Annotated in this window: 42 protein-coding genes (2 of these 42 cut by a window edge); 16 read left to right on the forward strand and 26 right to left on the reverse strand. The window is 41.7% G+C overall.

Going from position 1 to position 57671, the window contains the following annotated elements:
• From K7X70_RS00425 to htpG, 6 genes are all read right to left on the reverse strand, one after another.
• Positions 1–15290, reverse strand: the 5' portion of a protein-coding gene (locus tag K7X70_RS00425; protein ID WP_222535235.1) for a choice-of-anchor Q domain-containing protein. 9967 nt of this gene lie to the left of the window's left edge; 15290 of the gene's 25257 nt are visible here — the first part of the coding sequence; it begins with the start codon at positions 15288–15290; its stop codon lies beyond the left edge, outside the window.
• Between the two features lie 465 nt (positions 15291–15755).
• Positions 15756–17891 carry a M3 family metallopeptidase gene (locus K7X70_RS00430; RefSeq protein WP_255606848.1) on the reverse strand — a complete coding sequence of 712 codons (2136 nt, stop codon included), beginning with the start codon at positions 17889–17891 and terminating at the stop codon, positions 15756–15758.
• A gap of 120 nt (positions 17892–18011) precedes the next feature.
• Positions 18012–19409: a hypothetical protein gene (locus K7X70_RS00435; RefSeq protein WP_222535236.1), complete on the reverse strand. Its 1398-nt coding sequence runs from the start codon at positions 19407–19409 to the stop codon at positions 18012–18014.
• Positions 19410–19473: 64 nt separating this feature from the next.
• Positions 19474–20043 carry an RNA polymerase sigma factor gene (locus tag K7X70_RS00440; RefSeq protein ID WP_222535237.1) on the reverse strand — a complete coding sequence of 190 codons (570 nt, stop codon included), beginning with the start codon at positions 20041–20043 and terminating at the stop codon, positions 19474–19476.
• 189 nt (positions 20044–20232) lie between these two features.
• The gene (locus K7X70_RS00445) at positions 20233–20952 is read right to left on the reverse strand and encodes a DUF4397 domain-containing protein (RefSeq protein WP_222535238.1); all 720 of its coding nucleotides are present in this window, start codon (positions 20950–20952) and stop codon (positions 20233–20235) included.
• Positions 20953–21106: 154 nt separating this feature from the next.
• A complete protein-coding gene (gene htpG, locus K7X70_RS00450) occupies positions 21107–22996 on the reverse strand; it encodes a molecular chaperone HtpG (RefSeq protein WP_222535239.1) in 1890 nt (629 codons plus the stop codon).
• Between the two features lie 154 nt (positions 22997–23150).
• Between htpG and K7X70_RS00455 the strand changes: the two genes are divergently transcribed.
• The 5 genes from K7X70_RS00455 to def all read left to right on the forward strand — a co-directional run bounded on the left by K7X70_RS00455 (position 23151) and on the right by def (position 27827).
• Entirely contained in the window at positions 23151–24134 is a 984-nt protein-coding gene (locus K7X70_RS00455; protein ID WP_222535240.1) for a DUF2157 domain-containing protein, read from the forward strand.
• The gene (locus K7X70_RS00460; RefSeq protein ID WP_222535241.1) at positions 24131–25303 is read left to right on the forward strand and encodes a hypothetical protein; all 1173 of its coding nucleotides are present in this window, start codon (positions 24131–24133) and stop codon (positions 25301–25303) included. Before K7X70_RS00455 ends, K7X70_RS00460 begins: the two co-directional genes overlap by 4 nt.
• A 55-nt stretch (positions 25304–25358) precedes the next feature.
• The gene (locus tag K7X70_RS00465; RefSeq protein WP_222535242.1) at positions 25359–25862 is read left to right on the forward strand and encodes an HmuY family protein; all 504 of its coding nucleotides are present in this window, start codon (positions 25359–25361) and stop codon (positions 25860–25862) included.
• Positions 25863–26018: 156 nt separating this feature from the next.
• Positions 26019–27248 carry a M16 family metallopeptidase gene (locus tag K7X70_RS00470; RefSeq protein WP_222535243.1) on the forward strand — a complete coding sequence of 410 codons (1230 nt, stop codon included), beginning with the start codon at positions 26019–26021 and terminating at the stop codon, positions 27246–27248.
• Between the two features lie 18 nt (positions 27249–27266).
• Positions 27267–27827: a peptide deformylase gene (gene def / locus K7X70_RS00475; protein ID WP_222535244.1), complete on the forward strand. Its 561-nt coding sequence runs from the start codon at positions 27267–27269 to the stop codon at positions 27825–27827.
• Here def and K7X70_RS00480 read toward each other — a convergent pair.
• Genes K7X70_RS00480 through K7X70_RS00490 form a run of 3 tightly spaced genes read right to left on the reverse strand, consistent with a single transcriptional unit; the run spans position 27824 to position 29871 of the window.
• Positions 27824–28462 (reverse strand): peptidase associated/transthyretin-like domain-containing protein, encoded by a 639-nt coding sequence (locus K7X70_RS00480; RefSeq protein ID WP_062546316.1) that lies wholly within the window; start codon positions 28460–28462, stop codon positions 27824–27826. The two genes, def and K7X70_RS00480, sit on opposite strands and share 4 nt — an antisense overlap.
• A 53-nt stretch (positions 28463–28515) precedes the next feature.
• Entirely contained in the window at positions 28516–28761 is a 246-nt protein-coding gene (locus K7X70_RS00485; protein WP_062546317.1) for a NifU family protein, read from the reverse strand.
• Between the two features lie 36 nt (positions 28762–28797).
• Positions 28798–29871, reverse strand: coding sequence for an Mrp/NBP35 family ATP-binding protein (locus K7X70_RS00490; protein ID WP_222535830.1), 1074 nt, complete (start codon positions 29869–29871; stop codon positions 28798–28800).
• Positions 29872–29990: 119 nt separating this feature from the next.
• Here K7X70_RS00490 and K7X70_RS00495 point away from each other — a divergent pair, with 119 nt between their 5' ends.
• Genes K7X70_RS00495 through K7X70_RS00505 form a run of 3 tightly spaced genes read left to right on the forward strand, consistent with a single transcriptional unit; the run spans position 29991 to position 33447 of the window.
• A complete protein-coding gene (locus K7X70_RS00495) occupies positions 29991–32162 on the forward strand; it encodes a transglycosylase domain-containing protein (protein WP_222535245.1) in 2172 nt (723 codons plus the stop codon).
• A gap of 18 nt (positions 32163–32180) precedes the next feature.
• On the forward strand, positions 32181–32738 hold the full coding sequence (gene hpt, locus K7X70_RS00500) for a hypoxanthine phosphoribosyltransferase (RefSeq protein WP_222535246.1): 558 nt from the start codon (positions 32181–32183) through the stop codon (positions 32736–32738).
• 49 nt (positions 32739–32787) lie between these two features.
• The gene (locus K7X70_RS00505; RefSeq protein ID WP_222535247.1) at positions 32788–33447 is read left to right on the forward strand and encodes a phosphatidylserine decarboxylase family protein; all 660 of its coding nucleotides are present in this window, start codon (positions 32788–32790) and stop codon (positions 33445–33447) included.
• Between the two features lie 987 nt (positions 33448–34434).
• On the opposite strand, the gene rplS is transcribed toward K7X70_RS00505, so the two are convergent.
• From rplS to K7X70_RS00520, 3 genes are all read right to left on the reverse strand, one after another.
• Entirely contained in the window at positions 34435–34782 is a 348-nt protein-coding gene (rplS, locus tag K7X70_RS00510; protein ID WP_062546321.1) for a 50S ribosomal protein L19, read from the reverse strand.
• A 220-nt stretch (positions 34783–35002) separates the two neighbouring features.
• Positions 35003–35293, reverse strand: a complete 291-nt coding sequence (locus tag K7X70_RS00515; protein ID WP_222535248.1) for a hypothetical protein — start codon at positions 35291–35293, stop codon at positions 35003–35005.
• A gap of 200 nt (positions 35294–35493) precedes the next feature.
• Positions 35494–35787, reverse strand: coding sequence for a hypothetical protein (locus tag K7X70_RS00520; protein ID WP_222535249.1), 294 nt, complete (start codon positions 35785–35787; stop codon positions 35494–35496).
• A gap of 124 nt (positions 35788–35911) precedes the next feature.
• On the opposite strand from K7X70_RS00520, the gene K7X70_RS00525 reads away from it, so the two are divergent.
• Entirely contained in the window at positions 35912–36268 is a 357-nt protein-coding gene (locus K7X70_RS00525) for a hypothetical protein (protein WP_222535250.1), read from the forward strand.
• Positions 36269–36288: 20 nt separating this feature from the next.
• On the opposite strand, the gene trmD is transcribed toward K7X70_RS00525, so the two are convergent.
• From trmD to K7X70_RS00540, 3 genes are all read right to left on the reverse strand, one after another.
• Positions 36289–36966: a tRNA (guanosine(37)-N1)-methyltransferase TrmD gene (gene trmD / locus K7X70_RS00530; RefSeq protein WP_062546325.1), complete on the reverse strand. Its 678-nt coding sequence runs from the start codon at positions 36964–36966 to the stop codon at positions 36289–36291.
• Between the two features lie 14 nt (positions 36967–36980).
• Positions 36981–37508 carry a ribosome maturation factor RimM gene (gene rimM, locus K7X70_RS00535; RefSeq protein WP_222535251.1) on the reverse strand — a complete coding sequence of 176 codons (528 nt, stop codon included), beginning with the start codon at positions 37506–37508 and terminating at the stop codon, positions 36981–36983.
• A gap of 138 nt (positions 37509–37646) precedes the next feature.
• Positions 37647–38216, reverse strand: coding sequence for a 30S ribosomal protein S16 (locus K7X70_RS00540; protein ID WP_222535252.1), 570 nt, complete (start codon positions 38214–38216; stop codon positions 37647–37649).
• A 452-nt stretch (positions 38217–38668) separates the two neighbouring features.
• Between K7X70_RS00540 and K7X70_RS00545 the strand changes: the two genes are divergently transcribed.
• Positions 38669–38989: a heavy metal-binding domain-containing protein gene (locus K7X70_RS00545; protein WP_187667086.1), complete on the forward strand. Its 321-nt coding sequence runs from the start codon at positions 38669–38671 to the stop codon at positions 38987–38989.
• Between the two features lie 74 nt (positions 38990–39063).
• On the opposite strand, the gene pfkA is transcribed toward K7X70_RS00545, so the two are convergent.
• The 4 genes from pfkA to K7X70_RS00565 all read right to left on the reverse strand — a co-directional run bounded on the left by pfkA (position 39064) and on the right by K7X70_RS00565 (position 43228).
• Positions 39064–40047: a 6-phosphofructokinase gene (pfkA, locus tag K7X70_RS00550; protein WP_222535253.1), complete on the reverse strand. Its 984-nt coding sequence runs from the start codon at positions 40045–40047 to the stop codon at positions 39064–39066.
• Positions 40040–41773 (reverse strand): protein-disulfide reductase DsbD family protein, encoded by a 1734-nt coding sequence (locus K7X70_RS00555; protein ID WP_222535254.1) that lies wholly within the window; start codon positions 41771–41773, stop codon positions 40040–40042. The genes pfkA and K7X70_RS00555 overlap by 8 nt, the downstream gene beginning before the upstream one ends.
• A 229-nt stretch (positions 41774–42002) precedes the next feature.
• Positions 42003–42452, reverse strand: coding sequence for a protein-disulfide reductase DsbD domain-containing protein (locus K7X70_RS00560; RefSeq protein WP_062546331.1), 450 nt, complete (start codon positions 42450–42452; stop codon positions 42003–42005).
• On the reverse strand, positions 42449–43228 hold the full coding sequence (locus K7X70_RS00565; protein ID WP_222535255.1) for a biotin--[acetyl-CoA-carboxylase] ligase: 780 nt from the start codon (positions 43226–43228) through the stop codon (positions 42449–42451). The genes K7X70_RS00560 and K7X70_RS00565 overlap by 4 nt, the downstream gene beginning before the upstream one ends.
• Positions 43229–43269: 41 nt before the next feature.
• Between K7X70_RS00565 and rsfS the strand changes: the two genes are divergently transcribed.
• The 4 genes from rsfS (at position 43270) to K7X70_RS00585 (ending at position 47616) form a co-directional block, all read left to right on the forward strand.
• Positions 43270–43644, forward strand: a complete 375-nt coding sequence (rsfS, locus tag K7X70_RS00570) for a ribosome silencing factor (protein ID WP_222535256.1) — start codon at positions 43270–43272, stop codon at positions 43642–43644.
• A 30-nt stretch (positions 43645–43674) separates the two neighbouring features.
• Positions 43675–45765, forward strand: a complete 2091-nt coding sequence (ftsH, locus tag K7X70_RS00575; protein WP_222535257.1) for an ATP-dependent zinc metalloprotease FtsH — start codon at positions 43675–43677, stop codon at positions 45763–45765.
• 57 nt (positions 45766–45822) lie between these two features.
• Complete coding sequence (locus K7X70_RS00580; RefSeq protein ID WP_062546335.1) at positions 45823–46467, forward strand: LutC/YkgG family protein; 645 nt, start codon at positions 45823–45825, stop codon at positions 46465–46467.
• Between the two features lie 66 nt (positions 46468–46533).
• Positions 46534–47616, forward strand: a complete 1083-nt coding sequence (locus K7X70_RS00585) for a 3-oxoacyl-ACP synthase III family protein (RefSeq protein WP_222535258.1) — start codon at positions 46534–46536, stop codon at positions 47614–47616.
• A 25-nt stretch (positions 47617–47641) separates the two neighbouring features.
• On the opposite strand, the gene K7X70_RS00590 is transcribed toward K7X70_RS00585, so the two are convergent.
• From K7X70_RS00590 to K7X70_RS00610, 5 genes are all read right to left on the reverse strand, one after another.
• Entirely contained in the window at positions 47642–49138 is a 1497-nt protein-coding gene (locus K7X70_RS00590) for a tetratricopeptide repeat protein (RefSeq protein ID WP_222535259.1), read from the reverse strand.
• Between the two features lie 134 nt (positions 49139–49272).
• Positions 49273–50016: a zinc ribbon domain-containing protein gene (locus tag K7X70_RS00595; RefSeq protein ID WP_222535260.1), complete on the reverse strand. Its 744-nt coding sequence runs from the start codon at positions 50014–50016 to the stop codon at positions 49273–49275.
• A complete protein-coding gene (locus tag K7X70_RS00600) occupies positions 50016–51113 on the reverse strand; it encodes a Nif3-like dinuclear metal center hexameric protein (protein WP_222535261.1) in 1098 nt (365 codons plus the stop codon). Before K7X70_RS00600 ends, K7X70_RS00595 begins: the two co-directional genes overlap by 1 nt.
• Positions 51114–51240: 127 nt before the next feature.
• A complete protein-coding gene (locus tag K7X70_RS00605; RefSeq protein ID WP_187667097.1) occupies positions 51241–51600 on the reverse strand; it encodes a TM2 domain-containing protein in 360 nt (119 codons plus the stop codon).
• Complete coding sequence (locus K7X70_RS00610) at positions 51593–51919, reverse strand: DUF2752 domain-containing protein (RefSeq protein ID WP_222535262.1); 327 nt, start codon at positions 51917–51919, stop codon at positions 51593–51595. Before K7X70_RS00610 ends, K7X70_RS00605 begins: the two co-directional genes overlap by 8 nt.
• 112 nt (positions 51920–52031) lie before the next feature.
• Here K7X70_RS00610 and mfd point away from each other — a divergent pair, with 112 nt between their 5' ends.
• Complete coding sequence (gene mfd / locus K7X70_RS00615) at positions 52032–55373, forward strand: transcription-repair coupling factor (RefSeq protein WP_222535263.1); 3342 nt, start codon at positions 52032–52034, stop codon at positions 55371–55373.
• A 12-nt stretch (positions 55374–55385) separates the two neighbouring features.
• Entirely contained in the window at positions 55386–55598 is a 213-nt protein-coding gene (locus K7X70_RS00620) for a DUF3820 family protein (protein WP_062546342.1), read from the forward strand.
• A gap of 113 nt (positions 55599–55711) precedes the next feature.
• Here the strand turns inward: K7X70_RS00620 and K7X70_RS00625 are convergent, their stop codons facing one another.
• A complete protein-coding gene (locus tag K7X70_RS00625; RefSeq protein ID WP_222535264.1) occupies positions 55712–57037 on the reverse strand; it encodes a DUF4302 domain-containing protein in 1326 nt (441 codons plus the stop codon).
• A 24-nt stretch (positions 57038–57061) separates the two neighbouring features.
• Positions 57062–57671, reverse strand: partial view of a zinc-binding metallopeptidase gene (locus tag K7X70_RS00630; RefSeq protein WP_222535265.1) — the 3' end only. Its footprint extends 785 nt past the window's final position; only the last 610 of its 1395 coding nucleotides appear in the window; its start codon lies beyond the right edge, outside the window; it ends in the stop codon at positions 57062–57064.

Here is a 57671-nt window from a genome sequence, read left to right on the forward strand (position 1 = left end):
GGACTATAAGTTCCTTTGGCCACCCAAACTGTGTCTCCTGCGGAGGTTTGTGCCAATGCAGGCTGCAAATCGGTAAAGGCATTCGCCCAGTCGCTGCCGTTGTTTTCTCCTTTTGCGGTCTGATGTACAAACAGTTTTCCTGAGCCATTTAAAATGTTGACTGTATACTGTCTGTTTCCGCTCATTGTACCATCGGTGGCACCGATTACGAAAGTATAACTGCCCACTACTGTTGGTGTGCCCTGTAGTTTTCCATTTGGCAGGAAGATCAATCCGGTAGGTAATTTACCCCCTTGCAGCGACCAGGTAACCGGTAAAGTCGTTCCCGTTGTGGTTAACTGGATGGCTGCGTAAGCGCCCCTTTTCAGAGGAGCAATAGTTACTGGATTCAACATCAGACTTTGTCCGCCTTCATTTTCATAAGCACCCAGGTCTATCAGGTCATTGATCAAACGCGGTTTTCCATCAAGGTCTTTATCAAATGCCTGCCAGCTATTTTTTCCGGCATCAATTGCCAGAGATCCACCTTTTAGCCTCAGGTTATCTGCGGCTGCATCTTCAAACATGGGATCTCCAAACTTGATGTCTTCCCCGGTTGAATAGTTATTCTGGATTAAAGTACTGCCGGCGATGATGCCTGCATTGAGTTGATCCATTACCTTATTACCGCGTTTATTGCCCCATAGAATGCTATTATGAAGTGTTACCGTTCCTGAGTTGCGGAACAATGCCCCTCCGTAGCTTAAGGTTGCACTGGCATTGATGTAATTGATGCTGTTGTTGCTAAACGTGACGTTATTGATCAACGCTTCCCCGGAGTTGACAAACATTGCCCCGCCGTAATAAGCCGCTGTTGAGCTCACCTTATTTCGGCTGAATATACTGTTGTCGATTCTGATACTTCCAGTGCTCCAGATGGCTGCTCCATGTTGTCCGGAAGTGTTTTCAATAAAAGAAACACGATTTAACACCGGGGTTCCCGCAGCATACATTGCCCCTCCAGTTCCGGTAGTACTGTTCCCTTTGAAGATGGCGTCTGTAATTTCCGGGAAGCCATTGGCAATAAATAGCGCTCCACCTGTGCTTGCTTTATTGCCTGTAAATTCGGCTTTGCTGATCTTTATTCCAGCGCCAGAATTACTATAAATCGCACCTCCTTGTCCGTTGGCAAGCCTATTATTTAGGAATTTAACTTCTTCTAATTCCAGTAAACCCGTATTAAAGATTGCGGCTCCATAACCGGTATAACTAGCGGATTCTATGATGCTATTTCCTTCAAAAATCCCTTTTGTTATGGCGAAACCTTTGGTATTATAAACCGCAGCACCGCGTGCATACGAGCCTTTAGCGATGTTATTCGTAAACCTGATATTGGTATATTCCGCATCACCATTATGGTATAAACCTGCACCATAAGTAGCGATATTATTTTTAATCCATAGGTTTCTGAAGATCGCCGTTCCAGCGGTATTGTAAATTCCACCACCATAATAATTGGCATTAGAGGAAGAGGAATAAGTCGTTGCTGCAGCTCCTCCCTGAATACTGAAACCATCCAGTATCGTGGCCGAAGTTAAGGCCGTGGTATTGTAAACAACATGGTAGCTGGCCACTCCCTTACTTCCATCCAGGATCGTTTCATTCAGCGTTGCGATGTCATTTGATACCCTTTCGGTGATCAGCGTTTCTGTACCTGCAAAACCGCCATAAATCTTTACTCCCTCTTTTAGAGTGAAAAAGGAGCTTGCTGTGATTCCCGTACTGTAACTTCCTTTAGCCACCCAGATTTCATCGCCTGCTTTAACTTGTGCCATTGCCGCTTGTAAATCTGTGAAAGCATGTTGCCAATTGCTTCCGTTGTTATCTCCTGTTGCTGTTTGATGTACGAATAAGCGAACTGGTCCTTCTTTTACGTTTACGGTGTATTGTTTGTTGCCTGCGATGGTTCCGTCCCCGGCGCCGATCACGAAGGTATAGCTGCCTACTAAAGTTGGTGTTCCTCTTAATTTACCATCGGGTAAGAATACCAGCCCTGTGGGCAATTTGCCACCCTGGAAGCTCCAGGTAACTGGAGATGTGGTTCCGGTGTAGGTCAGCTGAAGGTCCAGGAATGCTCCTCTGCTGAGGTCTGGAATGACTCCCGGACTGATCAATAATTGTCCGGCACCATCATGCTCGTAAGCACCCAGATCTACGACTTCATTAACCAGCCGTGGGTTTCCTGCCAGATCTTTGTCGAAAGTTTGCCAGTTGTTGTCTCCCACATTCATGGCTAATGAACCTCCTTTGAGTCTTAGGTTGTCTGTTAATGGGTCTTCAAACATCGGATCTCCGATTTTAATGTCGGTTCCGGTGGCATATCCATTCTGGACAATCGCATTGCCGATAATGACACCTGCATTCAATTGATCGGCTACATTATTGCCTCGTTTGTTGTTCCAAAAGATACTATTGTGAACATTCACCGTTCCAGAGCTGCGGAATAATGCGCCTCCATAGCTTAGGGTGGCACTGGCATTGACATAGCCAATACTGTTGCCGCTGAAACTCACATTGCTGATGTTTGTCGTTCCTGAACCCACATATATAGCTCCTCCATAATATGCGGCGGTAGCATTGATTTTATTCCTGCTGAAAATGGTGTTGTCTATTTTTAAAGTTCCGCTGCTCCAGATGGCGGCTCCATGCTGAAGCGAAGTATTTCCTGTAAAGCAGATACGGTTTAACAACATCGTTCCTGCGGAATAAATAGCTCCGCCTGTGCCCGTAGAAGCATTGTCTTTAAACCTGGCCTGGCTCAGGTCAGCAGTACCATTGGCAAAGAATAAAGCCCCGCCAGTAGTCGCTTTATTTCCAATAAATTCAACTTCTTTAATTTTCACTGCTGCTCCAGATCCAGAGTAAATTGCTCCTCCCTGCCCACTGTTAATGGTATTGTTTAGGAATTTAACTTCATTTAGTTCTAAAGCTCCAACGTTAAAAATACCCGCTCCATATCCGGTATAGCTGGTTGATTCCGTGATCTTATTGTATTCAAAAACACCGTTCTGCAGCTTAAATCCAGCACCATTATAAACACCAGCCCCTCTTGCATAAGACCCTTTTGCTTCGTTATTGCTGAAAGTGATGTTCGTATAACTTGCGGTTCCCTGATGGAACAAACCTGCTCCATAGGTAGCGATGTTATTTTTAATCCAAAGGTTGCGGAAGACTGCTGATCCTGCCGTATTGTAAATCCCACCACCATAATAATTGGCATTGGAAGAAGAGGAGTAAGTAGTGGCTGCTTTTCCTCCCTGGATGCTGAAACCGTCTAACACGGTCGCCTCCGTTAAGGCTGCCGTATTGTACACCACGTGGTAACTGGCTACACCTTTATTACCTTCAAGAATGGTTTCATTGGCGTTGCGAATGGCGGTACTGTCGCGCTCTGCAAGCAGATTTTCTGTTCCTGCAAAACCACCATAAATCTTTACGCCTTCTTTTAGGATGAAGTAAGAACTGGCGGTCGGACCGGCACTATAACTTCCCTTCGCCACCCATATTTCATCCCCTGCTGAAGTTTGTGCCAGGGCCGGCTGCAGATCTGTAAAGGCATTGGCCCAGTTGCTTCCATTGTTTCCTCCGGTTGCCGCTTCATGCACAAATAACCGGGCTATACCACCGGTCACGCTGACTGTATATTGCTTGCTGCCGATCAGCTGACCATCCGTTGCCGCAGCCACAAAAGTATAACTGCCAATTAAGGTGGGCACTCCTGTGATTAAGCCTTCAGGGGTTAACGTCAGTCCGACTGGTAAGCTACCCGATTGAACAATCCAGGTATAGTTTCCTGAACCACCGGTTGCGGTCATTTGAATCTTTGGATTTATTCCCCTTGGGAACGGGTTAAAGCTTGCTGGCAAGATTTTCAGCCCTGATCCACCTTGATTCTCGTAGGCACCAAGATCGATCTGATCATTCACCACCCTTGCATTTCCTGACAGGTCAGTAGTACTGGTATTTTTGGCATTGTCTCCTGCGTCTATTCCTGGAGATCCGCCTTTTAGTTGTAAGTTATCGGCCTCTGCCTGCTGAAATAAAGGATCGCCAATCAGCACATTTGTTCCGCTGGCATATCCGCCCTGTACCAGCGAGTGGTACACCACTATGCCGGCATTGAGCTGATCTGGGAGATCATTACCTCGTTTATTGCCCCAGAAAACACTGTTATTGACATTGATGACACCCGCACTGCGATACAATCCAGCACCTCCAATGGTGGTCGCATGAGTAAAGGCAATCCGGTTGGCACTGAAGGTCACATTGTTTAGTGTTGCTGCTGCTGCAACAAACAAACCTCCGCCATAATATGCCCCAGCTGTAGTCACCGCATTTCTGCTGAACACCACATTTTCCAGGCTAGCCGTTCCAGACAGATGGTACATTCCACCTGCCTGCTGACCAGCACTGTTATTAATAAATGAGCTGTTGAATACATTGATCAGTCCGCCATTATGTGCAAATCCACCTGCGTAAAGCCTGGCAATATTGCCTTTAAATGTCGCATTGACTAAAGTGATGGAAGCGTTTAAATTGTACATACCCCCACCATAAGCACTGGCTTCGTTGTCCTGGAAAAGGATTCCTGTAAATACTGCAGGTCCCTGATTGTAGATCCCTGCTCCTCTATCCGCTTTGTTATTTATAATTTGAAGGTTATTGAATACTGCTTTTACAGAGGCATAATTGTAGATACCACCACCGCGATGGTTGTCGGTATCTCCTCCCGATAAAGCTTGTCCGCCGCTAACCGTAAATCCATCCAATACGGTGGCGGTAGTTAAAGCGAGGTTGTTAAATAAGACGTGTCTGCTGGCCACTCCTTTGCTTCCATCTAAAATACTTTGGTTATCGGTATGGATGGTATTCGCTTGGCGCTCTTGAAGGGTCTTTTCTGTTCCGGCAAAACCGCCGTAAACTTTTACCCCTTCTTTCATGGTAAACCAGTCGGTGGCCAATGGCCCTGGGCTGTAATTTCCTTTCGCCACCCAGATCTGATCTCCGGTAATGGATTTGTTCCAGGCATTCTTTAAATCTGTGAATCCATGTTCCCAGCTGCTGCCATCATTATTACCGGATGCAGCGGCTGCATTGGCATATAAAACTGCAGCTGCAGGATTTACCAGTAACGTATATTGCTTGCTGCCCACCAATTCTCCGTCGGTTACACCGATCACAAAAATATAGGTTCCGGCAACCATTGGTCTACCAGAAAGCGCGCCATTTGGTTTAAGCACAATTCCGGATGGTAAGGTTCCTGAAGTCACTTTCCAGGTCAAGGCATTTGTAGAACCCGTTACCGTTAAAGGCACTTCCAATACCTCCCCGCGACTATAAGCGGATAAGCTCAATGGCGTAATGATCAGACTTGCTGTACCTTGATTTTCATAGGCACCCATATCTACCGTTTCGTTGATTAAACGTGGGTTTCCATCCAGATCTTTTACGGTAGAGATCTTTGCATTGTTCCCCATATCTATCGCTGGAGATCCTCCTTTCAGGCGAAGGTTATCCGCTGCTGCGTTGACAAATAAAGGATCGCCGATCACGATGTTTGTACCGCCAGAATAACTGCCCTGAACAATACTCTGATCGATAGTCACTACCCCAGTAATCTGATCTGGAAGGTTTGCTCCGTAAGTATTTCCCCAAAAAATACTGTTATAAATGGTAACGGCTCCGCTGTTGCGGTATAAAGCGCCACCACCTGCCGAAGCTCTGGCAATGCTGTTACCGCTAAAAGTCACGTTGATTAAGCTTGCATTTGCGCTGGCATAGATCGCAGCTCCATAAAAGGCACCGGTAGACGTCACCTTATTTCGGCTAAAGATCACGTTGTCCAATTTAGTCGCTCCTGCCAGATAAAATGCACCACCATGCTGCACAGATTCGTTGGCAATAAATGAAACGCGATCTAATACGCCATTCGCGCTACTGCTGTACAATGCACCGCCCGCACCAGTGGCTGTGTTTCTGATAAAGCTCACATCAGTCAATTCCAGCAGTCCTGTGGCTGAATACAGGGCTCCCCCAGTAAAGGCTGTATTTTCTATAAATGAGGTTTTAGAGATTTTCGAAGTCGCTCCTGCGGCATGGTAATAGGCACCACCCTGTGCATAAGTCGTTCCCTCCACCCTGTTGTTTTTAAACACCGTATTGCTCATATTTAAAACACCATAGTTGATCAGGGCACCAGCATAGGTACCCGTTCCTGCAGTCACCACATTGCTTTCAAAAGAGACACTGTCCAGATTTGCCGTTGCAGTCCCAATGTATAATCCTGCCGCCCTGCCATAAGTACCGGTGGTGGTATTTGCGACAAACTTTGTATTGCTCAATGTAATTGTACCCCCAGAAACCATCATACCTCCACCGTAAACGGCATTATTACCGGTAATGATGAGGTTGTTGAATACGGGATTTCCCAGGCTGTTAAAAATTCCCGCACCATAATAATTTGCGCCCAGCGAACTGCTGTTGGTCATTAATGTTTTTCCCCCGCTAATGGTAAATCCATCTAATAATGTCGCATTGCTTACCGCGATAGTATTGGAAACCACATGGTAGCTGGCTACCCCCTGACTACCATCAAGGATACTTTTATGAGTAGTGTGGACATCCGATATTTTTCTGCTTTCCAGGCTTGCTTCTGTTCCGGCGAAGCCTCCGTAAATTTTAACACCTTCCTTTAAATTGAAAGTAGAGGTAGCGAGTAATCCAGGGCTATATGTCCCTTTAGCCACCCAGATCTGATCACCAGCAATGGCTTGGGCAATGGCCAATTGTAAATCAGAATAGGCGTTTACCCAATCGCTGCCATCTTTTTTTCCAGTTGCCTTTTCATCCGTAAACAGGTGTGTACTGGCGGCATTAACGATGTACGTATATTGCTTGCTGCCGATAAACTGACCATCGGTTACCGAAAGCACGAAGGTATAACTGCCAGCAAGCATTGGCCGGCCAGTTAACCATCCTCCCGTACTCAGGGAAAGTCCCTGAGGCAATGCTCCTGAGGACACGGTCCATGTTAATTTTCCTTCAGCTCCAGTTGCAGTAAATTGCTGGTTTAAAATAGTACCTCTGTTTATTGGGCTCAGTGTTGCCGGCAAAATACTCAGACTTGCTCCACCCTGGTTTTCATAAGCACCCATATCTACTTGCCCGTTGACCACCCTTTCATTGATGTCCAGATCCCTTGAAGTTCCTGTAGCCGCATTATCACCAGCATCTATGGCTGCCGATCCGGCTTTCACCCGGAGGTTATCATTCGCTGCATCTGTAAATAATGGGTTTCCTATGGAGATATTGGTTCCCGCAGCGTAACCACCTTCTACGATGGAGTTGGCAATGGTTAAAGCGGGACCAGCTAGCTGATCTGCGACATTCCCCCCACGTTTATTGCCCCATAAAATACTGTTGTAGATTGCAGCTGTTCCCGATGCAGCCTTGAAAAAAGCGGCTCCGGTTGCTGTTGTGGCATGAACATAAGCGGTGGTATTGTTGCTGAAAGTAATGTTGGAAAGCGTAGATGTTCCTGAGGCATGGTACATTCCGGCACCATATCCATTGGTATTTGCCCCGGTAATTGCATTTCTGCTAAAGATGACATTGTCCAATCTGACAATTCCACTGTTATACAGTCCGGCACCATGCTGTACCCCGATATTGGCAATAAAGGATCCGCGGTTGAGGCTGAAATTTACGGTAGTGTGCACTCCAGCTCCTAAAGTGCTGGCGGTATTGCCTTTAAAGCTTACATCTTCTGCATCAATTACGCCATTATTCAAGATACCACCCCCATTTGTTAAGGAAATATTATTTTGGAAATCACCTTTTCTAATGGTCAGCAAGCCTGTTCTATGGTATAAACCACCTCCACCACCGGTAGTCGCCTTGTTGCGTAAGAACTGAACATCCTCCAGTTTTACCTCCGGAGTGTAATTGTACATCCCTCCTCCAATAATCGCCTCATTCTCGATGAAATTCAGCTTTCTAAAACTGGCCAGGGCATTCTGGTTGTATAGTCCACCGCCCTGAGCGTTACCACCAGACACGATGTTTTTTTCCATCCTGATATTTTCAAATGTAGATGGGCCATTGTTAAAAATCCCACCACCGTAATGGTAGGCATTGTTATTTTTAATCCAAAGGTTTCTGAATACTGCCGTTCCTGCATTGTTGTAGATTCCGCCTCCATAATAAGCCGGACCGGAGCTATTGATGGCTGTTCTTCCTCCGCTGATGCTAAATCCATCTATGACCGTCGCTGCGGTTAAGGCCACTGCATTATTGACTACATGGTAACTTTTCCCATTTCCATTCAGGATGGATTCATTTGTTCCAAATAGGGTATTTGCATCTGCCACACGTTGTGTTAGGGCATCCTCAGTTCCTGCGAAACCACCATACATTTTAACCCCTTCTTTCAGCGTGAATGTGGAAGTCAAGTCTGGTCCCGGGGAGTAATTCCCTTTGGCCACCCAGATTTCATCACCTGCTCCGGCTTGTGCCAGCGCAAGCTGTAAATCTGTAATTGCATGTGCCCAGTTATTTCCTGTCTTCGTTCCTGTTGCAGCTTCACGTACATATAAGCGTGCTGGTGCCTGCTGTACTTCGATTGTATATTGTTTAGATCCAATCAAATTGCCATCCGAAGCGGCAACAGCAAAAGTATATCCGCCAATCACCGAAACCATTGCGCGCCCATAGATTTTACCTGCCGGAGAGATGAAAAGCCCGGTAGGAAGTTCTCCGGATAATAAGCTCCAGGTATAAGTCCCGCTCCCGCCAGTAACTTGTAGCTGGATGTTCTGCTCTTCACCGCGTACCAGTACCGGCAAGGTTGCTGGTGTAATTTTTAACGAAGCACCACCCTGGTTTTCATAAGCACCCTGATCAACAGTAGTATTATAAAAACGTGGATTTCCTTCAATATCCTTTGTAGTCGTGGTATAGGAATTATTTCCTTTATCAATGGCCAAGGAGCCGTTTTTCAGGTTCAGGTCGTCGGTTGCGGCATTGGAGAATAATGGGTCTCCCACTAAAATAGCCGTTCCTGCTGCATAATCATCTTGAACCGTACTGTTCGCGATGGTGATTCCTGTATTCAATTGGTCAGGAACTCCAGCTGCTCTGGTATTTCCCCAGAAGATACTGTTGTACACTTTTACTGTTCCCGAAGCTCTGAACAATCCTGCTCCAGCATTTGCTGCGACAGAAGCCACGCTGTTATTGCTGAAAGTAGCATTGGTCATATTTAATGTTCCACTGCCAATGTATACGCCAGCACCCGTAGCCGCTGTTCCTGTTCCTTTATTACGGCTAAACACCACATTGTTCATGGTGTTCGTTACCGTTCCATAAAAACCTGCACCGCTTTGTACGGCAGTATTGCCAAGGAAGGATACGCGGTCCAGATCTATAATACCTGCGTTATTTATCGCTCCCGCATAAGTTACCGCAGCATTTTCTCTGAAAACAGCATCCGTAATTGTTACCGAACCCGTATTATAAATTGCGCCTGAACTTGCATCTGATCTGTTGCTGATAAATTCAGCATTGCTGATGCTGAAACCAGTTCCTCCGGAACTATTAAATATGGCCCCAGCATAAGTATTCCCCAGGTTGTTTTCAAATACCGCTTTATGGATAGAAACATTGGCTGCGGAAGTAAAAATCGCCCCGCCATAATTTGCCTGGTTTCCTCTGAAAATCACATTATTCAGCACCAGATTCGCCCCTGTATTATAGAGACCGGCACCATAACGATTGCCTGTGAGCAGGATGTTATCTTCAAAAAGGACATTGTCTATTTTTGTTCCTGCTGCAAGGTTATAAAAGCCTGCTCCATATTGAGCTCCTTTATTCTTTTTGATGATCAGATTCCTGAAAGTTCCGTTCGCTGCTGCCGCAAGGTGGTTAATTCCCGCTCCGGAAGCATTGGTATATCCTCCGGAAATGGTAAAACCATCCAATAAAGTTTCTATCCCTAAAAACGTCGTGTTGTTGACTACACGGCGGTTGAAATCGTTTCCGCTCAATTCGGTCTCGTGGAGGGTAAACTTACCATTGGCATCCGCAATACGGTCTGCCGTACTCGTTTCTGTGCCCGCAAACCCACCATACATCTTTACTCCGGAAACCATATAAAACGAAGAATCCAGCTCTGCAACCGGCAGGTATTTTCCTTTAGCCACCCAAATCTCATCCCCATCTTTTGCCAGTGTCAATGCGCTTTGCAATCTCAAGAACCCGTTTTTCCAATCTACTCCATTGTTGATACCTGTAGCGGCCAGATTCACATGTAACCTGGTGGCTCCTGGATTAACAATGATGTTGTATTGTCTGGTTCCAACTTTAGCTCCCTGAACCGCACGCAATACAAAAATGTAGTTTCCGGCGATCATCGGAATTCCGCTGATCACACCTGTTTGCGTATTTAATGTCAATCCTAAAGGCAGTGCTCCTGTGAATAAAGACCATGTTGTTAGCTCTTGGCTATTGCTTAAACTAAACTGCTGCTCCAGAATTGCTCCTCTGGTCATCGGCATTAATGTTGCCGGAAGGATGGTTAAAGAACCTGGAGTTCCCAATGGATTTTCTAATGCCCCTAAGTCGACCGTACCATTAATAATCCTGGTATTTCCAGCTAGATCTGTTGTGCCAACAACCTCCTGATTATTCCCGGCATCAATGGCAATGGAACCATTTTTTAATCGCAGGTCATGCTGTTCCGGGTTTTCAAAATCAGGGTTCCCAATCAGGTTATTTGTCCCGGAGCTGTAGTTGTTCTGAACGATGTTATTGGCCATGTTTTTAAGCGCTGCTCCACCGATCTGATCTTCTACATTTCCTCCTCTTTTGTTGCCCCAGAAAATACTGTTGTAAATATTTACTGTAGTTGGCGTGGCCCATAAACCGGCCCCAAGAAAGGTTCCCGGTAAGCTCGTTACGGCAACCGTATTATTACTGAAAGTACTGTTCTGAATGGTTGCGGTCGTGGTACTTTCTACATACATTCCTGCCCCATTAGAAGCGGCAACTATTCCTGTAATTCGATTTTGGCTAAATACCGCATTTCGTATCGTAATTAGACCGGAGGCAAAAATCCCTGCTCCTTTTTGATCTGCTGTATTTTCCAGGAAGCTGGCTCTGTCGATGATGATTTCTGCAGTAGAATGTAGTCCCCCACCAGTCGTGCTGGCCGTATTTCCTTCAAACCTAGCATCGTTCAGCTTCACATTCGCGACGTTGTTATATACACCTCCACCAATAATGGCCTTATTATTTTTAAACGTTACCTGATTTAAGATCGCATTTGCTCCTGTATTGAATAGCCCTCCACCGTATCTGCTATTATTGGTCACTTCATTATTTTCAAAGAGGACGTTAGTCATCTTCAAACCAGGGGAAGCATTGTACATTCCTCCTCCGTAGATATGCGCTCTGTTGTTTTTGATGATCAGATTGTTGTACGTTCCATTCACTACAGCCGCACCATTATAAATCCCCGCACCATAACCGTCCAGCCTGGTACTGTCTGCAAAACCGGCGGTAATGGTTAACCCGTCCATTAAAGTATTCGGCGAAAGGAGTGTATTATTGAAAATAACATGTCTGTTGATGTCGTTTCCATGAAGAACCGTTTCGTTGGTCGTAAACCTACCTGAAGCATCTGGTACCCGCTGTGTCAAATCTGTTTCTATACCCGTAAAACCGCCATATAGTTTTACGCCGGAAACCAAAGAGAAGGTTGCTTTAGGGCCTGGCCCCGGACTATATTTTCCTTTAGCCATCCAGATCTCATCGCCATCTTTAGCAATGGCCAATGCAGATTGTAAATTGGTAAAACCATTTCGCCAGTCGATTCCGTTATCGTCGCCAACCGCCGCGGCATTCACGTGTAACCTCGTTAAACCGGCATTCACAACGATCGTATACTGGCGGGTTCCGATCTTATTTCCCTGTAATGCCCGAACCACGAAAACATAGGTTCCGGCAATCGTTGGGATACCGCTTAGCTTCCCTGTTTTAACATCAAAGCTAATTCCTGAAGGCAAATCACCTACCAACAGGGACCAGGTCACAGGACCAGAACCACCAATAAGGCTTAGCTCCTGTTGAAAATTAGCTCCACGAGTCTGAGCAGATATTACATCTGGTAGGATAGTTAAAGAGCCAGTCATCCCCAATGGGTTTTCTAATGCCCCTAAGTCGACCGTACCATTAATAATCCTGGTATTTCCAGCAAAATCGGTGGCGGTACCCACCTTTAAGTTATTACCGGCATCCAGTGCAATAGAGCCATTTTTTAGTCGGAGGTCATGCTGTTCCGGGTTTTCAAAATCCGGATTAGCAATCAGGTTATTTGTTCCTGAGCTATAGTTGTTCTGAACCAGGTTATTGGCCATGTCTTTAAGTACGGCTCCTCCAATCTGATCCGGAACGTCATTGCCTCTTTTATTACCCCAGAAAATACTATTGTGAATACTTACTGCGGCTGGGGCGGCCCATAATCCCGCGCCAACAAATGTGCCTTCTGCAGCAGTGCTGGCCAGCGTATTCTGACTGAATGTGCTATTCTGAATTGCAGTGGTGCCACTTTCTACAAACATCCCTCCACCATTATAAGTGGCCGTAGCACCAGTTACACTATTTTTACTAAGGATCACATTGCGCAGGATACTCGTACCCAACACATAAAGTCCCCCACCTTTTTGCTCCGCTATATTTTCCAGAAAAGACACACGATCCAGTGTGGCAATACTAGAACTGTAAAGACCGCCTCCATTAGTCTTGGCACTGTTGTTTTTGAAAACCACATCTGTTAGCGTCACCTCAGAAATATTATGTAACCCTCCACCTGCTGTTGTGGCTGTATTTCCTTCAAAACTGACGTTATCCAGGGTTACTTTTGTGACATTATTATAAATACCGCCTCCTTGTATTGCGGCGTTATTCTTGAAAACAACTTGATTCAGACTCGCATTAGCCCCTGTATTGTATAATCCGCCACCATACCTGGTTCCATTGATTACCTGGTTATTTTCAAAAAGAACATTGGTCAGTTTTAAGCCAACCGCTGCATTGAACATCCCTCCACCATAGATATTGGCGTTGTTATTTTTAATAATCAGGTTGTTGAAGATGGCATTCCCTACCGAAGCACCGTTGTAGATTCCCGCGCCATGTCCACTTGTTGAAGTGGAATTTGCATTACCTTCCGACACGGTAAAACCATCCATTAAGGTGTTTAATGATAGCGCTATGGTATTATATACCACATGCTTGTTGACGCCATTTCCACTTAAAATAGTCTCATTGCGGGTAAATCTGCCGGATCCATCTGCCTCGCGCTGACTTAAAAGTGTCTCTGTGCCTGCAAAACCTCCGTACATTTTTACACCTGAAACCATGGAAAAAGTAGAGTCTGCATGTAAAAACGGGCTATATTTTCCTTTGGCTACCCAGATTTCGTCTCCATCTTTAGCGAGTGCCAGGGCGGTTTGTAATCTTGTATAACCGTTTGTCCAGTCTACCCCATTGTTTAGGCCTGTGGCTGATGCGTTAACATGCAATCTGGCAGCTCCAGCACTAATTGTAAAGTTATATTGTTTGCTTCCGATCAGGTTTCCTTTGCTGGCTTTGATCACAGCCAGATAATTTCCGGCGATAAGTGGAATTCCTGAAAGCTGTCCGGTTTGAGGATTTAAAGAAATTCCTGGGGGCAATGCACCATAGGTAATTTCCCAATTGCTGGCATTGCCGCCATTGATACTGAGCAACTGGTTATAAGACAATCCACGTTGCTGGGTACTGATTGTTGCTGGAAGAATATCTAATGTGGCCGACATTCCCGAAGTATTTTCTAATGCCCCTAAGTCTATGTTTGCCCCAACTAATCTTGTATTTCCAACCGCATCTGTCGTGCCATTCTGTTTGGAATTGTCGCCCGCATCAATTGCTATGGATCCATTTTTTAATTGGAGGTCATCTCCCTCTGCATTTACAAAATCCGGGTTAGCGATGATATTATTTAGCCCGTATAAATAATTGTTTTGGACAAGACTACGCTCCATCGTGATTCTGACCCCGCCAATCTGATCTTCTATATTGTTTCCTCTTTTGTTTCCCCAGAAAATACTGTTGTAAACATTAGAGGCTATCGTCACATTTAAAGCCCCTCCGTAAGTGTTATTGTCTGCAACTGCATAAGAAATGGAATTGTTACTGAAGCTGCAGTTAAAGATATTCAGCGCAGTGCTGATGCCATATATGGCCCCTCCAATATGAGTTGAAGCCACTCCTGTTACCCGGTTCCTGCTGAATATAGAATTTCGAATCGTCATTCCTCCTGATGCGTAAATGGCTCCTCCCTGCTGACCGGCAGTATTTTGTATAAAGCTCCCCCGGTCTAAAGTTAGAGAGACCGTACTGGCTAATCCTCCTCCATTGATCGTCGACGTATTGTTTTTAAATACATTATCTTCCAGGGTAGAAACGATCGTATTGTATAGTCCTCCGCCTGAACTTGCGCCAGTATTATTGATAAAAGAAACATTTTTGAAAACTGCTGCCCCGGCATTATACATCCCTGCACCAAAGGTGTAGCTGAAGGCAGCATTATAAAAACTATTGTTCTCCAGAACAAGGTTGAGGTAAGTGGGCGTTCCACTATTAAAAAATCCTGCACCGTAATTGCTGGCAATATTATCTTTAATCCATAGGTTTTGAAAAACAGCAGATCCGGCAGTATTATAGATACCAGCACCTCTATTCACTACATTTGAAGCGTTACTGTTTACGGTTCTTCCCCCAGTAATGGTAAATCCATCTAAAACCGTTTCTTTAGGAACATTCAGGAGGTTACTGACTACATGGTTGTTGACATTGCTACCAGTCAGAATACTTTCGTTAGCAGTGAATAAGCCTGCCGAATTTGCGATACGCTGTGTCAATGAGCTCTCCGTTCCTGCAAAACCTCCATACATTTTAACGCCTGCTTTTAGCGTAAATGTTGAAGCGGCGGCGGCTCCAGGGCTATAAGTCCCTTTTGCCACCCAGATTTCATTTCCGGTAGCCGCTTTAGTAATTGCATTGAGCAAATCCGTATAGGCATTGTTCCAATCCGCACCGGTATTTGAACCCGTGGCGGCAGCATTTACATAAATTTTTGTTTGAGCGGTAATTTGAAGAGCGGAAAAAAATAGAATAGAAAAAGTAATGGCCTTAAAAAGGGAGGTACGCATAATTTGATAAAGGGATTTCTTCTTGAAAAAATTAAGATTCAGTATGTGTGGGGCAAAATGTTTCAATCGCTTTCCACCAAAGAAAGAAAATTGTGCTTTATGGCTTTTTTAAGAAAAAATCTGTAAAAAGAACCAAATTAATGTTGTTTTATTGATGGTTTAAATAACAAAATCAACCCAGTGGCAAAGCTATAAAATAAAGTTTGCTTCACAATAAAATTACTGCCGGTTTCAGTAAAAAAAATGATAGCTAAATCAATAACTTAGAATAAGTTAGCTAAAATTAGGGGCGATTCTTAGAATTTGTATTTTAAACTGCCTTTAGGATTAAAAGACAAGCTTTTTGAAAAAATAAAAGAGGAGAAAAAAAATGACCAACATCTTCAAATTTGACGATGTTGGTCATTTTACTTTGATGGAGCAGCTATGAAATGTGCTCCAGATTACAAAAAAATAAAGCCAGGGTTAAAGTGCTTTGTCCAGCCCTCTATCTTTTAGCAAATATTTCATGTTTGGTTCTTTACCTCTAAAGGCCTTATATAAATCCATTGGCTCTACAGTTCCCCCTTTTTCCAATACGTTTTTACGGAAAGAATTGGCCACTTCCGGATTGAAGATGTTTCCACTTTCTTTGAAGGCAGCGAAAGCATCACTATCCAATACTGCCGACCAGATGTAGCTGTAATAGCCTGCTGAGTATCCAGAAGCGAAGATATGCTGAAAATAAGTGCTGCGGTAGCGAGGAGCAATTTGCTTGATCAAGCCATATTTATTCATTTCCGAAGTTTCAAATTCCGTTGCGTTTACTACTTTGCCGGCAGGAACAGTATGGAATCCCATATCCAGCAAAGAGGCCGCAAGGTATTCTACGGTTTCGAAGCCCTGGTTAAATTTCGAGGCATTCTTCATGCGGTCAATCAATTCCTGAGGAACAATTGCACCCGTTTTATAATGTTTAGCATAAAATTGAAGTACTTCCGGTTCAAAAGCAAAATGCTCCATCACCTGAGAAGGCAGCTCTACAAAATCGCGTGGAACAGACGTTCCAGCCAGGCTTCTATATTTTACATTCGACAGTAAGCCGTGCAGTGCATGTCCCATTTCATGGTAGAAAGTAGTCACCTCATCTGCTGTAAACAAAGCAGGTTCATCACCGTTAGGTCCTGAAAAATTACAAACGATAGAAACAACTGGAGCTACACGTTTACCATTTTCATAAGATTGAGTGGCATAAGAAGTCATCCATGCCCCACCTCGTTTAGAGCTGCGGGTAAAGAAATCCATGTAAATCACGCCGATATGTGTTCCATCAGCTTCTTTCACCTGATACGCAGAAACGTCTTTATGGTATACCGGAACTTCTGGAAGTAAGGTAAAAGTAATGCCATACAATTTGTTGACCACCTTAAAGAATCCTTCTCTTACATTGTCGATCTGGAAATATGGACGTAATGCTTCTGCATCATAATTGTATCTTTCTTTACGCACTTTATCTGCATAATGTGCCCAATCCCAGGCCTCCAACTGCTCATTTCGCCCTTCTTTGTCCATCACCTTCTGCATATCTGCAGCTTCTTGTTTGGCAACTGGTAAAGCGGCATCCCAAAGCCCATTTAATAAGTCGTAAGCTTCTTTAGGAGATTTTGCCATACTTTCTTCCAGTACAAAATCAGCATGGCTGTTATAGCCTAATAATGCGGCTTTCTCTGCACGCAGAGCCACGATACGGGAAATGATCTTTTTGTTATCATGCTCATCATCATGATTGGCCCGGTTGATATAAGCATTATACATTTTTTCGCGAAGGGCACGGTTTTCCGAATACTGAAGGAAAGGCGTTACGCTTGGTGTGTGCAGTGTAAATCTCCATTTCCCTTCTTTCCCTGCTTGCTTTGCCGAAGCTGCTGCAGCGGCTTTTACCGACTCCGGCAAACCGGCAAGATCTGCCTGATTATCGATGACCAATTCGTAAGCATTCACCTCAGCCAGCAAATGCTGCCCGAAATTTAAGGTCAGTAAAGAAAACTCTTTATTGATTGCCCTCATTTGCTGCTGTTGTGCTTCATTTAAATTAGCACCGCTTCTCACAAAAGCTTTATAAGTTTTCTCCAGCAAGCGCTGTTGTTCTGCGCTCAGCTTTGAGGCAGTACGTTTATCATATACGGCTTTTACTCTTTTGAACAATTCAGCATTCAAGTAAATATCATCACTGTGTTTAGACAACTCTGGAGCCATTTGCTGTGCAATTTTCTCTAGTTCAGGAGAAGTATTCGCAGAACTCAGGTTAAAGAAAACCGTACTTACTTTCGACAATAATTTGCCGCTTTCTTCCAAGGCCACTATTGTATTTACAAAAGTTGGCACTGAACGTTGTTTATAAATTGCGGCAACTGCTTGCTGCTGCTGTTTCATTCCTTCCTGGAAGGCTGGAATAAAATGAGCATTGGTAATTTTATTAAATGGCGGCACTCCATAAGGAGTGTTATACGTTTCCATAAATGGATTTGTGCTTTGCCCTAATGCCGTCTTATCGGTCACCAGAAGCATACCGCAAACTAAAAGCATAGAAGGGATTCCTTTTTTTAAGTTCATCTTTTTCATCAAAATTTATTCATCTACCTCAAAATCCTGGCAATCCAGGTCCTCACAAAGATAATTTTAAAAAGGCTGATGCGCTTTTTAAAATGTATCATTGTTGCAACAAAATAGCGATAAAAATATTTAAAAATCGAATTTCACCCTTAAACCTGTTCCGATCAGGTATAGATTTTCCTGGGTAAACTCTTTAATCGGGAGCTTTATAAATGGCTCTAAAGAAACCGATTTCCCGCGGGAGATCCGCTGCTTATAACCCAAAGAAAAATTATAGAATCCAAGATAAGGATCAGTTTTAAGCTCATCAGAAGATTGTTTTTCTTCTATTATGGTGGTGCTCAATACATTGGACTTAAAGGCAAAGGACGCACTTGCCGGATCCATAGGGCTATCCTGCACCTGACTTTCCAAAAAGATGTTTTTTCTTTTTTGATTCAGAACAGCAAAAGCGGATATACCCACATTTGCATATAGGCTTTTACTCAGGCGGTAGCTAATTTCCAAAGGAATATCTATCCCCTGCAGACTGGCATCTACAGATTGCAGCTGTTTGCTGTTGCTAGGGAATCCACCGCTAAAAGTACTGGGCGAATTTTGCACCTCTCCACCCGAAGAGACCGCATTTCTTGAAGCTCCCATTTCATTGTAGGAAATTCCTGAATTGATGGATACCTTTTTACTCAAAGCATAAGCCATGCTGACTCCATAGCCCATATTTAATTTCTTGCTGCTGCCAAAGGAAGGAGCCACCATCACGCCCATCTCCCATTTGTCGTCTTGCATAGCTAATGTCCCTTGATTACCCGTATTTCTTCTTCCCCGGGCATTCCCATTTTTGGACTCCTGTGCTAAAAATTCTTCCAGACTTTGCTTTTGAACGACAACCGGAGTTTTCGGTAGGGCAGTTTCAGCAGTTTTATCTTTTACAGTTGTTACAGGTGTCACTCCCGAATTGTTCAGACCGGCAACTATCGTATTTAATGGCTGCTGCTCCACTGGAATTTTAGTACTGGCCAGAACTGCGTTTTCTTTTTTTAGAACCTGGCCTTCATTTATCCCCTTAACTTCAGCAAGATCCTTGCCTTTGCTTACCTTATTTTCTTTCGCTAAAAGCTGCTGCGGGACATTCGGGGAGACATTTTGTTTAGGAGCCCCAGGATTAGAAAGCCCGTTTTTTTCCTTTTCTTTTTTCTCCGCAAATTCAGCCGGCTTCAACGTTTCATCTGACCCCTCTCCTGGTAATTTTATATCTTGATTCAAGGTCTTATTTTGCGTCAATACTGAGGGCTTAGGCCCATCTTTTCTCTCATTTACTAAAAATATAGCGAAGCCGATCAGGATCAATGCGGCAGCGCTGCTTAAACTTCCCAGCCAGAAGAATGCGCCTCGTTTTTTGGCTGGCTTTTCGGAATTGAAATTTTCCCATGCTCCCGGAGCATAGTCTTCCTCATGAGCCAATAATTGCTCCTTAATGTGAGCGATCAGCTCATCATCAGGTAACTTTATATGTTCATTCGGTTTCATCCTTATATTTTTATTTAGGTCATTTTCCCCATTCATCCCCTGTTATTCCTTTCGCGCGCGCCTTTTAATTCGGTTCAAAATCAGTGATTAATGATTTTGAATACAGTATTCTTAATTTGTTCTTTGCTCTGGTCAGGTACACCCGACTAGAACTTTCCGGTATTTTTAATAGTTTTGAAATCTCCTCATGAGAAAAACCCTCCAATTCATACATATTGAAAATCAATTTATGCGTTTCCGGTAATTGATTCAATAGTTTCATAATGTCTTGTACATGGAGTTGAGAAATGGCATTTAATTCTGTGATTGGCTGTGGCGGCTCCTCCATATCATCTACATATAAAAAGGTCTTTTTACTGCGTAAAAAATCGATCGCTGTACGGGAAGAAATCCTGGCGGCCCATCCTTTAAATGCTTTTTGTAATTGTTCCGGATCCTTGGGCGCCCCAAACTGCCCTAACCCTTTAAAAACCTTAATGAAGCAGTCGTTGATCAGCTCTTCAGCATCATGACGATCGTTGACATACCTTAAAATAACGCCCATTAAATACCCATAAAATGATTTATAAACCACCTCCTTGCATTTATTGTCATTTTTCAAACATCCAGCTAAAACGTCCTCAAACTTGAGCATTCTTTTCTAACACCATTAAGGCTTTTTAAAATTCTTCTAAATTGTACAGAGGAAAGGAAATTTATTAAAAAACTCCTTTCCTCCGAACATCTTCTAAAACAGGGATTATTCCTGGAAAGGCTAATTTACACATTTCCAAGTTAACCCTTTTAGAAGCCGGCCTATAAATGGGCCAAAGCTAATGGTGTTCTATTTTGCAGAATAAACTGCTGCTTTAAATTTCAAAGAATCTGTTTCGGCTTTGTCTTTAAATCCTTTTGCCCAAACGGTGTAGAATTTACCTTTTTCCAGTTTCATTGCAGGAAGTGTTGCTTTAACGGCTTTAGTAGTATGGTCTTTTACCTCCAATGCGACACTTTCTCCAGGTGTTACATCAGTAAAGATGCTATACTCCTTAAATGCTTTGTTGCTGGCGATAGCTGTTGCTGAACCAGTAATGGCTAAATCTAAAGTTGGTGCATCCGGACTTAAGTTGATGAAACGAACTTTTGCATTGTCATTCGCTTTGATACTATCTAACTTGTCATTGATCGTCAGGAAAGATCTTTTACTTCCAGTATCCAACAAGAAAGTGCTGTAGAACTGACCTGATTTATACAATTCATTTTTTGTAAGTAAGAACGTCGTTTTTCCTCTTTCCGTGATGGCAATCGTACTCACACCTGGATACAATCCCAGGTAACCTAACTTAAAGCCATATTTAAATGGCCCATCATTGTTTGCTCTTTGTCCGCCTACAATGAAATCAAGTTCTTTAGCATCCGGACCAGCATGAACAATCGTTAAAGCTGCAAGTTCAATTGGCTCTCCGCCATCGAACTTTTTTGAGCAGGCTGAAAACACGACTGATACTGCCACTGCAGCAACAAAAGTCTTAGATATTGTTCTTAAATGGTTTGAAACTCTCATAATTATTGTTTTTTGTGTAAATGGTTAATTATTGGCCTTTAGCCTTTCCTTTTAAAACGGAGCTCATTTTAAAAACGCTACAACTGCCCTGAAAATAAAATAAAAAACCCCGCTGCATTGCTGCAGCGGGGTTTCATCTCCTTTTAAAAAAAGATTAAATCAGGTTTACGCTTCTACTTACAAAAGCAGTCAATTCCGCACCTGTTAACATTCCTTGCGCTAATAAAGCAAGATCTATGGCTTGTTTAGCCAATAACCCTTGTTCCTCTTCATTGTCGGTCAAAAGAATCTTACCAATCAATTTATGGTTTCCATTGATGGCTACTTTATAGTTATCCGGCATGCTGCCATATAAGCCCATTCCGCCACCCATTTGTGCCATTTCTTTCATGCGGCGCATAAACTCATCCATCGTTACCGTTACTGGCAATTCTTCCGGATTGAGGCCAACTACTTCTACCTGCATTCCTGGCTTAGTAATCGCTTTGGTAAAGATATCAGTGATCTTTTTCGATTGATCTTCTGTCAATACAGACTCGATAGCCTCATCTTTTTCGATGAGTTTATCGGCAACACTAGAGTCTACACGTTTCAATAACGTTTTCTCCAGTTTATTTTCCAGGAAGCTGATAAAGTGATTGTCGATTGCCGAGTTCATCAGCAACACATCATAATCTTTTTTATTGGCCGACTGGATAAAGGTATCCTGTTTAGCAGGATCTGTTGCATAGATATAAACTACCTGACCATTTTTGTCGGTCTGGAAATCTTTTACCTTATCATGGTACTCTCCTAAAGTATAATTTTCGTTTTTAGTATTGGTTAGTAAGGCAAAATCCTTCGCTTTATCGTAGAATTTCTCTTCGCTTACCAAACCATATTTCACGAACAATCCGATGTCACCCCATTTCTCTTCATAACCTTTACGGTCTTTATTGAAAAGTTCCTGAAGTTTATCTGCTACCTTTTTCGTGATGTAGCTATTGATCTTTTTCACATTGCTGTCTGCCTGAAGGAAACTTCTGGAAACATTCAAAGGAATATCCGGTGAATCAATTACCCCATGTAACAACATTAAGAATTCAGGAACGATGTCTTTTACCTCATCAGTGATGAATACCTGACGTGAAAACAACTTGATCTTGTTGCGCTGCATGTCAAAATCATTCTTCACTTTCGGGAAGTACAATACGCCTGTTAAGTTGAAAGGATAATCCACATTCAGGTGAATCCAGAACAAAGGATCTTCTGCATAAGGATACAATTGCTTGTAAAATGCTAGGTATTCCTCATCTGACAAATCTGCAGGTGCTTTAGTCCAGATTGGATTCGTAGTATTGATAATGTTATCTACCTCAACAGCTACGGTTTTTGGTTTTCCTTCTTCATCTTCCCCATCAGCAACATGCTCTGTTCTTGTCCCAAATTTAATCGGTACCGGTAAGAACTTACCATATTTATCCAGAATCTCTTCCAGTTTATTTTTGCTCAAAAACTCTTCTGATTCTGCATTGATGTGCAGGGTAATCTCCGTTCCGCGAGTGGTTCTGTTACCAGCAGAAATCTCGAAAGAAGTACTGCCATCACATACCCAGCGTGCAGGCTCGGCTCCATCCTGGTAAGAAAGGGTTTGGATCTCTACTAAATCCGATACCATAAAGGCCGAATAAAAGCCCAAACCGAATTTACCTATGATTTCATTCGCGTCTTTCGCGTCTTTAAACTTCTCTACAAACTCACTTGCGCCGGAGAAAGCCACCTGATTGATGTATTTCTTGATCTCCTCAGCAGTCATACCTAAACCATTATCTGTAATGGTAATGGTTTTTTTATCTGCATCAACCGCTACTTCTACCAATGGGTTACCCAGCTCTCCGTTGTATTGTCCTAATGCAGCAAGACGTTTAATCTTTTGTACCGCATCTACTGCATTGGATACCAGCTCGCGCAGGAATATCTCATTGTCTGAATACAGGAATTTTTTGATGATTGGGAAAATATTCTCCGTGTGAATGGAAATGGTTCCTTTTTCTTCTATGCTCATATATTAACTCATTTTTAAGTACATAGCCAACCTATCAATGGCTATTCCAATTCGAAAATCTTGTCAAATTGACAGTAAAGACTGACCGGAAATTGCCAAATCATTCTCTTAATTTTATGTATACTTGAATATCTTACCTATATAATTTCGTCTCATGACCAATGCCGACCTTTATAAAACCTTAAAAGAAGAGGGTACCCTTTCGCCCGAATCTTATGAAAAGCTATGTGAAAAACAGCGAAACACCATGTTCTCCTTACACTGGGAATTAAAAACGCTGTTATATCTGGGCGTGATGATGCTCAGCACCGGTTTAGGCGTACTGATTTATAAAAATATAGATACGATCGGCCATCAGGCCATATTAGCTCTTATTGCAGCCATTTGCGGCGGATGCTTTTATTATTGCTTCAAACATAAAAAACCTTTCAGTAAAGAATTGGTCAAGGCTCCGAACGCGATGTTCGACTACCTGCTACTGCTGGCTTGTCTGAGCTTATTGACTTTTACCGGTTACCTGCAATTTCAATATGGGGTTTTCGGAACCAATTACGGGATGGCCACCTTTATTCCGATGGTGGTCTTATTTTATGTAGCCTATGAATACGACCATTTGGGGATTCTTAATATGGCGATTGCCAACCTTGCCGTTTGGATGGGCGTATCAGTCACCCCAAACCGCTTACTTTCCAATGGTAATTTTGACAACCAGACGATCATTTACACTTACCTGGGCTTAGGCTTGATTCTGGTCCTTGCAGGTTTCCTGACCGATCGCTATCATTTCAAAAAGCATTTCCGGTTCAGCTATCTTCATTTTGGCATTCACATTAGCTTCATCGCTCTGCTGTTCGGATATTTCAATGCTTATGAATCGAAACTGGCCATTTTATGGCTGCTGGTTTTATTTGCGCTTGCCTTCTATCTATACCTGGATGCTATGCGCAATCAATCCTTTTACTTCGTGCTCCTGGTGATCCTTTATAGTTACCTCGCATTCAGTATTCTTGTTTTCCGGATGCTAGATGGGATAAACCATATAGGTGGACTTTACCTGCTCTGCTTCTACTTCATCATTTCAGCCACCGCATTAATCCTGCGCATTGTCCGTTTAAACAAACAAATGAAAGCCTCATGATCATTTACAACATTACCTGGTTAAAAAACCTGATCATTCAGGATCAAATGAAAAAAGAACAGCAGGACCTGCAGCCAGGAGAATTACTAGACATCCTGGAAAAACATCCAGTGCCTTTTCATAGCTCTAATCTGTTTATGCGGATCGGATTATTTGTAGTCACAAGTATCCTGACTTCTTTTGCCTTTGGCTTTTTGAGTCTGATACTGAGCAATACCCAGTTACTAGAATCCCCCGCTTATTATATTTTTCTTGGCTTGATCAGCTATACTGCGTTGGAAATCGCGGTTAGGGAATACCATCATTATAAATCAGGTGTGGACGATGCGCTGCTATGGACAGCCGGATCTTTACTGATCATGGCTCCTTATATTTACATCGACATGAAGTACAACCTGAACAACGTGACCAGTGGATTACTGATCTCGGCAATGATCAGCGTGCTGGGCACTTATTTTACACTCCGGTTTGTGGATATGCTCATGGCCTTGCTTACATTCTGCGCATTCATCACTTTTGTCTTTTTTGCCTGGTACGAATATGGCTTTCTACCTTTTGCAACCATGCCCTTCCTAATGATGATTGTATCAGCGACGGTCTATTTTCTAGCACGCGATCTTTATAAAAAGCATTGGGTCTATCAAGATTGCCTCCGCATCATCCAGTTGGCAAGTTTATTCATCACCTATGCCGCCGGAAATTATTTTGTAGTCAGAGAGCTGGGTAGTATGATGAATGACGTCAGTCTTTCTCCAGATCAAGGCATTCCTTTTGGCTGGTTTTTCTGGGGCTGGACCTTTGGGATTCCTTTAGTATATATCGGAATGGGCTTAAAGAAAAAAGAAGTGATCCTGCTGCGATCAGGCCTGATCCTGGTCGCAATAGCTGCTTTTACCTTTAGAAATTACTACCATATCCTACCGATTGAAATGGTACTGGTCCTTGTTGGAGCTTTACTGCTGGGGCTTTCCTATGGAATCATGAGATACCTGAAAACTCCGAAACATGGCTTTACAGCAGAAGAATTAGAGGGAGATCAGTTATTAGACCAGCTCAAAGTAGAATCGCTGATCGTGAGTGGCACTTTTGGAGATGGAGCTACAGCCCCGGAAGGAACCAGAATGGGTGGCGGAAATTTTGGCGGAGGAGGAGCATCAGGAAATTTTTAGATAATTATTTAGAATAATTATAAATAGTTTGTTTCTTTGTAAAAAACGAACAGCCATGAAATTCATCATCAAGACTTTATCCATTTTATCACTTACTATTTTTACCGGACAAGCCTTATTCGCTCAAACTGCCAAAACAGAGAAAAATCTGGATGCTAAATCTAAGACTACCTTTTATAGTCTGACGGAAGGAAAACCAGTAAAAGAAAGCGAAAACTGGGATCTTGCCTTCAATAACACGACCATCAAACTCAACAGCAAACATAAAGTTGCCGGTCAGCTATTAAGCAATACCAGCTTTGATAAAGTAGTCAAAGCACCGGAAACGGGCTATAAAGAAGATACGCAAAGTACAAGTGTGATCCCTACCGGATCAGGAAAAGGCTGGTACAACTATGACATGGCCAGCCATGCTTTAACCCCAATTGAAGGTAAAATCATTTTGATCCGCAATCCTGCCGGTAAACATTATAAACTGGAAATATTGAGTTACTATTTTGACGCGCAGGACTACAATGAAACTGGTTTTTATACCTTCAAGTATACGGCATTAAAATAGTGAATGCAGGGATTCTGATCCCTATTCATCAAACATCAACCTATGAAATAAGTGTCTTAGTCGAGGCTAAGTCGCTTATTTCGATACAGAAATGACCAGAATGCTACATAAATATTATCCTGCTGAAGGTGATTTCTTCCGTATCTTTGTGCCCTGATGGAATACAATGTTCACACCCTGCCAAACGGCATCCGATTACTTCATGTCCCTTCTCCTTCTGCAATTTCTCATGCCTGCATTATTGTAAATAGTGGGTCCAGAGATGAGCAGGAAGAAAAATCTGGTCTCGCTCATTTTATTGAGCACTTAATTTTTAAGCGTACAGAGAAAAGAAATACAAACCAGATCTTAAACCGGCTGGAAAGTGTAGGTGCAGACCTTAATGCCTACACCACCAAAGAATATACTTGTATTCATGCTTCTTTTCTGAACCCTTACCTGGATAGAACATTAGAGCTTTTCAATGATATTGTGTTCCATTCCACCTTCCCGGAAGATGAAATGGACAAAGAAAAGAGTGTTATTCTGGATGAGATTAGCTCTTACCTGGATCAACCGGAAGAAGCGATTTACGATGATTTCGAAGATTTGGTCTTTGCTGGTCATCCGCTGGGTAGAAACATCCTGGGCAGTCCGGAAACGGTGAGTAATATCAGTCAGGCAGACATCCATCAGTTCATCAAAGAGAACTACCATACCGACAAGATCATTGTTGCAGTTTTAGGAAACTACAGCTTGAATAAGCTGATCAAAACGGGTGCTAAATATTATTCGGAGATTCCCGAGAACCTACATAAAGACACGAGAACAGCCCCGGAAAAAGCGCCTTTAGCAAAGGTAATCCTAGAGAAACCAATCAGCCAGGCGCATGTTATGCTAGGCGCTCAGGCCTATTCTTTACACCATCCTTATAAAACCGGCTTGTTGTTACTGAACAATATTGTTGGCGGCACAGGTATGAGTTCTATTTTAAACTTACAGATCCGCGAGAAATACGGCATTGCCTACACCATTGAAACGGGCTACAGCCCTCTGAGTGATACGGGTATCTTTACCTTATATTTCGGGACAGATAAAGAAAAAGTGGACCGGGCCTTATCGCTGATTTTTAAAGAATTTAAAAAGCTAAAGGATCAGCCACTAACGGAAGTTCAGCTTCAAAAAGCAAAAAACAAGTTCATCGGACAAATTGCTTTGGGCGAAGAAAACAGAATCGGACTGATCATATCCATGGCTAAAAGCCTGATCGACTACAATCACATTGAGGATTTACAGGCCGTATTTAGTAGAATTCAATCCGTTACTACTACTGATATGGCCAATATTACCAATGAAATCTTAGATGAAAGTAATCTTAGCGCCTTAACCTTTTACCCTTTAGCGTAATATTTGTATTTTTGCATTATGAAATTACCCATTGTAGCATACGGCGATCCGGTACTTAAGAAAGTTTGCGCTCCTATAGACGAGACTTATCCGGATTTAAAACAATTGATCAGCAACATGTTTGACACCATGTATAATGCTCATGGAATTGGTTTAGCTGCCCCTCAGATTGGCTTACCGATCAGGTTATTTATTGTAGATACGGGAGTTGATGAAGAGGAGAAGCAAGGCTTCAAAAGTGCTTTCATCAATGCTGAGATTCTGGAAGAGACAGGCGAGCCCTGGGCTTTCAACGAAGGCTGTTTAAGTATTCCTGACATTAGAGAAGATGTAATGCGCAAGCCGAACATCCGCATCAGATACTATGATGAGAACTGGGATTTACAAGAAAAAGAACTCAATGGCATTCTTGCCCGCGTGATTCAACATGAGTATGACCACATTGAAGGCAAGCTGTTTACAGAAACTTTAAGTTTATTGCGTAAGAGAATGCTGAAAAGCAAACTGGATGCGATTTCTAAAGGAAATGTTAGAGTAGATTATAAAATGCGTTTCCCGCAGCAGAGCAAAAGGCGTTAATTCCCTTCGCTCCTGCTTTTATCCCCTTTGAATATGGATTGCATCAACTTACCCCATGCGAATGGGTTTAAAAGCGGGTTGGTTTGCACCATATTCTTATTTACAGACCGATCGTGATTCAACCTGAAGTTGATCCCGGAAATCTCTCCGGCATCTCTCGGCAGCGTCTGCATCATTCCACTGATACTTTCTGGAGAAAGATTCCTGATGGCGATTGCAAAATCATCATCAGCAATCTTCATGGCCATAAAATCTCTGGTGAAATCCTCTACTGTTGCCCATGGGTAAACCCGAACGGTTGGCAGATTGACGATTTCAGACTTTAGTTTTACCATCGCTGTGTATTTACTGTCGTCGATTTGTGTAGGAATTGCTTGCAGCAAATCCCTGTACCCTACGGCAGTATATAGAATGGTATCACCGGGATGTGCGATAAAAGAGAAATAACCCTTGTAATTCGCTGCATACCGCTGGCCTTTATTTGTTAAATTGGTCACCGTCACATAAGGCACCACTGTATTACTGTCTACATCGGTAATAATCCCGCTAAACTGAATCAACTTTTTACTTGGGCTGTCCTGTGCGAAGGCCGTACCCATAAAAAGAAGTAATAATAAGGTGAGTGAATACTTCATATACAAAAATAGCTGTATTAATTAAGACGGCTAGTTAAATAGTGTTAAAACGATTATACCGGCTCTGCAAGGTTAATAGCCACAACAGAAGTGATTTGCGGCACAGCTTTCATAATGGCTTGTTCAATACCTGCTTTCATGGTCATGAAGCTCATTTTACAAGATCCACAGTTACCTAATAATTTCAATTTAACTACATTGTCCGCCGTAATCTCTTCTATAGCCACGTCCCCACCATCAGCGATTAAATAAGGTCTGATTGTGTCTAGTGCCTGCTCTACTTGTTGTGTTAAATCCATTTTATTAATTTTTTAAAGTATAAAAATAGTAATTTTTTAGCAATTAACCGTCAGCGCATTGTTAATTGCTACCTGTTGCGCTACCTTTCCTGCAATTTCTGCAAACACAGTTGACATTTTACTGGACAGGTCCAGTGCAATCGGAGCACCGTTATCACCAGCAGCCGTAATGCCCTGAACAATTGGTATTTCCCCTAAAAATGGAACCTCAAATGATTTTGCCAGCTCTTTACCACCATCTTTACCGAAGATATAGTATTTATTTTCCGGCAATTCTTCTGGCGTAAAGTAAGCCATATTTTCGATGACACCTAACACCGGAATGTTAATGCTTGGCATTTTGAACATCGCCAGTCCTTTTCTTGTATCCGCAAGGGCTACCTGCTGAGGGGTGGTCACAATCACCGCACCTGCAATCGGAAAACTTTGAGTAATGGTAATGTGAATATCGCCTGTACCGGGAGGAAGGTCAACAATCAGGTAATCCAGCTCGCCCCAATCTGCATCATTGAACAATTGCTTGATCGCATTCGAAGCCATCGGTCCTCTCCATGGTACGGGCTGATCCGGATCTGCAAAAAATCCCAATGACAATAGCTTGATGCCATATTTTTCAATAGGAAGAATCAGCGTTTTTCCGTCTTCGGTTTCTCTGGCACTAGGTTTTGCACCTACCAGGTCGAACATGGTAGGAACTGAAGGACCGTAAATATCGGCATCAATTAATCCTACTTTTGCACCATCAGCTGCCAAAGCCACCGCAAGGTTACTCGCAACCGTAGATTTTCCAACCCCACCTTTTCCGGAAGAAACCAGCAAAATATTGCGGATCGCTTTCAGCTGAGTGGTATCCATTGGCTTGGTTACCCTCGATGTGATATTTATTGCTACTTCAGCTTCCTGGCTTACAAAATGTTTTACCGCATTCAAACATGCATTTTTCAGCATATCTTTCATCGGACAGGCAGGAGTGGTTAATTCCAACGTGAAACTTACCTTCTTATCTTCTATTTTCAAATCCTTGATCATGTTCAAAGTCACCAGATCTTTTTTAAGATCAGGGTCTTCAACATTTCTCAGAGCGGCTAGAACTTGTTCTGGACTAATCATCATTAGCCAAAATTAACAAAAGACGGCCACAATTAATTGACTTTAGGCTTTTTAAGTGTAATTTTAACACGAAATAAACATTTGCGTTTAACGTTTAGCAATTATACCTACTTTACCGTATGCAACTTCCCAAAATTAACATCCCCAAAAAATATATAAAAATAGCGGCCTGGGTGTTTGGAGTTTTTCTTGTAATCTCTGTTATTCTAGGCGGTATTGCCTATAGTAAAAGGGATGCATTGTTACAAAAAATGATGGCGAAAGCCGTTGCTAAAGCTGATAAAGATTACGGTCTGGACCTTAAAATCGGAAGCTATGGCTTCAGTGGATTGAGTACGGTACACCTGACCAATATCTCTGTAGTACCAAAAGAACGCGATACATTAGCCACAATTGATGATTTTACGGTTGGTGTAAAGCTTTTCCCTCTGATCTTCGGAAACGTTAAGCTCTCGGAGATGATCCTGAATAAAGGAAACTTAAATGTAGTGTTCAAAGATTCCCTGAGCAACCTGGATTTCCTGCTGAAACGTAAAAAGAAAGACTCGGTGAGCACTAAAAAATCTGACCTTGCCGACCTTGCCCATAATTTATTAAACCAGGTTTTATATAAAATCCCTGACCAGATGGAGCTGAAAGACCTGATGCTCCAAATCAATGACAATGACACGGCAAAGCTGACCTTTTTAACCACTACCGCCACGATCAGTGATGGAGAACTAAAATCTACGATTAAAGTGAACGGTAATTATGCCACCTGGCATGTAAACGGCTCTGTATATCCAGGAAAAAAACAACTGGACATGATGCTCTTTGCCGATCATAAAAAAGTAGATTTTCCTTACCTCGAAAATAGGTTCAAAACCAAATTTAGCTTTGACACGGTAAGAACGGAGCTGAAAAGCGCCGATTATAGTGGTGATGACTTCAAGATTAAGGGGTCATGGGCAGTTAAAAATCTATTGCTGAACCATCCAAAAGTAGCTTCAAATGATATTGTGATTCCTGATGCCAAGATTGATGCAGATATGCGCATCGGTCCGAATTACATCGCGCTAGACAGCTCATCAACGGTATATCTTAAAAATGCAATCGTTCACCCCTACCTGAAATATACATTATCACCAAATAAAATATATGAGGTAAAAATCCAGGCGCCAGAACAGGATGCACAGCAAGTGCTGAATGCTTTCCCACAAGGATTGTTCGAATCACTGGACGGTCTGCAGGTAAGTGGCAAGGTGAAATATGCCCTGAATTTCTACCTGGACAGCTCCATTCCAGACAGTGTGAAATTTGATTCCGGTTTAACACCGGTCAATTTTAAGATCCTGAAATGGGGAAAAACAAACCTGCAAAAGATCAACAGCGACTTTATCTATACGCCTTACGAACGCGGAAAACCAATGCGCGACATTATGATCGGCCCTTCAAACCCGAACTTTACTCCGCTTTCACAAGTGTCCAGCAATTTCAAAAATGCGATCCTGACTTCCGAAGATCCTTCGTTCTTTACGCATAAGGGCTTTGTACAGGAGTCGTTCCGGAAGTCGCTGGCCGTGAATTTTAAAGAGAAAAAATTTGTCAGAGGTGGCAGTACGATCTCAATGCAACTGGTGAAAAACATCTTCCTCAGCAGACAAAAAACACTGGCCAGAAAAGCAGAAGAGATTCTCATTGTATGGCTGATCGAAAATAACCGTCTGATCAGTAAAAACAGGATGCTGGAAGTCTATTTCAACATCATTGAAATGGGACAAAATGTATACGGCATCGGTGAAGCCACCCGCTATTACTTTGGAAAAAGACCTTCCGACCTGAACATTGGAGAAGGGATATTCCTCGCCAATATTGTCCCGCGTCCGAAAATTGCCCTATTTAAATTCAAACCAGACGGCGGTCTGAAAGATTACCTGCATCCATACTTTAAATATATTGGTAATATCATGGCCAATCGTGGCTTAACACCTCGAGACAGCAGTGCATACGGCTTCTATAATGTGCAGCTCAGACCTGCATTGAGACAATATTTATTGCCAGATACTACCGCTGTAGATACCTCCGCTTTCGATAATGATGATCCGCTTCCAACCATAGAAACTCATGATGAGTCTAAAAGCTTATTCGACCGTATCTTTGGTGGCAGCAAAAAAGACACGACCTCCCGCCCAGCCATCAAAACTGATAGTCTGCAAAAAACTAAAAAACAGTTGAGACAGGAAAAAAGAGAACAGAAGCGGAAAGAACAGGAATTGGAAAAACAAATGGAGCAGTCCAAAGGAAACGGCTAATGCTCCAAAAAATAAGATATGAACTCGATTAAAGTACTAGATAAGGAGTTTGATCTCCTTATCGAAAACGACAACATTCAGAAACGTACCCGACTCATCGGAATACAAATGAATGTAGACTATGAAAACCGTAATCCCCTTTTTATTGGGGTGCTTAATGGTAGCTTTTTATTTATGGCCGACCTGGTAAAAGAGATTACCCTTCCCTGTGAAATGACTTTCATCCGTGTTTCCTCCTATAAGGACACCCAAAGTACAGGAGAGATTAAAGAGATTTTCGGCCTACCAGAAAACCTGGAAAACCGCGACATTATTATCGTGGAAGATATTGTAGATACCGGGTTTACCCTGAGCCATATCCTCAAAGAGGTTTATAAACAATCACCGGCATCCGTTAGCGTATGCTCATTATTACTAAAGCCAGACGCCTTAAAAGTACAACTCGAGGAGCTGAAATACGTTGGCTTTGAGATTCCAAATGACTTCGTTGTAGGTTATGGTCTGGATTATAATGGCTACGGCAGAAACCTTAACCACATCTACACGGTTAAAACTGTTGCCAGCCCTTTACCTTAATGTTATATTTTTTTATCACTTTTGCAGAAACTAATACTCCCCATCACCAATGACCATACATAAAGAAGGTTACACTACCATTGCCGTATCATTGCTGTTCATCTTTGTATTGAACGCATTCATCGATTATAAATTTGCAGATATTACCTGGTTAACCTGGTTCGTATATATATTATCATTTGCGCTATTTGTTACTGTATTACAGTTTTTCAGAAATCCTAGCAGACAATTTGTTACCGCCGACAATAAAGTAATCTGTCCGGCAGATGGTAAGGTTGTGGTTATTGAAGAGACTGAAGAAGGTGAATATTTCAAAGATAAAAGAATTCAGGTATCGATATTTATGTCGCCAGTGAATGTACACATCAATAGAAACCCTATTTCTGGTGTAGTAAAGTTCTTTAAATACCATCCGGGTAAATACCTAGCTGCATGGAACCCGAAGTCTTCTACAGAAAACGAACGCACAACAGTGGTTGTAGAACACCCGAATGGAACTCCAGTATTGTTCAGACAGATTGCCGGTGCCCTTGCCAGACGTATCGTATGGTACGTAAAAGAAGGTGATCAGGTGAAACAATCTGAAGAATTTGGATTTATTAAATTTGGCTCCAGAGTAGATATATTTTTACCACTTGGCACGAAGGTTAATCTTCAGCTGGATCAGGTTGTAAAAGGCGGAATTACCGTGTTAGCGGAATTGAGCTAGACCTGTTTTTAAGATTTTTTAAACGGCGTTCTGTAATAGGACGCCGTTTTTTTGTTTGGAGAAATTAAGGGAAGGTCTAAAAATCGGCCATCACTCTTCAGCGGCTGCAAGCTATGCGTTGAAGGACGCAAAACCTGCTATGCCTTTTCAGAGGATACCCGATTTTTTTTGACTAATGAAGGTTCTGCTCAAATGCATAAAAGAGAATCTGTTAATCCTATTTTCTATTTGATCGTACTTGCTAAAGTTATTCGATACATTGATGAAGTCAGTTGATTATGCCTAACAGGGAGCCATTTAGCGTATTCCTAAAGCTTTTCAAGGTTTGCCTTAATCATATATGCAGAATTAATAAAAAATGGGATTGTTGTTTTAATCCCTGTGAAGGTTTGCCCTTCAGCAAAGATTCGAGGATGAAAAGAATAACCTTTTTGTTAATGATTAGACGAATGGTATGGTAAGGACGGTTTGGGAAACCGTAAAACACGGGTAAAAGAGGCGCTTGCAGCACTTAAATGCTATTTAGCACACAAACATGCTAATGGATTATATATGCTTTGAGAAGGGCTTGGAAAGGCTATTCCAGGCAGCGCTTTTTGATCACTATAATTGAAAAGTTGCAAAAATTGCGGGCGCTATTATTTAGCTGGCCAATCTGAGGGATTCGCTCATTTACGCTGACCATGGAAAAGGCCATAGCGTGTACCATGAATTTAGGTTCCCAGAATGAGAACTCTCATGGATTTTGCACCGATACGTGGGAATTAATTAACAGACAGCCTTCGGCCATAGGCAATACTTCCTTCCGTTCTAAAGCATCCTTGCCATATTTTCCGGTAATTACTCGAATCCTTTTTTTTATAGGTAACTCTTGGCATCAGGGGCAAAATACCGCCGAATACTTTTGAAATGCCTCATTGAAAAGGAGAACAAAAAAACCTCCCCGATTGGGATCGGGAAGGCTATTATGCTTTTTGACTAGAGAGATTAAACTCTTCTAGATTTGATACGAGCTGCTTTACCAGTTAATTCACGTAGATAGAATAATTTCGCTCTGCGAACTTTACCGTGGCTGTTAACCTCTATTTTAGCGATATTAGGCGAATTGATAGGGAATATACGTTCCACACCAATACCATTAGACATTTTACGAACAGTAAACGTTTCATTAGCACCTACACTATTACGTTGTAATACTACACCTTGGTAAATTTGAATACGTTCTTTATTACCTTCGCGAATTTTATAGTGAACACTCACTGTATCTCCTGATTTGAATGCAGGAAACTCATTTTTTGCGATTACCTGCTCTTCAACAAATTTTACTAAATCCATGATTTTAAGCTATTAAGCCGACTTTTTGTTGTTTAAAATCGGACTGCAATATTAGGAATTATTTTTTATAAATGAAAGCGATTTCTGTTTTTTTCCACATTCTTTAACATTTCCACATTTCATTCTTTGGCATTTCCACAATTAAAACCCCTGCAAAGCTGTTTTTTGCTTAAAAAATATTTTTTAGCGATTTGACTACCAGCAATGTGAGTGATTTAAATTAGGCTTCTTCATTAGGCTGAGACTCTTCGGCAATAAGCTGTGCCAGGCTTTTCTCTTCTATAGGATAATTGGCGAGCTCACCGCGCCCCAATCCAAAGATCCCCTCCAGCATAATTACTGTTGCATAAGGGATATCAGCCTTTCCATTTATAGGAAGCTTCCTGTAATTGTGAAAGGTATTAAAAGCGATGTTCAAGTATTTAGGAATTAACCTGCTTGCCGCTTTATAACTCTTAAGGTTCAACTTGTTCATTTCTTCTTCAATTTTGTACTTCCTTGGTTCTTCCATTATTTTTTTTGGTTTTGCGATTAACAATTAGAAATTGATTTCATTGAGATTAAGTACAGTTTATTTCTAATTAAACAATTATTAGATTGCAATTATATAAATAAGCACCGACTATACATAATTTATTTCTGTTTAGCGTACTTATTATCACCAAAGGAATTTAAATTGGAGACTTCACCTGGCAGCTATTTTAAGCAGGGTCATTGCAAACGCGCTTTATTTAAAGTTGGCTGCATTAAATCCTTCAGGTTACTGATCTCAATTGGATCTGTTCTTAAAGTGCCTGGCGCCATACCAAAAAGCTGCTCCATCATTACAACTTTTTCATAGGGAATATCCTGAGTTTCGGTTCCTAAAATATTCCGATAATTATGGAAAGTATTTAGAGAAATGCCCAAAATTTTAGGGAGGCTCTGTATGGCCATTCTATACTCTTTTACATTGAGCTGGTGGAGGTAATCATTGATTTTATACTTTCTAGAGGCTTCCATCATATCTTTTTAAAAAAAATAATATTTAAAGTGTATTTTTATCAAAATTATGAGCCTAAACACATAATTTACTAGAACTAAAATACTTATTATTTTTAGCAAAATCACCAAATATTCCTATTTTTTTATGAATCTAAAAAGTACAGTGGACGGGATCTTAAAGAAAAACAATCGAAGATTCGTTTGGTTGGCTGATAAAATGGATCGGACATTTGATGGATTAAAGCTGAGTCTCACCACTGGCTCCATCAAGTATAGGGATATAGAAAAGATGGCAGAAATACTGGAAGTTCCTCCCCAGACGTTTTTTAGCCACTTGACAACCCCTCTCTCAGATCCGGCAGGAAAAGGGATTCGCAGCAATATTACACCTGAATACGGTGAATTAAAACAAGCTTTAAAGAGCTGCAAAGAATTAAATGCAGCTTTAAGGGACCAGATCAAAGATAAAGACCAGATTATCGCATTGCTCAGTAAGAATTAGCCGGTAATTTGGATCCAGAGTTAGTCGGTCAATAAATCTGGCCTCCGCTGCTGAGTACGCAGCAAGGCCTGCTCATGACGCCAGTCGTTGATTTTTTGCTCATGACCACTCAACAAGATCTCCGGCACTTTATGTCCGTTAAAATCGGCTGGACGTGTATATACTGGCGCATCTAGTAATTCTCCCTGAAAACTATCTGATAAAGCTGAGGTTTCGTCATTTAACACCCCTGGGATCAACCGGACAATAGCATCCACCAGGACGGCTGCAGGCAGCTCTCCTCCGGACAATACATAATCGCCGATGGAAATCTCTCTGGTTACATATAAATCTCTTATACGCTGGTCTATGCCCTTATAATGGCCGCACAAGATCATGATGTTTTCCTTGCCCGACAACTCATTCGCGATAGTCTGGTTAAAAGTAACACCATCCGGGCTCATAAAAATAACCTCATCATAGGTTCTTTCCGCTTTCAGGGCTTCAATACAGCGCGCAAAAGGCGGAATAGACATCACCATTCCACTTCCGCCGCCATAAGGATAATCGTCCACGCTTTTTTGCTTATTCGTGGAATAATCCCTTAGGTTATGGACTACTATTTCGGCAATCCCCTTAGTCTGCGCACGTTGTAAAATAGAGTGTGCAAAAGGGCTGTCCAATAAAGCAGGTAATACAGATATGATGTCAAAACGCATAGGGCAAAGGTAATTTAATTTTCCAGGTAAATGTCTAATAAACCATCAGGAAGGTGTACACGGAGGGTACTTTCTTCTTCATCAATCTCCACGATCAGGTCGTCATTGAGTGGAAACATAATTTCTTTTTCCTGATAAATCACTGTAGCCACAAATTGCTGAGGGTATTCATTTACTTCAGTAATTTCGCCTAATTCCCCATGATTTTCATCAAAAACCAGGTATCCTTCCAGGTCGTTGTAATGAAATTCATCATTAGAACGGTCTGGCATTTTTGTGAGCGGCAAATAGATTTTTTTCTTCAATAAAGGCTGAGCTTTATCGATATGGTCTACATCATCGAAATAGATGTTGGCAGTATTATTAACTTGTAATTTATAAGTAGAGACAAAATAAGGGACTAATTTCCCATTAAAATCAGCAAAAACGACATCCAGTTCCAACAAATCAGGCTCATCATATTCAAAAAATAGCTGTACCTCTCCTTTTAATCCTTTAGTCTTGGTGATGTAACCAACGTAAAATGCTTCTTCAATCTTCATAATCGTATCCTTAATGTTTCCAGGCTTTCCTGAAATTGCCTCTTAAAATGCCTAGCCAAAAAATCTGGCTTAAATGAAAATAGCGAAGAATACATTCCAATGGAAGATTCTTCGCTATTGTTCAGAATAACAAAAATATTATGCTTGTTCTTCTTTGTTTTCTTCTGTTGCAGGAGCTTCTTCAGTTGCAGGAGTTTCCTCAGCTGCTTCTTCAGTTGCCACTTCTTCTTCAACAACTTCTTCTGCTACTGGAGCATTTTTGATTGCTAAAGCAGCTGCGCGATCTGCATTTTTCTTAGCTTCAGCAGCTAAAGCAGCTTTCTTAACTTCATCTTTAGATTTAGTCAAGTTGTCTTTTTTACCTTCGATTTGACCGTCTTTACCCACTAACCAAGCAGCAAATTTAGCTTCTGCCTGCTCTTCAGTTAAAGCGCCTTTTTTAACACCACCTTGTAAATGTTTTTTATATAAAACACCTTTGTATGAAAGGATAGCACGACAAGTATCCGTAGGCTCAGCACCTTTGTTAACCCAGTCTAAAGTTTTATCGAAGTTGATTTCGATGGTTGCAGGATTGGTGTTTGGGTTGTATGAACCTAAACGCTCAATGAATTTACCATCTCTTGGTGAACGAGAATCCGCTACCACTACGTGGAAAAAAGGCTTACCTTTTTTACCGAATCTTTGCAATCTGATTTTAGTTGCCATTTGTTATATAGTTTATGTATTCAACATAGTTCCCGGAGCAACGCGCTTGCGGGAGTGCAAAAGTAAGTAAAATCCTATTGATTAGCAAGATGCATTATTTTTTTATTATTTGAACCCCACTGTACTGATTTGAAGCACAGGAGAATTGAAGGGAAGAAAAAAAAACAGAATGAAATGATTATTCAAGGAAAGGACAAGTGTGGTACAGATTTGCACTGAAGGAGCTGTGGCAGGGGTCTAACAGGGCTTTGGTAGGGCCTTGATATAGTCTATACCCTCTTTACACACCTAATAGCCCTCTTTCGTTGCTGATGCAGCCCACAGCACTTCCCCATTAATCTCTGTTTGTTACATTTCCATTCTTATATTCCAGGAATTGGGATCTTTCCAATTTTAGGCGCAAAATTTGTAACATCGGATTCAGATCCACATCAAATCTAAAAAAACAAATTATGTTAGTCACGACAACAAATTCGATAGAAGGCAGAAAAGTAGTGAAATACATTGGCCTGGTGAGCGGCGAAACGATTATCGGCGCAAACATTTTCAAAGATTTATTCGCCAGTATCCGTGATGTGGTGGGTGGAAGATCAGGTTCGTATGAGCAGGTATTGAGGGAGGCGAAAGACACAGCCATAAACGAAATGCAGCAATACGCGTCAGCATTAGGTGCCAATGCGATTATTGGCGTCGATCTGGACTATGAAACAGTAGGTAGCGGAGGCAGCATGTTATTGGTTGCAGCTACAGGAACAGCAGTTATTATTGAGTAAGGATTAAAAAAAATTCCCCACAAAGTTTTGAACTTTATGGGGAATTATCACCGCCTTATCAGGGCAATATATTTTTATAAAGAAAGGATCTCTACCAGTTTTAACCAGGCTGGAGTGATTTCTTTAGCATCAATATGTTTGATGGCATGGTCAAAAGGCGTAAAGATGATTTCTCTGTTCATCTGTCCAACCATCGCACCTGATTGCCCTGCAAGCAATCCTTCTACGGCAGCAACGCCAAGCGTACTGGCCAATACACGGTCCATACAGCTCGGTTTACCCCCACGCTGAATGTGTCCAAGCACAGAAACTCTGATGTCATATTGAGGGAATTTCTCTCTTAAAACTTCACCCACATTAAACGCACCACCTACCTCATCGCCTTCGGCTACAATGATAATTTTTGAAGATTTGTCTTTTCTTCCGGAGGCCAGTCTCGTCACCAAACCTTCTACGCCCATATTGGCTTCAGGAATCATAATCGCTTCTGCCCCTACACCGATTCCGCTTCTTAAGGCAATCAGTCCGGAGTCACGGCCCATTACTTCTACGATAAACAGGCGGTCATGAGACTCTGCGGTATCGCGAATTTTATCTACTGCATTGATCACCGTATTGATGGCCGTATCGTATCCGATGGTGAAATCCGTTCCTTCCAGGTCATTATCAATTGTACCTGGTAAGCCCACTACAGGGAAATCAAATTCTGTTGTCAGTAAATGTGCACCAGTAAATGTACCATCACCACCGATGACAATCAGTGCATCAATATCATTTGCCTTTAATTGTCTGTAAGCTTCATCTCTACCTTCTTTAGTACGGAAGGCATCGCTTCTGGCTGTTTTCAAGATCGTGCCGCCGCGTTGAATAATATTGGCTACAGATTTACGGTCCATATCGAAGAAATCGCCATGAATCAGACCTTCGTAGCCCCTTAATATACCGGTAACTTTCAAATCATAATAGATTGCCGCTCTTACCACTGCCCTAATGGCAGCATTCATTCCCGGGGCATCACCACCGGAAGTTAATACTCCTATATTTTTAATTTTATTCATTTGGTTTTTCAGCGTTTTTAAATTTATCTAAACCACTTTGTAAATATGCAGCGTACTCCTTTGCGTCGAAAATTGCGCCCTGAGGTTTTACCAGAGGATTCAGGTCATGGCCTGCAAGTACGTAGTAAGGTTGTGAATTCGAGCCATATTTTGTGGCTTGAAAATCTCCGTTCCACCTACCCAGGTCGTCAGTTGTAGTCCTTAAGATTTCCGAATAGTGGATTTTATCTTTCGGCATTTTGATGTTCCGCTCATCCACATAAAGCTGGATCAGGACATATTCATCTTTGATGATTCTTCCTACTTCCTTGTCGATCCAAACTTTATCTTCCATCTTACGGCAGTTCACGCAGGCATGTCCTGTAAAGTCAATAAGAACTGGTTTATTCACGCTTTTCGCGTAGGCTAAACCTTCATCCAGGTCAAAGAAAGCATTGAATCCTACTGGTGGCTTCAGTGTTTCATTATATTTTACGCTGGCAGGGAAGCTATTGGAAGCAGCAGATGCTGATCCTCCTCCATTGCCATTCAGGATAAAATCTTGTGTATTCATTGGCGGTGCAATGCCACTCAAAACATTTACTGGTGCACCCCATAGTCCAGGAACCAGGTATACTGCAAATGATAAAGAAATGATGGCAAAGAATAACCTTGGAACAGAAACATAAGGTACATCGCTATCGTGGGAGAACTTGAGCTTTCCTAGCAGGTAAATACCCATCAGGATAAAGATCACGATCCATAGGGCCAAGAACAACTCACGGTCGAACCATTCCCAATGCCAAACCAGGTCGGCAGCAGAAAGGAATTTCAAGGCTAATGCCAGCTCCAGGAAGCCTAAACATACTTTTACACTGTTCAACCAACCACCAGATTTAGGCATTGCGCTTAAGAATCCAGGGAAGATTGCAGATAAGGTGAAGGGTAATGCCAATGCCAATGCGAAACCAAACATTCCGATTGCAGGGGCAAGAATGTCTCCTTTAGAGCTCGCCTGTACTAAAATAGTTCCGATAATTGGTCCGGTACAAGAGAAGGAAACCAGCGCCAGAGAGGCCGCCATAAAGAATATTCCTCCTAAACCTTTACTATTATCTGCTTTCTGATCAATTTTATTGACCAAAGAGCTAGGGAGTGTAATCTCGAAAGCCCCAAAGAAAGAGATGGCGAAGACGACTAATAAGATAAAGAAGAAAAAGTTAAAGTAGCCACTAGAGCTGAGTTCATTAAGTTTTGCCGAACCAAAAAGTACGGTAATCAATAGACCTAGTGCCACATAAATGACAATAATTGAAATTCCATAGATCAATGCCTGTCCGATTCCACCCTGTTTACTTCCAGCTCTTTTGATAAAATAGCTGACCGTAAGAGGCACCATTGGGAAGATACAAGGCATTAAAAAGGCGATAAACCCGCCCAGTAAACCTGCAATAAACGTTTCCCAAAGGGTTCTGTCTGCTTCTGCAGGAATGGTGGTTTCGGTAGTTGCAGCTGTTGCTTTGGCTGCTGTATCTGTTGCTGTAGTCATTTTGACTGCAGTATCTTTCTTTACCGTGTCTTTAACGATGTTATTTGCGATGCTATCTTGCGAGGAACCTACTTCGGTAAAAACAAGTTCTTCTTCGGTAGCGGCAGTATCTGGTTTTTGTATAGCGGCAAAACCAGTTGAGGTTAGGGCTGCGGTAAACAGCAGCATTAGGCTCAGCATTAAAAATAATCTCTTCATTCTTGTGTGTGTTTTACTTAAAGGCTCACCATAAATGGGGAAAAATCATTTAAACGGCAATTCTCTTTATGATAAGGGCGTGAAATTAGTTATTATTTTTTATTTAAGGCTTTCAATATGGGCGGATGGGCTATAATTTTACGTTGGACGGATAACTCTCTGAATGAATGGGCATAAAAAAAGCGATGAGAGAAATCCCATCGCTAATCCTGTGGTGCTTTTATTCCGTTTATTTCACTGGAATACTGAAACTCACCTCTTCTGGAGGCAAACATTGTTTATCGTTACACACCATAAATTCAACTTTTCCTTTCACGGTTGCAGTTGCTTTATTTAGTTTCACCTTTTGCTGAAAAATCACTTGTTTACCAAAATAACTTACGTTCATTTTGAAATTCTCATCAAAGTAAGTCGTTGCTTTTGGCTCTGTCGTTTTCCCTACCAGGGTATAGTCTTTTGAAGCTGGGAAACTGAAAATGGTTGGACTCGGTCCGCCTGGTTTCAGGGTTTGCGAGTAAATATGCCATCCTTCGTCCATCGTAGCTTTCATATACACAACGGCTTCTGTTTTACTTATTTTTTTTGCGGCATAGGACCAGGTTACCGGTTTCTCTATTTGAGCAGAGGCACCGATCACCGTGAATAATACGAATGACAGGATCAAACTGATTTTTTTCATGTTGTGTGATTTAAAAACTCTATTTCTTTAAAATTGTACTCTTTTTTCTCTCCGTCGACCAGGACAACGAGCATCCCGGCTTCGGTCACTTCAATGATCTTTCCTTCAATTATCTCGCCATTTTGGCGGTAGCTTGAAAGTGTATCAAATTTATACAGTCCACTGACATAATCAGTGATCAGGTCTTTGTAATTTCCTGACTTTAAACGGAGGTACTGCTTTTCAATATTGCTGCAAATTTCTGCTAATACCTGAAATAAATTAACATCCGCTTGTAAAATTCCCTTCATAGAAGTAGCGCGGTTTTCGAGCTCCGGGGCGAAAACCGACTGGTTTACATTGAGGCCAATCCCGATAATACTGGCTTTATAAGTGCTTCCAGCAAGGATATTTTCGATGAGTACACCACCCAATTTACGGTCGTTATGGTAGATATCATTGGGCCATTTGATTTTGATTCCTTCTTGAATAAAAACCTGCAGTGCATTCCTAATACCGATGCTTACGGCCATATTGAGCAGGAATTGCTTCGTTATTGGCAAGAAAGAAGGCTTGAGGTAAATGCTAAAAGTCAGGTTTAATCCCCGTTCGGTATGCCATACATTACTTTGCTGTCCTCTTCCGGCGAATTGGTGATCTGCCATAATAACAGTTCCTTCCGTTAATGGCTCGGATTTTGACACCAAGAGTTTTATAAAGTTATTGGTAGAATCAACCTCTAATAATTTGATAAGATTTTGACCAACAAATAATGTTGAAAAAGTGTTATTTTGCAAGTGTTGATTGTATATTTGTTTATCAAAACTAAAAAATTTTAATGGTAAAAAAGAAAAATGTAATCCTTTCTACATACCTCTCAGAGATAGCCGTAAACGGCATGCAGGAAAAAAAAGGGAAAGATATTGTGCGTTTAGACCTACGTGAACTGAACAGTTCTGTTTCTGACTATTTCATCATCTGCCATGCAGATTCAGCTACCCATGTGAAGGCAATTGCGGATAGCGTAGAAGAAGAAATCTATAAAAAAACACAAACCGATCCCTGGAGAAAAGAAGGACAAGCAGGTGCAGATTGGATCATATTAGATTATTTTGATGTAGTAATTCACATCTTTAAGACTGACAAGCGCGAATTTTACGGTATAGAAGATTTATGGGGTGATGCCCAATCTACTAGCTATCAAAGCGCTTAATCATTTACACAAAAACATTTTTGACTCAAGATGAAAGAGAACCCGAATACAAAACCTAAGTTAATTAAGAGAATACCGAATATTCCTAAAAAGCCTCAAAAAGGCTCTAAATTCAATATTATTTGGGTTTATGGGGCAATTATTTTAGGTCTGTTTTTACTGCAGTTTTTATTTAGTGCAGATACGACCAAGGATGTCACTTACCGTACTTTCGAAACTCAAATGCTTTTGCCTGGTGACGTTGAAAAACTGGTTGCCTATAAACATGAAGACCTCGTTAAGGTTGAAGTGTATATAAAGAAAGACAAACTCAATGAGGAGAAGTATAAAAAGTACATCAGCAAAAATAATTTCGGTACACAAAATGGTCCATTGGTGTATTTTACCGCAGGATCCATGGATGCGCTGGATGCGCAGTTAAAAGAAGCTCAGAAAAATATCCCTCCTGATCAGCAGATCCTGGCGGAAAAAGAGACGAGACAAAGTACTTTTAACTCGTGGTTCTTCACCGTAATTATTCCGGTATTGTTATTTATCGGGTTCTGGATCTTCATCATGCGTCGTATGGGTGGTGGCGCTGGCGGCGGCGGCGGACAGATTTTCAACATTGGGAAATCTAAAGCAACGCTATTTGACAAAGAAAGCCAGGTGAACGTTACATTTAACGATGTTGCTGGTTTAGAAGAAGCTAAACAAGAGGTAATGGAGATCGTCGATTTCCTTAAAAACCCTCAGAAATACACGAATTTAGGGGGTAAAATTCCTAAAGGCGCGCTATTGGTCGGTTCTCCGGGTACTGGTAAAACCTTATTGGCGAAAGCTGTAGCTGGTGAAGCTCAGGTTCCTTTCTTCTCTCTATCGGGTTCCGACTTCGTAGAGATGTTTGTAGGAGTTGGTGCTTCCAGGGTACGTGATTTGTTCAAGCAGGCGAAAGATAAAGCTCCATGTATCATCTTTATTGATGAGGTGGATGCAATCGGTCGTGCAAGAGGAAAAAATAGTATGATGGGTGGAAATGATGAGCGTGAAAATACGTTAAATCAGCTACTGGTAGAGATGGATGGTTTCGGTACGGATTCAGGAATTATCATTCTTGCTGCAACTAACCGTCCGGATGTATTGGACTCGGCTTTACTGAGACCAGGTCGTTTTGACCGTCAGATCTCTATTGACAAGCCTGATTTAGTAGGTCGTGAGCAGATTTTCAAAGTTCACCTGAAGCCTATTAAAACGGATGAAGTGGTAGATGCTAAAAAGCTTTCTGCACAGACTCCAGGTTTTGCTGGTGCTGAGATTGCGAATGTTTGTAATGAAGCTGCTTTAATCGCCGCACGCCGCAACAAGAAATCTGTAGATATGCAGGATTTCCAGGATGCGATTGACCGTGTGATTGGTGGATTAGAAAAGAAAAACAAAATCATCTCTCCGGAAGAGAAAAGAATAGTTGCTTACCATGAGGCTGGTCATGCGATTGCAGGATGGTTCCTGGAACATGCTGATCCATTGGTAAAAGTATCTATTGTTCCTCGTGGTGTGGCTGCCCTTGGGTATGCACAATACCTGCCAAAAGAGCAGTTCCTGTACACTACAGAGCAGTTAACTGATGGCATGTGTATGACGATGGGTGGACGTGTAGCAGAAGACCTTATCTTTGGTAAGATTTCTACTGGCGCACAGAATGACCTGGAACGCATTACAAAATTAGCCTATGCTATGATTACCATTTATGGTATGAATAAGGTAATCGGTAATGTATCTTTCCATGATCCGCAGAATGAATATAACTTCAATAAACCTTACTCAGAGAAAACATCAGAATTAATTGATGTGGAAGTGCGTAAATTAGTTGAAGAAGTGTACGTGAGAACAAAACAACTCTTAACAGATAAAAGCGAAGGACTAGAGAAACTGGCTCAGAAACTTTTAGAAAAAGAGATTTTATTCCAGGCAGATCTGGAAGAGATTTTAGGCAAACGTCCTTTTGACAACCGCACCACTTATGATGAATTCGTAAATGGTACTGGTGATCAGAAACCGGCTGCTGAGGGTCTATTGCACCAAGGTGTTGGTGAGGCAACCGATGTAACGGCTCCTACCAGCCCTGCTCAAACAGAATCTTAAACACATTTATGAGGAACCGCCAGTACGATGATGTGCTGGCGGTTTCTCCTTTTTTTTATGCAAGAAAACCGATCTTCTAAAGAGTTAATACTAAAAAAGATAAGGAAGGCGCTTTTAGAAAAGCGTGACAACCCTTATCCGAATCTGGAAGATACCCCATTGTATCCTAAGAGCGATGAATTCCTGGAAATCATGTTTGCTGAAGAGCTGACTGCCGTTTCCGGTAACTTTATTTATTGTGAAAACGGAATGGATTTCATTGAAAATATGCTGCAACTGGCAGATAGATTCAATTGGAGAAAGATTTATTGCTGGGAACCCGAATTACAAAACCTTTTATCTGAATATGAATTCCCATTTTATCAGACCGATAAGGACTTTGAAATGGCGGAAGTAGGCATTACCCTTTGCGAAGCTTTAATTGCGCGCAATGGCTCAGTGATGGTTTCCAATGAGAATGCAGCAGGGAGAAGGCTGAGTATTTTTCCTCATCATCACATCATCATTGCCAGAACCGGTCAGCTGGTACTGGATTTAAAAGATGCGTTTAAACTCATCAAAAACAAATATGCGGATCAGCTTCCTTCTATGATCAGTACGATTACCGGTCCCAGCAGAACTGCCGATATTGAAAAGACCTTGGTACTCGGTGCACATGGACCAAAGGAATTATTTGTAATTTTAATTGACGATTTTAGCTAATCGTTTTACATTTCAATTAATTAATCCTAATTTTATACTGTACACCAATTCAGTATCCGGTTCAAAATGGGCGAAAAAACAAACATACATTCAGTTATTATAGGTACTGGCAGTTATATTCCAGAAAATATCATCTCAGGTGACGCCTTTTTGAATTCCACGTTTTACGACAATGGCGTATTGCTGGAGAAGGATATTCATGAAATCATCCATAAGTTTAGCGAGATCACAGAGATCAAAGAAAGACGGTACGTGGATGATGATATGACCAACAGTGATATTGCAGTGATTGCTGCACAACGCGCAATTGACCATGCTTCGATTGATAAGGAAAGCCTGGATCATATTATCTTCTGCCACAATTTTGGTGATGTGAAACTCGGTTCTAACCGGATGGACATTTTGCCTGCTCTTGCGGCTAAGGTGAAACAGGCGCTGGAAATCAACAATCCTGATTGCGTGGCGTATGACCTTATCTTTGGTTGTCCAGGCTGGGTACAAGGCGCTATTCAGGCAAATTACCTGATCCAAAGCGGAGATGCTAAAAGAGTATTGGTGATTGGTGCAGAAACCCTGTCCAGGATTACTGATCCTCATGACAGAGATTCCATGATTTTTTCTGATGGTGCTGCTGCAGTAGTTTTTGAAGGCCAGTCTTCTTCAGAAGATCTAGGCATTATTGCGCATAAGACCCAGACTTACGCGGTTAATTTCGGCTCCCTTTTACAGATGGGCAGAAGTAACAATCCTGCGGAAGACAATGGCAATGCTTACTTGAAAATGAATGGCCGCAAGCTCTATGAATTTGCGGTAACCAATGTTCCACAAGTGGTAAAGAAGGCTATTGACAAAGCAGGGATTGACATTACTGCGATTAAAATTGTGTTCATTCACCAGGCAAACGGGAAAATGGACCATGCCATCATGAAACGTTTATTCAAATTATACGATATGGATACGGTTCCTGAGAACCTGGTTCCGATGTCTATCTGCTGGCTTGGAAACAGTTCTGTGGCCACCGTTCCTACCCTGCTTGACTTAGTATGGAAAGGAAAAGTGGAGGGTTATCAGATCAATAAAGGCGACTATGCGATCTTTGCTTCTGTTGGCGCGGGAATGCACATCAATGCCTTCGTATATCGTTTTTAATCTGTACTTATATCATTGGTTAAGGCTATTTAATTCGGTTTAATCCGGCTTTAGCCTGAGTTTCAATGCTGCTTTCATACTCATGATTTTTCATTTGAATGGCAGTATTGAAACTTTCCCTTGCTTTGGCCATGTTCTTTTGCTTTTCATACACCTTTCCCATCTGCAGTGCCGCATTTGCAGCAAAGTAATATTTCAATTGTTTCCCGTTGCTGATGGCCAGCTGGTAATTCGTCAATGCAGCATCGTCCTTACCCAGGTCGTCGTATAAACGCCCTAAACGGTAATAATACTCCGTACGGTCTCTACCCGCACTGAAATCTTCTGCTTTACGTGCTGATAACACTTCTACTCCTTTGCTATAATATCCTCCATCAAAGAGTAAGCGTGCTTTTAAAAGGGTCAAATCAGGTATTGGGCCATTCGCTTCATTGAGTGCTTGCTTGTCTTTTTCCTGATAGACATAGCCATTGTTTTTAACTTTCGCAATAAAGCCCGAATAAGCCCCTGTATCGCCTTTTAATAAAGAAACCCAAGCCAAGTGCAGGTTGGCGTCTTTAATGTAATTAACGCCTTTATTTTGTTGCAGAAAGCGATTGAAATATGTAGCAGCGGAAACGTCTAGTTTATTGAGCATCGCTGTGCCAGTTAGGAGTTCCAGATAGGGAAATGAGGTATAGTAATTACCGGAAGGCCTGTTTTGCAAGATCTGTATGGCTTCCGCATTGTGACCGGTTTTAGCGCATACAGCCGCTTGTAAATAAGCTTTCAATAAACTACTATCGGCCATTCTAGCCGTATATTTCATCGTTTTCTGGTAGGCATTCGAACTGTGTGCAATGTCGTTGAGTACAAATACATAATAGAACACCACTTCTTCATAAAAAGGCTCATACGTAGATTTTGGTAGGTTTTCGGCCAGATTATCCAGCATATTCATGCCTGCCTGCAGATTTCCTTTGATGCCAAAAGTGGCCAATGTACTTTTTAACATCCCATCTGGAAGATTGCCAAGGAAGGCATTAATGACCCCCAATCCTTTGGAATTGAGGTGGAATCCCGGAAATTTCTTTGTGTTTTCCTGCAGCAGTCCGTTGGCTTTTTTAATCTCTCTGGCCGCCGTAAAATATTCTCCGTAACGACCTCTGATTAAGGCCCATTGCAGGTTAATTTCGGCCTGTGCGTACAAGTAATATGGCGAACTTTTATCGTCCCCTTCTATCTGGTCCAATCTTTTTGATTTGTTATCTTTTAACTGATCAAAATCGGCTTTGCTTTCTGTAGTCAATAGATGAAAATAATCGACATAATTTTCCAGCAACGGGATGATCGAGTTTTTAGGGTTCACTTTTTTCTCATTAGCGATCAATGCTTTTGCGGTATTGAGTTTCAGCTCAAAGATATTCTGGTAAGCCCGGAGGCAGTTGGCGTTAAAATCGAAATTGGCAAAAACCGCATTAGGTGCAGTTATAAAGAGGATAAAAAGTGATAATCGGGAACAAAAAGATTTTATTTCAGCCATTATGGATACGTTGTACAATAAGGAATTAAAAAGGATTAACAGCAATGGGGCAACAATGTTTTAAAGATAAAAAACAGGTCAACGAAAAAAGGCCGGAATTTATTTCCGGCCTTTTTATATTCGATAATTTGTGATTATACTGGAGCTACTTCTTGTGTTAGGGCTTCATCCACAAGGATTCTTCCACAGTGCTCACACACGATAATTTTCTTACGTTGACGAATGTCAAGCTGACGTTGAGGCGGGATCTGGTTGAAACAACCTGAACATGAATCGCGGTCAATGGTTACCACTGCCAATCCGTTATTTGCATTGCCTCTTAACCTGTTGTAAGCGGTTAACAGTCTTTCCTCGATTTGAGTTTCTGCTTTTTCAGATTTTTTAGCTAATGATTGCTCTTCTTTTTCCGTTTCAGCAGTAATGGTTTGCAGTTCACCTTTTTTAATTTCAAGATCTTTTTTTCTTGACTCTAAATCAGCTAATGCTTTTTCATAAACCTCATTTTTCGTTGCGATGTCAAAACCATACTCTCTGATCTTTTTCTCACAAACCTGAATTTCAAGTGTTTGTATTTCTACCTCTTTAGTTAAGGCATCATACTCACGGTTGTTTTTAACATCTTTTAACTGGGTCTCATATTTCTTGATCAAGTTCTGAGCTTCTTTGATCATGTTTTTACGCGTTACAATGGCATCTTCAGTATCATCCAATTCGCCTTTGAATTTTTGTATACGTGTTTCCAGGCCAGCAACTTCATCTTCTAAATCAGCCACTTCCATTGGTAATTCACCACGGATTTGACGTATTTTATCGATCTTAGTATGCAGGGTTTGTAATTCGTATAAAGCTTTTAGCTTTTGCTCTACAGTTTGTTCCATTAAATGAAATAATTTATGGGGTTTGTGTTATGCTCCGTTAAACGGATTGCAAAGTTAGGAAATTTTTCTTGAATAATATCTATCAACAAATCAGATGTAAATTGTTCACTCTCAAAGTGTCCGATATCTGCGATGACTAATTTTTCATCGGCATCAAAAAACTCATGGTATTTAAAATCTGCAGTTACAAAAGCATCGGCACCAGCCGCAATTGCATCTTTGAGCAGAAAGCTACCGGAACCGCCACATACTGCGACCTTTCTGATTTTTTTAGGGAGTAATTTTGTGTGTCTGATCACGACTGCATCCATCCTGTCTTTGACCAGGTTGAGGAATGCACGGCCTTCCATCGCTTCCTCCAGCCAGCCAATCATGCCCGCTCCTACGGTATCCAGTTTATTTTCGAGCTGGTAAATGTCGTAGGCCACTTCTTCATAAGGGTGGTTCTCTAGCAGTGCCAGCAGGATTTTGCGTTCATTTTGTGCGATGAATACCGTTTCAATCCTGATTTCTTCTTCATGATGACGAATACCAGGCTCTCCAACAAAAGGATCTGTGTGTTCGTTTCCTTTGAAGGTGCCGGTACCTGTGGCATTGAAACTGCATTCGCTATAGTTGCTGATGTTTCCTGCTCCCGCAGCAAAAAGGGCGTCTTTGAGCTCTTCTGCGTGATCTACAGGACAAAAAGTAACGAGTTTTTTCAGCAATGACCCCTTTGGGCTAAGGATTTTTGCATTTTTTAGTCCGAGTCTTTTCGCAATCACACCATTGACACCATATTTTACATGGTCCAGATTGGTATGAATGGCATATAATGCGATGTTATTTTGGATGGCTTTGAGCACTACCCTTTCCACGTAAGTTTTTCCGGTGATCTTTTTCAATCCTTTGAAAACTATGGGATGATGGGTAATGATCAAGTTGCAGTTCTGGGCTATTGCCTCATCTACAATCGCTTCTGTACAGTCTAAGGCTACTAATGCGCCATGTACTTCCATTTCAGGCTGGCCCACCAACAGGCCTGAGTTGTCATAATCTTCCTGATAATTGAGCGGTGCAAAGGCTTCCAGGTGTGCTATTAAAATGGATAATCTCATATGCTGTAAATTTACGATTTGAACCGCATAAAATAAACTTAATCATTTTCGGACTTTTTTTTGAATTTTATCCTGCAAAAAAAAGCCGGCTCAAAAGATTGAACCGGCGCTGTTATTTTTAATGGTTTTATTGGATATTTCCCATTTTCACCATTTGTAAGCTTTCAAAAACCATACGCTGGTTGTATTCCATGGCTAAAGTTTTATGGTTGACCAGGTCGATAATCGTCCCAATAAAGCACAATCCAAAAGTAAAGAAATAAAGTACACCCATTCCGATCTGGTTTACCAGAAATCTAGGTAATCCAGGAACAAAAAATCCCAGGATACAGTACAATACCATATCATCTGGATTTCTTCTTTTACTTCCGTAAATCATTAAAAATCCCCTTAACTGTTGTTCACTAAATCCTGTAGTTGCAGTCTGCAAGTAAGAATATTCCTGAGGTGTGATGCCCGGCAGTGTCATAAATGGTGAATCAAACATATCTCTCCTCCTTATATTTTAATTTTCTATTGTTATCTATTATTCTGTTAATCAATTCAATAATTCGGTGTCCAATGATCAGCAATGCTGGAATCCCAAACCAATGATGCGCCAGACTTTCCCTTACATTTCCGTGGAGCAGCTGGGTAATTGCCCTACCTATGCCACATCCTGGACACCATTCTATGCCCATATTTGCCAGCGGGCAAAGCGTAAAATGATGAATATGTCCATGCTGTATTGGTTCTGCTATCGCCAGCAATACCAAGGCCGTTATCCAGAAGATCAATTCAACAGGTATGCGGTGCAGCATTTTCATCAAGAGGCATTATTTGGTTAGGAAATTTACGGTCCCAATATCGTTTTTATTTTAGATGGATTAATAGAGACTTTGTTACATTTAAGCTCGCCATAAATCTTACCTTTGCATAGTGAACATCCGTGACCTGATAAATACCTATAAAACAGACGAACGCATTGTCGCATTGGCAAAAGCCCTTAACGCGGGCAAAGGTAATAAACTTCAACTAAAAGGTTTAGTTGGTTCTGCCGATGCAACGATAGCCATTGCTATTTATTTTCTGCTGCATAAGCCCATGTTATTTGTCCTTCCTGATCGGGAAGAGGCTTCTTATTTCATGGCCGATCTGGAAAGCATCCTTGATAAAGAGGTATTACTTTTCCCATCTTCCTTCCGTAAACCCTTTGAATTCACCCAGGTAGACACTGCAAATGTGCTGGCCAGGGCAGAAGTGCTCAATGAGCTGAATCACCATTCCGAATATGGCAAAATTGTGGTGACGTATCCGGAGGCATTGGCTGAAAAAGTGATCAATAGGAGTGTGCTGGAGAAAAATACGCTTGAAATTGCCGTTCAGACGAAACTAGGCATTGATTTTATCAATGAATTCCTGATTGATTACGATTTTGAGCGTACAGAATTCGTTTATGAGCCTGGACAATTTTCTATTCGTGGCGGGATTGTAGATATTTTCTCTTTCTCTCATGATTTACCTTACCGAATTGAATTTTTTGGTGATGTGATCGAGAGCATCCGGACCTTTGAAATTGAAAGTCAGCTGTCTGTGGAAGATGTAAAAACTTTTACCATTATCCCGAATGTGCAGTCCAAATACCTGACAGAAAGCAATATCAACCTGTTGGATTATATAGAAAAAGACACTTTACTTTGGTTTAAAGACGTAGAATTTAGTCTGGACATCATTAAAGGCGGTTATAAAAAAGCAAAAGAACTCTGGCTGGCACTACCGGCGAAAGAGAAATCGGAGAATCAAGATTGGATTGATCCTAAATTTGCTTTTACGGATGAGAAAATGATGGCCGATATGGTGCATGATTTTTCATTGATCGAATTTGGCAAGCAGTTTTTTTATAAAACTGAACATGTCATTTCTTTTGAGACTAAACCGCAGCCTTCCTTCAATAAAGATTTTAACCTACTCATTCACAACTTAAAAGAGAATGAAAAGCAGGGGATTCACAATTATATTTTCAGTTCTTCTCCGAAGCAAACCGAGCGTTTGTATGCGATTTTAGAAGACATTGATAAAACAGCCAAGTTTACACCGGTCAATATTCCATTGCGGGAAGGTTTCTTAGATCCACACCAGAATGTGGCTTTTTATACCGACCACCAAATCTTTGACCGTTTCTATAAATACAAGCTAAAGAGAGGTTACCAGCGGAGTCAGGCGATTACTTTGAAAGAACTCAGAGACCTGAAACCCGGAGATTTTGTGACACATATTGACCATGGTATCGGAAAGTATGCCGGACTGGAAAAAGTAGAGGTGAGTGGCAAGACGCAGGAGATGATTCGCCTGGTTTATGCCGATAACGACTTGTTGTATGTAAACATCAACTCCCTAAACCGGATTGCTAAATACAGCGGGAAGGATGGAACAGCTCCGAAAATGAATAAACTGGGCACAGAGGCCTGGGATAAGCTTAAAAAGAATACTAAAAAAAAAGTTAAAGACATTGCCAGGGACCTGATTAAGCTGTATGCTTTGAGGAAAACCCAGGTAGGTACTGCATTTGCTCCTGATGGCTATCTGGAAACAGAACTGGAAGCTTCTTTCATATATGAGGATACCCCGGATCAGGAAAAGGCCACCATGGATGTTAAAAAGGACATGGAAGCACCGCATCCGATGGATCGTTTGATTTGTGGTGATGTAGGCTTCGGCAAGACTGAAATCGCTATCCGCGCTGCTTTTAAAGCGGTTGCGAATGGAAAACAGGCCGCAGTATTGGTGCCAACTACCATTCTGGCATTGCAGCATTTCAAAACCTTTTCTGCCCGTTTGAAGGACTTCCCTTGTACGGTAGATTATATCAACCGTTTCAAGACGAATAAACAGATCAAGGAAACCCTGGCCAAATTAGCTGAAGGGAAAGTAGACATCGTGATTGGTACCCACAGACTATTGAGTAAAGACGTAAAATTCAAGGATTTGGGCATCATGATCATTGATGAAGAGCAGAAATTTGGGGTAACTTCCAAAGAGAAGCTAAGGGTATTGAGGGCAAACGTAGATACACTGACCTTAACCGCCACACCAATTCCAAGAACATTACACTTCTCGCTAATGGGTGCGAGGGATCTTTCGATCATGAGCACACCGCCGCCAAACCGTCAGGCAGTGAATACGGAATTACATGTTTTCAATGATAAATTGATCCAGGAAGCGGTTCAATTCGAGCTGGACAGAGGTGGACAAGTATTTTTCATCCATAATCGGGTGAATGATTTGCCGCAATTAGGAGGGATGATCCAAAGATTAGTTCCTAAAGCAAGAATCGGAATTGCACATGGACAGCTGGATGGTGATGCCCTTGAAGATGTCATGCTTGATTTTATCAATGGAGAAAAAGATGTACTGGTAGCCACCACGATTATTGAGGCAGGCCTGGACATTCCAAACGCCAATACCATCATCATCAACCATGCCCATATGTTTGGGCTGAGTGATTTACACCAGATGCGCGGCAGGGTAGGACGCTCCAACAAAAAGGCATTTTGCTACTTGTTGAGTCCGCCCTTATCTACACTGACTTCCGAAGCCAGAAAAAGACTGAGTGCCATAGAAGAGTTTTCAGATCTGGGCAGCGGTTTCAATATTGCCATGCGCGATTTAGACATCCGCGGCAGTGGAAACTTACTAGGAGCGGAGCAGAGTGGTTTTATCGCTGAAATCGGCTTTGAAATGTACCATAAGATCTTAGATGAAGCCATTCAGGAGCTGAAAGGTGATGAATTCAAGGATTTATTTAAGAATGAGCCTGCACGTCCTTTCGTGACCTACACACAGATAGATACCGATCTGGACATGTTTATTCCAGATGATTACGTAACGAATATTACGGAAAGATATAACCTGTATACGGAGCTTTCCAAGTTGGAAAATGAAACCCAGCTGAAAGCTTTTGAAACAGCACTGAAAGACCGTTTTGGGCCTGTTCCAAAGCCGGTAAAAACGATGCTGAACGTATTGCGCTTACAATGGGTGGCCAAAAAGCTGGCTTTTGAAAAGCTGAGCTTTAAAAAAGGCGTATTGCGCGGTTATTTTATCGCTGATAAGCAATCTGCCTTCTTTGATTCAACGATGTTCAATCAGATCCTGCATTTTGCACAGATGCACCCTAGGATCTGTAATTTAAAAGAAGTGAAAAACTCTTTACGGATTGCTTTTGAAGGCCTGAAATCAGTGGATGAAGCGGTAGAGATGCTAAATATGGTGGCTAATTAACCTAAGAATTCAATGAATCCACAATTATTAAACGATCTGGTGACCATGAAAATGCCTTATGGCAAGTATCAGGGAAAGACCATGTGTGACCTTCCAGAATATTACCTGGTCTGGTACCACAATAAAGGTTTCCCAGCGGGAAAACTAGGGGAGATGATGGCTACTTTATATGAGATTAAATTGAATGGTTTAGAATACTTACTACAGCCTTTGAAGAAAAGATAACCCTATGGTCGTTTTCAATGAGAAAGTCGCTTAAAAGCGCTTATTCTTGTTAAAAAAGATATAAAAAAAGCTGCAGAGAGATCTGCAGCTTTTTTTATGGGAATTTATTTGTTTTACTTGATCAATGTGCCATAGAAGAAGGAGGTATTGTCAGTTACGTTGAACAAGCCACCATAGGTTGGTCCTGAACCTGGATTTGTCACCCAGTCTACCCTAAATTTATTATTGCTAAAGTAATCTGTGATACTCACGAGCTTATAGCCAACTGTACCGCCATTTCCATCAGCGGTAAGGTAAGTAAAGGTATATACGCCATTTGCATCTTTTACATAAGTAAAAGTGATCATAGCCGTCAGTGCTCCATTTGCAGCATTACGATAACTATAAAGCAGCGACATGGTATTGTCTGTATTGATTTTCACTGATACTTTATCCAAGGTTCTTCCGGGAGTTGGCTCATGTAAAGCAAGTCCAGCTTTAGCTGCTGCAAATCTCGTGTTAAAATCTGCAGACAGTCCCGCAGCTATTGTAGCTGAGTTGTATTCAATCTGAGAATAGTCTTTTAATGGCCCAAATAACGCCTTCAAATCCAGCACCGGAAGTAAGGAATTCAGCACATTACTGCGCGTTCCATTTACATTCACGTAGTATTGTTTTGTTGTGGCATCATAAAACAATTCTTTAATTGTAGTCGTCAGATAGGTTAATGGTGTGCTTAAAGTCAGGCTATTAAGTCCAAAAGCGAATGTCGCATTGCTCACTTTGCTTGCTCCATTTTCATCGATATAGCTCAGTGTAAACTTTTTAGCAGTCGCATCAATCCCTACAGCTACTTTTGTACTTCCGGAGACCAGATATGGGAATTTATTTACAGCCTGAAAAGCAGTATTGGCATCCATCATATTCTTAATCCCTTCGGTACCATAAGCAGTTGCTTCCGCAGCCGTTACTTTCACCATATCCATCAGGTTTCCGTTTACAATACCTCTCATTTTGAGTGTATCGCCACTCATTCCGTCAAAAGCAAATTCAAAGTCAGAAGTTAAACCTTTACCATTTGTACCGCCGCTGATGCTTCCATTTGGATCTGCAGGCAGGTGGATATAGTTGTAGGTATCAAACATCAAAGTTGGAAACTGCAATGCTTTCAAACGGTAGGTGCTTTCCTGGAAAGTAACTGCTGTCGTGGTATTAAAATCCGACAGCATTTTCACTTTACCTTCTTTATCAAATTTGAAATAAAAGGAGAAACCTTTCCCAAGTTTAGGATAAATTGTAGCTTTCCAGCCATTTTCAGCCGATAAAAGCTGTGCCTGATGTTCTATAAGCGCTGCTGCTACTCTTTGATCAGGGTCATCCAGAATTGGATTTTCGTCCTTCTTACATCCGGTAATAAACCCAGCGGACAGTAGAACTATATATAATAAGAATCTTTTCATATCTGTATTTTTATTTATCAGCCATTAATATTTAATGACACCTAAAGTTCCAAAAAAGGAACTATTGGTATCTGATGTTTTGAACCATTGACCATATTCCAACAGGTTGGCATCATACCGGTAGTTCATTCCGAAGCTTCCTGTAGTCAGGTAGTTGGTTAAGGCTACAATTGCCGGAGCAATCGTATTTCCGTTAGTATCCCTTCTCACATACGTTAAGGTCATGTTGCGGTTGGCATCATACGTTGCTTTGTATACAAAATGTGCTACAGCAGCTGTCGTTCCGCTGGTGTAGTTAACGCGCAATACCAATTCACCTGCTTTAGGATAAAAGAATACCACAAAATTATTCAATGTTCTAACCGTACTGGATGAGGCGGCTAAAGCTGCTTTAGCGGTTGCCCAGGTACTCATAAAAGCAGCAGACATTCCCGTATTGTTAGTAGGGTCTACACTTAATGAAGTAAACTGACGCCCATTACCAAAGATGGTAGCCAGGTTTATCGGCGCATTCTCTGACAAGGCATAATTGGTACGATTTCTCAATTTTGCGAAATCAATTCCATAAGATTGCTTGAAATAAGTGATGACACTTTCTTCCTTTTTACGGATAGCTGCTTGTGCAGTTGCGTTT

The organism is Pedobacter polysacchareus (assembly GCF_019802255.1).
GTDB lineage: Bacteria > Bacteroidota > Bacteroidia > Sphingobacteriales > Sphingobacteriaceae > Pedobacter > Pedobacter polysacchareus.

Coding starts and splice junctions, on each gene's coding strand:
- K7X70_RS00430 (WP_255606848.1), bottom strand. CDS start 17,891: ATGAAAAAGATGAACTTAAAAAAAGGAATCCCTTCTATGCTTTTAGTT.
- K7X70_RS00435 (WP_222535236.1), bottom strand. CDS start 19,409: ATGAAACCGAATGAACATATAAAGTTACCTGATGATGAGCTGATCGCT.
- K7X70_RS00440 (WP_222535237.1), bottom strand. CDS start 20,043: ATGCTCAAGTTTGAGGACGTTTTAGCTGGATGTTTGAAAAATGACAAT.
- K7X70_RS00445 (WP_222535238.1), bottom strand. CDS start 20,952: ATGAGAGTTTCAAACCATTTAAGAACAATATCTAAGACTTTTGTTGCT.
- htpG (WP_222535239.1), bottom strand. CDS start 22,996: ATGAGCATAGAAGAAAAAGGAACCATTTCCATTCACACGGAGAATATT.
- K7X70_RS00455 (WP_222535240.1), top strand. CDS start 23,151: ATGACCAATGCCGACCTTTATAAAACCTTAAAAGAAGAGGGTACCCTT.
- K7X70_RS00460 (WP_222535241.1), top strand. CDS start 24,131: ATGATCATTTACAACATTACCTGGTTAAAAAACCTGATCATTCAGGAT.
- K7X70_RS00465 (WP_222535242.1), top strand. CDS start 25,359: ATGAAATTCATCATCAAGACTTTATCCATTTTATCACTTACTATTTTT.
- K7X70_RS00470 (WP_222535243.1), top strand. CDS start 26,019: ATGGAATACAATGTTCACACCCTGCCAAACGGCATCCGATTACTTCAT.
- def (WP_222535244.1), top strand. CDS start 27,267: ATGAAATTACCCATTGTAGCATACGGCGATCCGGTACTTAAGAAAGTT.
- K7X70_RS00480 (WP_062546316.1), bottom strand. CDS start 28,462: ATGAAGTATTCACTCACCTTATTATTACTTCTTTTTATGGGTACGGCC.
- K7X70_RS00485 (WP_062546317.1), bottom strand. CDS start 28,761: ATGGATTTAACACAACAAGTAGAGCAGGCACTAGACACAATCAGACCT.
- K7X70_RS00490 (WP_222535830.1), bottom strand. CDS start 29,871: ATGATTAGTCCAGAACAAGTTCTAGCCGCTCTGAGAAATGTTGAAGAC.
- K7X70_RS00495 (WP_222535245.1), top strand. CDS start 29,991: ATGCAACTTCCCAAAATTAACATCCCCAAAAAATATATAAAAATAGCG.
- hpt (WP_222535246.1), top strand. CDS start 32,181: ATGAACTCGATTAAAGTACTAGATAAGGAGTTTGATCTCCTTATCGAA.
- K7X70_RS00505 (WP_222535247.1), top strand. CDS start 32,788: ATGACCATACATAAAGAAGGTTACACTACCATTGCCGTATCATTGCTG.
- rplS (WP_062546321.1), bottom strand. CDS start 34,782: ATGGATTTAGTAAAATTTGTTGAAGAGCAGGTAATCGCAAAAAATGAG.
- K7X70_RS00515 (WP_222535248.1), bottom strand. CDS start 35,293: ATGGAAGAACCAAGGAAGTACAAAATTGAAGAAGAAATGAACAAGTTG.
- K7X70_RS00520 (WP_222535249.1), bottom strand. CDS start 35,787: ATGATGGAAGCCTCTAGAAAGTATAAAATCAATGATTACCTCCACCAG.
- K7X70_RS00525 (WP_222535250.1), top strand. CDS start 35,912: ATGAATCTAAAAAGTACAGTGGACGGGATCTTAAAGAAAAACAATCGA.
- trmD (WP_062546325.1), bottom strand. CDS start 36,966: ATGCGTTTTGACATCATATCTGTATTACCTGCTTTATTGGACAGCCCT.
- rimM (WP_222535251.1), bottom strand. CDS start 37,508: ATGAAGATTGAAGAAGCATTTTACGTTGGTTACATCACCAAGACTAAA.
- K7X70_RS00540 (WP_222535252.1), bottom strand. CDS start 38,216: ATGGCAACTAAAATCAGATTGCAAAGATTCGGTAAAAAAGGTAAGCCT.
- K7X70_RS00545 (WP_187667086.1), top strand. CDS start 38,669: ATGTTAGTCACGACAACAAATTCGATAGAAGGCAGAAAAGTAGTGAAA.
- pfkA (WP_222535253.1), bottom strand. CDS start 40,047: ATGAATAAAATTAAAAATATAGGAGTATTAACTTCCGGTGGTGATGCC.
- K7X70_RS00555 (WP_222535254.1), bottom strand. CDS start 41,773: ATGAAGAGATTATTTTTAATGCTGAGCCTAATGCTGCTGTTTACCGCA.
- K7X70_RS00560 (WP_062546331.1), bottom strand. CDS start 42,452: ATGAAAAAAATCAGTTTGATCCTGTCATTCGTATTATTCACGGTGATC.
- rsfS (WP_222535256.1), top strand. CDS start 43,270: ATGGTAAAAAAGAAAAATGTAATCCTTTCTACATACCTCTCAGAGATA.
- ftsH (WP_222535257.1), top strand. CDS start 43,675: ATGAAAGAGAACCCGAATACAAAACCTAAGTTAATTAAGAGAATACCG.
- K7X70_RS00580 (WP_062546335.1), top strand. CDS start 45,823: ATGCAAGAAAACCGATCTTCTAAAGAGTTAATACTAAAAAAGATAAGG.
- K7X70_RS00585 (WP_222535258.1), top strand. CDS start 46,534: ATGGGCGAAAAAACAAACATACATTCAGTTATTATAGGTACTGGCAGT.
- K7X70_RS00590 (WP_222535259.1), bottom strand. CDS start 49,138: ATGGCTGAAATAAAATCTTTTTGTTCCCGATTATCACTTTTTATCCTC.
- K7X70_RS00595 (WP_222535260.1), bottom strand. CDS start 50,016: ATGGAACAAACTGTAGAGCAAAAGCTAAAAGCTTTATACGAATTACAA.
- K7X70_RS00600 (WP_222535261.1), bottom strand. CDS start 51,113: ATGAGATTATCCATTTTAATAGCACACCTGGAAGCCTTTGCACCGCTC.
- K7X70_RS00605 (WP_187667097.1), bottom strand. CDS start 51,600: ATGTTTGATTCACCATTTATGACACTGCCGGGCATCACACCTCAGGAA.
- K7X70_RS00610 (WP_222535262.1), bottom strand. CDS start 51,919: ATGAAAATGCTGCACCGCATACCTGTTGAATTGATCTTCTGGATAACG.
- K7X70_RS00620 (WP_062546342.1), top strand. CDS start 55,386: ATGAATCCACAATTATTAAACGATCTGGTGACCATGAAAATGCCTTAT.
- K7X70_RS00625 (WP_222535264.1), bottom strand. CDS start 57,037: ATGAAAAGATTCTTATTATATATAGTTCTACTGTCCGCTGGGTTTATT.